Raw genomic sequence first — 56,392 nt, 5'->3', positions numbered from 1 at the left:
GCGTATGCCAAGGGCGCGGTGTCCAACATGGACGTGGACAAGGCCAAGGACGCGCTGGACAAGGCGAAAATCGCCACCACGCATGCCAAGGCCAACCTCGGCCTCGACAACGACAGTCTCAGCTTCGACATCCAGTCGAAGAAGCTCGCGCACGAGCGCCAGCTGTTGCTGGTGAAGGACCTGCAGCGCCAAGTCGACGACCTCAACGTGAAGTCGCCGGTGGACGGCCAGGTCGGCCAGCTGTTCATCGCCGAGCGCGCCACCGTGGCCAAGGACGCGCAGCTGCTCAGCGTGATCGACCTGTCCGCGCTGCAGGTGGAGATGCAGGTGCCGGAAAGTTTCGCCCGCGACCTCGGCATCGGCATGGCCGGCGAGATCAGCGGCAACGGTCACACCTGGAAGGGCTTGGTCAGTGCGATCTCGCCGGAAGTGGTCAACGGCCAGGTCGCCGCGCGGCTGCGCTTCGAGGGCGAGACGCCGAAGCAGCTGCGGCAGAACCAGCGCCTGTCGGTGCGCGTGCTGCTGGACAAGCGCGACAACGTGCTGACCGTGCAGCGCGGCTCGTTCGTCGACGAATCCGGCGGCAGCTATGCCTATCTGGTGCGCGACGGCATCGCCAAGAAAACCCCGATCCGCGTCGGCGCCTCCAGCATCGACAAGGTGGAGATCCTCGACGGCCTGAAGGAAGGCGACCGCATCGTGATCTCCGGCACCGACAGCTTCAAGGGCGCGGCGACTGTCGCGATCAGCAACTGACGATTTTCTCCCTCCCCTGCGAGCAGGGGGAGGCGCAGACACCATCACCACCACCGAGGAACAACCATGCTGAAGATGACCCACCTGTCCAAGGTCTACCGCACCGAAGTGGTGGAGACCTATGCGCTGCGCGATTTCAACATCGACGTGAAAGAGGGCGAGTTCGTTGCCGTCACCGGCCCGTCCGGTTCCGGCAAGACCACCTTCCTGACCATCGCCGGCCTGCTGGAAACCTTCAGTGGTGGCGAGTACCACCTGGACGGCATCGAGGTGAGCAACCTCAACGACAACGCACGCTCGAAGATCCGCAACGAGAAGATCGGCTTCATCTTCCAGGCGTTCAACCTGATTCCCGACCTCAACGTGTTCGACAACATCGAAGTGCCGTTGCGCTACCGCGGCATGAAGGCGGCCGAGCGCAAGCAGCGCATCATGGATTCGCTGGAGCGCGTGGGCCTGGCCTCGCGCGCCAAGCACTACCCGGCCGAACTCTCCGGCGGCCAGCAGCAGCGCGTGGCGATCGCCCGCGCGCTGGCCGGCTCGCCGCGCCTGCTGCTGGCGGACGAACCGACCGGCAACCTGGACACGCAGATGGCGCGCAGCGTGCTCGAACTGCTGGAAGACATCCATCGCGAAGGCGCCACCATCGTGATGGTCACGCATGACCCGGAGCTGGCCGCGCGTGCCCAGCGCAACGTGCACATCATCGACGGCCAGGTGGTGGATCTGTCGGAAGACCCGCGCTTCCACACCGTGCATGCCGTTGACGAAGCCCACGGCTGAACGGCCGGGATAACCACCAGACATTCGTCTGTTGAAAGCCGGGATTCGGGATTGGGGATTGGTTGAGAGCACCAGCTCGCGAGACCGCCGCTTTTCCGAATCCCGAATCCCCCAACCCCGAATCCCGGAACTCCAAGCATGTTCGCCTACTATGTCCAACTCGGTCTTCGCAGCCTGCGTCGCAATCCGGCGCTGACCGCGTTGATGGTGATGGCGATCGGTTTTGGCGTGGCCGCGTCGATGATCACCTGGTCGGTGTTCCGCGCGGTGTCGGGCGATCCGATCCCGGATAAATCGACGCAGTTGTTCATCCCGCAGATCGACGGCTGGGGGCCGCAGCAAAATCTCAAGGGCGAGCCACCGGATGCGCTGAATTACGCGGATGCCATGGCGCTGATGCATGCGCACCGGGCCGTGCGGCAGACCCTGCTCTACCCGGTGCGGCTGTCGGTGTTGCCGGAAGGTAACCGCAGCCTGCCGGTGGCGGCCAGGGGCTATGCGGTATACGGCGATTTCTTTCCGATGTTCGAGGTGCCGTTCCTGTACGGCGGCGGCTGGAATGCAGCGGACGACGAGAGTCGTGGTGCCGTGGTGGTACTTGGCGCGGAATTCAACCGGAAACTTTTCGGTGATGTCGACAGTGTAGGCCGCGAAATCACCTTGGGTGGACACCTCTATCGCATCGTCGGCGTGACGCGCCAATGGAACCCGACACCTCGCTTCTTCGACTTGTTCAGCAGCAGCGGTTTCGCCGATGCCATGGACTTCTACCTGCCGTTCACCCGCGCACTGGATCTGCAGATCGCAAGCGCAGGCAGCAACAGTTGCCGGGGAAAACTGGATTTAACCGGCTGGGACAGCTGGTTGCAAGGCAACTGCGTGTGGGTCACGCCGTGGGTGGAGCTGGGCAGCTCGGCGGATGTCGCGCGTTATCGACGGTTCCTCGAAGACTATGCCGCGGATCAGCAGCGGGCGGGACGCTTCGGCTGGGCGCCCAATGTGCGTTTGCGCAACGTGGCGCAATGGCTCGACTACCAGCGTGTGGTACCGCAGGAGAGTCGTATTTCGCTGATGGTCTCGCTGGGTTTCTTCGTGATCTGCCTGATCAACACCACCGGCCTGTTGCTGGCCAAGTTCATGCGTCGTGCCGGCGAGATTGGCGTGCGGCGTTCGCTGGGCGCCTCGCGTCGGGAAATCTACGCGCAGTACCTGATTGAGGCGGCGATGGTCGGGTTGGCCGGTGGCGTGCTGGGGCTGGTATTCACTGTTCTTGGCGTGTCCGGCGTGGGCGTCCTTTTCCGGCCGCAGATAGCACGGCTGGCACACGTGGATATGTCACTGGTGGGACTGACGATGGCGGTCGCCATCCTTGCCACCCTGGCAGCGGCATTCTATCCGGCCTGGCGCGCGGCGCAGGTGCAGCCGGCCTGGCAATTGAAATCCAACTGAGGCGACGGCGATGCAGATCAAGCCCATTCTCGCCGCGCTGCGTCACCACAAGGCCGGCACCATACTGGTCGCGCTGCAAATTGCACTGACCCTGGCGATCGTGTGCAACGCGCTGTTCATCATCCGGCAGCGACTTGTGCACTTGTCCGAGCCAAGCGGTGTGGATGAAGCCAGCCTGTTCGTGATCTACAACGGATGGGCAGACCAGGCAGCCACGATGCAGTTCGATGCCCAGGTCCGAACTGATCTTGCCGCGCTGCGGCAATTGCCAAGTGTGCGCAATGCGGCTCCAGCCAGTTCGTGCCCGCTATGCGGCGACGGCGACGACGTACCGGTCATGCTCGCGCCGGATCAGACCCAGTGGATTGCCGATCCGGCGATGTATGCAGGTGATGAACAGCTGCTCGATACGCTGGGAGTGAAGCTGGTCGCTGGTCGCAACTTCCGCGCCGACGAAATCGGCAAGATGGGCTCGCGTGATTTCACTGTTCCCCCCGTGGTCATCGTGAGCAGGACCCTGGCCGACCGCCTGTTTCCGCGCGGGGAGGCCCTGGGCAAGCCGATCTACATGATGAGCAACACGCCGAGCACCATCATCGGCATCGTCGATCGCCTGCAAAGGCAGAACGTTGGTGGCTGGACGAGGCCATATGCCTACCAGTCCATGTTGTGGCCGATGCGCCCGGTTTCGTCACAGGGGCTGTACTACATAGTTCGCGCCAAACCGGGCCAGCTGGCTGCCGCCATGCGTGAGGCGCCGAAGGCGCTGTATGCGGAAGACCGCATGCGCATCATCGACCCGGAACACGGCACGCTGAGCTTCGCCGAGGTGCGTCGGCGCATCTATGACAGCGACCTCGGCATGGCGATCCTGATGGGCCTCATCAGCGTGGTGCTGCTGGCGATCACCGCCGCCGGCATCGTCGGCTTGACCAGCTTCTGGGTCGGCCAGCGGCGCAAGCAGATCGGCGTGCGCCGCGCGCTGGGCGCCACGCGGCGCGACATCCTCGGTTATTTCCTCACCGAGAACCTGCTGATCGGCCTCGGCGGGGTACTGGTGGGAACGGTGCTGGCGATTGGCATCAACCTGTGGATGGTCACCCAGTTCGAAATGGCGCGATTGTCGCTGGCCTATGTGATGACCGGCGTGGTCGCCCTGCTGCTGCTTGGCCAGGGTGCGGTACTGGGGCCTGCGCTGCGCGCTTCACGCGTGTCGCCGGTGGAGGCGACACGTTCGGTGTGATTTTTCTCCTCCCCCTGCCTGCGGGGGGAGGAGCTCAACTCCTGGAGCATTCGGCATGTTCAGCTATTACCTCGAATTGGCGTTGCGCAGCCTCAGGCGCAGTCCCGGCCTGACCGCGCTGATGGTGCTGGCGATCGGCTTCGGCGTGGCCGCGTCGATGACGACCTGGTCGGTGTTCCGCGCGGTGTCGGGCGACCCGATCCCGTGGAAATCGTCGCAGCTGTTCGTGCCGCAGATCGACAACTGGGGCCCGAACGGCCGCAGCAGCGACGGCGAGCCGCCGAACGCGATGGGCTACACCGACGCGATGGCGCTGATGCGCGACCATCGCGCGAAGCGGCAATCGGCGATGTACCAGATCTCGCCGTCGGTGGTGCCGGCGGAAGTCGGCAAGCACCCGCTCAACGTCAGCGGCCACGCGGTATACGGCGAGTTCTTCCCGATGCTGGATGTGCCGTTCAAGTACGGCAGCGGCTGGAGCGCAAGCGACGACACCAATCGCGCGACGGTGGTAGTGATCAGCGGCAAGCTCAACCAGAAGCTGTTCGGCGGCGCCAGCAGCGTGGGCAAGACCGTCAACATCGAGGGCAAGGATTATCGCGTGGTCGGCGTGCTCGATGACTGGAACCCGCAGCCGCGCTTCTACGACGTGGTCAACACCGGCGGCTTCTCCACCACCGGCGACGACGTGTTCCTGCCGTTCCTCACCGCCATCCAGACGTCCATGCCGAATGACGGCAACACGAATTGCAACGCGGTGCCGGAGGAATCGGGTTTCGTCGGCCTGCAGCATTCCGAGTGCGTCTGGATTGCCTACATGGCCGAGCTGGACGGTGCGGCGGCGGCAACTGCCTACCGCAATTACCTCAACGACTATGCGCGCGAGCAGCAGCAGGCCGGGCGTTTCCGCTGGGCGCCGAACAGCCGCCTGCGCAACCTGCCGCAGTGGCTGGACAACCAGCACGTGGTGCCCAGCGATACCAAGGTCTCGCTGCTGGTGGCGCTGGGGCTGCTGCTGGTGTGCCTGGTGAACACGGTGGGCCTGCTGCTGGCGAAGTTCCTGCGCCGCAGCGGCGAGATCGGCGTACGCCGCGCACTGGGCGCGCAGCGTGCCGCGATCTACGCGCAGTTCCTTACCGAGGCCGGCATCGTCGGCCTGGCGGGCGGCGTGCTGGGCCTGTTGCTCACTGGTGCGGGGGTGGCCAGCGTGGGCTGGGTGCTGCCCAGGGACATCGCCGCGCTGGCGCGGGTGGACGTGTCGCTGCTGCTGCTCACCCTGCTGGTGGCCGTGGTCGCCACGATGCTGGCCGGCTTGTATCCCACTTTCCGTGCCTCGCGCGTGCAGCCGGCGTGGCAGTTGAAGAGCAATTGAGGAACATGAGCATGAAACTGCATCCCATCCTCGCGGCATTGCGCAAGCACAAGGCCGGCACCGTACTGATCGCGCTGCAGATCGCGCTGACGCTGGCGATCGTGTGCAATGCGGTCTTCATCATCGGCCAGCGCATCGACCGGGTGAACCGGATCACCGGGCTGGACGAGAGCAACCTGTTCCTGGTCAGCCAGCAATGGGTGGGCGCTCCCAACGCCGACAGCGCCGACGGCGTGGAAAAACTGGACACCATGCAGCGTGAGGATCTGGCTGCACTGCGCCAGCTGCCGGACGTGGCTTCGGTGGCGCCGATCAACTCGCTGCCGCTGCTCAACTCCTCCTGGACCGGTTCGGTTTCGCACAAGCCGGGCGCCCAGCTGAGCGGCAAGGACAATACCCGTACGGCGTACTACTTCACCGACGAGCAGATGCTGTCCACGTTGGGAGTACGCCTGGTGGCCGGCCGCGCCTTCAATGCCGGCGACGTGCAGCACCAGGGTTTCCGCGACCAGCGCGACCGTCCGATCGCGATCATCACCCGGCAACTGGCGGACAAGCTGTTCCCGAAGGGCGATGCGGTCGGCAAGGTGATGTACACCGACGGCAGCAATGCGCCCACCACCATCATCGGCGTGGTGGCACGCCTGCAGATTCCCTCCACCAGCAGCCAGGGCAACGACTTTGCTTGGTACTCGACGCTGATCCCGACCCGGCTGGACGCGAACTTCGCACGCTATGCCGTGCGCACGAAGCCTGGCCGGCTGGACGCCGCGATGCGCGCGGTGGCGCCCACGCTGTACAAGGTGAACCCGATGCGCGTACTCGACGACGACAGCGTGAAACCGTTCTCCGACATCCGCGCCCGGGCCTATCGGGCCGACGTGGGCATGGCGATCCTGATGGGCGTGATCTGCTTGATCCTGCTCTGCGTCACCGCCGCCGGCATCGTCGGCCTGACCAGCTTCTGGGTCGGCCAGCGGCATCGGCAGATCGGCGTGCGGCGCGCGCTGGGTGCACGCAAGGTCGACATCCTGCACTACTTCCAGATCGAGAACCTGCTGATCGTCGGCGTCGGCGTGGCGATCGGCGTGCTGCTGGCGCTGGGCCTGAACCTGTGGCTGATGAGCCACTACGAGATGACCCGCATCCCGCTGCCATACGTGCTGACCGGCGTGCTGGCGATGCTGGCGATCGGCCAGGCCGCGGTATTCGTGCCGGCACGGCGCGCCTCCAACGTGCCGCCGGTGGTGGCGACGCGGGCAGCGTGATGCAGGAAGCCCTCTCCCCAACATTCGTTGAGGGAGAGGGAGCTTGAAACCTCATGGAGTCGTGCAATGTTCGGCTACTACCTCGACCTTGCCCTACGCAGCCTGAAACGCAACAAGGCGCTCACCGTGTTGATGGTGCTGGCGATCGCGCTGGGCATCGGCGCCAGCATGACCACGCTCACGGTGCTGCACGTGCTGTCCGGCGACCCGCTGCCTGGCAAGAGTGGGCAGCTGTACTACCCGCAAATCGATCCGCAGGACATCAGGGGCATGGACCCGAGCAAGGAGCCGCCGGAGCAGGTCACCTTGATCGACGGCCTGAATCTGCTGCGCGCCGGACGCGCCGACCACCAGGCGCTGATGAGCGGTGGCTCGGTGCCGGTCCAACCCGAACAGTCCTCGCTCGACCCCTTTTATGTGGAGGCGCGTTACACCACGGCGGACTTCTTCGCGATGTTCGACGCACCATTTCTGTACGGCCACGGCTGGACCGCGGCGGACGGCGAGGCCAAGGCGCGCGAGGTGGTGATCGCGAGGTCGCTCAACGACAAGTTGTTCGGCGGAGCCAACAGCGTGGGCCGCACGCTGCGCATGGCAGGGACCTCCTTCCGCGTCGTGGGCGTGCTGGACAGCTGGCAGCCGAACCCGCACTTCTATGATCTGAACACGGGCTCCTACGCCTATGGCGAGCAAGTGTTCCTGCCGCTGCAGACCATGCTGGAGCTGCGGCTGGATCGCAACGGCTCCAGCGACTGCTGGGGCAATGGCGGTGGCGGCGTCGGCAACATCTTGCCTTCGAACGACTGCGTGTGGCTGCAGTTCTGGGTGCAACTGGACAGCCCTGCGAAAGCAGCCGCGTACAAGGAGTTCCTGGTGCACTACTCGCAGGACCAGAAGGCGTTGGGCCGCTTCCAGCGCGCGCCGAACGTACGCCTGCGCAACGTGATGCAGTGGCTCGACTACCAGATGGTGGTGCCCGATGACGTGCGCCTGCAGACCGCTCTGGCGTTCGGTTTCCTGCTGGTGTGTCTGGTCAACACAGTGGGGCTGATGCTGGCCAAGTTCATGCGCCGCGCCGCTGAGCTCGGCGTACGCCGTGCGCTGGGTGCGTCGCGGCGCGCACTGTTCGCGCAGCTGTTGATCGAATCCGGGGTGATCGGTCTGGTTGGCGGCATCGGTGGCCTGCTGCTGGCGATGTTCGGACTGTGGTTGGTGCGCCAGCGGCCTTCCGCTTACGCCGCGCTGGCACATCTGGACCTGAGCATGCTGTTCACCACGTTCGTACTGGCGCTGTGCGCCACCTTGCTGGCCGGCCTGCTGCCAGCTTGGCGCGCCTGCCAGGTCACGCCTGCCCTGCAACTGAAGAGCAACTGAGGTGAGCATGGACATTCTTCCGATCCTTTCCACGCTGCGCAGGCACAAGCTCACGTCCTGGCTGCTGATCCTGGAAATCGCGCTGACCTGCGCGATCGTCTGCAACGCCGTATTCCTGATCGGCCAGCGCTTGCAGCGCATGGACATGCCCAGCGGCGTGGCCGAGCACGAGCTGCTGCAGATCCAGGTGGCCGACGTGATGCCGCCGTCCAATCCGTACACCCGCCTCGCGGAGGATCTCGCGGTGCTCAGGCAGGTGCCTGGCGTGCTCTCGGTGGCTTCCTCCAACCAGGTGCCGTTTGGCAGCTCGTCGTCGAACGGCAACATCATGCTCGACCCGACGCAGCGCGAACGCACGCTCAACGCCGGCACCTACTTCGGCGAAAACCTGGCGCAGACGCTGGGCACGCGGCTGGTGTCCGGGCGCGACCTGCAGCCGGATGATTTTGTCGACGTGGATACGGCGATGAAGGCGCTCGGTACCGGCGATAGCAAGGGCCTGCCGCACGTGACGCTGATCACCCGGACCCTGGCCGAACGGCTGTGGCCGGGACAGAACCCGCTGGGGCGCATCATCTACCTTGCGCCCGAAGTGGGCCTGCGCGTGGTCGGCGTGCTGGACAGCCTGGCGCGGGCGAATGCCTACGACGCGGCCAAGGCGCAGTACACCATGGTCGTGCCGCTGCGCATGGGGGCGAACAAGGACCAGAGTTATCTGATCCGCACCCGACCGGAAGATCGCGCGAGCGTAATGGCCGCTGCGCTGGCTGCACTGAAGAAGGCCGACCCGCAGCGTGTGGTGACCACCCAGCGCAGCTTCGACGAAGTGCGCCGGAAGTTCTTCCAGGACGACCGCGCGATGGCCGGCATGCTGGTCGGCGTGATCGCCGCGCTGTTGATTGTCACCGCGCTGGGCATCGTCGGCCTGGCCAGCTTCTGGGTCGCGCAACGCCGCCGCACCATAGGCGTGCGACGCGCGCTGGGCGCGACCCGCCGCAACATCCTCAACTACTTCCAGACCGAGAACTTCCTGCTCGCCACGATCGGCATCGCGCTCGGTATGGTGCTGGCCTACGGCATCAACCTGTTCCTGATGCTGCACTACGAGTTGCCACGACTGCCAGCCGTCTATTTCCCGGTCGGCGCCATCGTGCTGTGGCTGATCGGGCAGGTGGCGGTACTCGGTCCGGCGCTGCGCGCCGCGGCGGTGCCGCCGGTCGTGGCGACGAGGTCGGTGTGATTGCTTGAAGCCCTCTCCCACGGCAGCGCCTGGGAGAGGGCGTTTTCCAATTCACGGAGTGATGCAATGTTCGGCTATTACATTGATCTCGCATGGCGCAGCCTCAGGCGTAACAAGGTGCTGACCGCGTTGATGGTGATCGCCATCGCAGTGGGTATCGGCGCCAGCATGACCACCTTGACGGTGATGCACCTGCTGTCCGGCGACCCGGTACCGACCCGCAGCGGCACGCTGTTCTATCCGCAAGTTGATCCGGATCCGAGCCCGACTGCCAGCCATCAGCCCTACGATGTGATGGATTACCGTTCGGCGCTGGACCTGTGGAACGCGCACCGCGCGGATCGTCAGGCGATGGTCACCAGTAGCCAGCTGCGGTTGACCGCACCACAGGTGAATCTGCCGCCGCTAATGGCGCAGATGCTGTCGACCACCAGCGATTTCTTTCCGATGTTCGACGTGCCGTTCCGCTATGGCGGCGGGTGGACGGCGCAGGACGACGAGAACCGTGCAAGGGTCGCGGTGATCTCGTCGGATCTCAACAACAAGCTGTTCAATGGTGCCGACAGCGTGGGTCGCACGCTGCGACTGAAGGATGCGGATGTGCGCATCATTGGCGTGCTGGCGCCGTGGTGGCCATCGCCACAGTTCTACGACGTGGCGGGTGGACGCTTCTCCAACGGTGATACGGCGGGCTTTTACAGCCGGCCGGAGGATGTCTTCGTGCCGTTTCAGAGTTCGCTGGAAATCAATGCCGGCGGCTTCCAGCCGTTCACCTGTTGGAGCATGCCGGGCGACCCGGTGCACTTGCAGAACTCGCCCTGCGTATGGGTGGCGTTGTGGGTGCAGCTGGACAGCGCGGCAAAGGTCGGCAGCTATCGGCGCTTCGTGGCCGACTATGCTACCCAGCAAAAAGCCTTGGGTCGCTTCGTGCATGCCGACAACACGCAGTTGCGCAGTCTGATGGGGTGGCTTGACTTCAATCAGGTGGTGCCCAGCGATGTGCGCCTGCAGACGTGGCTGGCGTTTGCCTTCCTGCTGATCTGCCTGTTCAACACGGTGGGCCTGTTGCTGGCGAAGTTCCTGCGCCGTGCTGGCGAGATCGGCGTGCGCCGTGCACTCGGTGCGAGTCGGGCGGCGGTGTTTGCGCAATGCCTGGTCGAAGCCGGCCTGATCGGTCTGCTTGGCGGCGCCGGCGGTCTGCTGCTGACCCTGTTCGGCCTGTGGTTGGTACGCAGCCAGCCGATCGAATATGCCGATCTGGTGCATTTGGATACGACGATGTTCCTTGCCACGTTCGCACTGGCCATTGCCGCCAGCTTGCTGGCCGGCGTGCTGCCGGCGCTACGCGCCAGCCGCATGACGCCCAGCCTGCAGCTGAAGACACTCTGAGGGGAACGCCATGCAGATCCAGCCCATCCTCGCCGCACTGCGCAAGCATCGCCTCGCCACCATATTGATCACGTTGGAGATCGCACTGGCTTGCGCGGTGCTGTGCAATGCCTGTTTCCTGATCGTCAACCGCGTGCAGCAGACCCAGGTCGTCAGCGGCGTCGACGAGAACGCACTGGCTGCCCTGAAACTGACCGGCTATGACCCAACGAGGGGCGTCGACCTCAACGCGCGCGTACTCGACGGCCTCGCCAAGCTTCCTGGCGTGCAGTCGATCAGCGCGATCAATCAGGTGCCTTTCGGCGACCACGCCGGTACGGCCGGTATCACCACCGATCCCGACGGCAAGCACTTCGGCGGCGTGGTGGATTTCTTTGTCGGCGGCCCGGGCAGCTTCAAGGCGCTTGGCGTGCAGGTGGTCGCTGGCCGCGTGCCGCAGCCTGGCGATTACCAACCCGTCGATTTTTTCGTGCCAGATGACTCCGCGGTGTGGGTGACCCGTGCGCTAGCCGAGCATCTGTGGCCGGGCGCCGATCCGCTCGGCAAGGAATTCTGGACTGGCAAATTCCACTTTCGGGTGGCCGGCGTGCTGGCGCACCTGGCGCGTCCCTACGGTGGCGAGGGCGGCCCGAGCACGATCGAATGGTCGGTGTACGTGCCGGCGCAGCCGGGCGCCCAGCTTGCAGCCGTATACCTGCTACGCGCCGATCCCGCGCAATTGCCGCGGGTGCTGCGCGACGCGCGGGGCGCGATGGCCACCATTGCGCCCGACGCGGTGCTCGACAGCAAGGCAAGTCAGACCATCGGCACCCTGCGCGAAAATTATTTTCGACAGGATCGTGTCATGGCCGGCATCCTTGTCGGCGTAATCACCGCCCTGCTGCTGGTCACCGCACTCGGCATCGTCGGCCTCGCCAGTTTCTGGGTGCAGCAGCGACGCCGCCAGATCGGTATCCGCCGCGCGCTCGGCGCTACCCGCGGCGACATCCTGCGCTACTTCCAGACCGAGAATTTCCTGATCGTCACGTTCGGCATCGTGCTCGGCATGCTGCTGGCGTTTGCGCTGAATCTCGCGTTGATGACGCACTACGAATTGCCGCGATTGCCGTTGTACTACTTGCCGATCGGCGCGCTGCTGCTGTGGGCATTGGGCCAGCTCGCCGTACTCGGCCCTGCGCTGCGCGCCGCAGCAGTACCGCCGGTGGTGGCGACAAGATCGGTGTGATGAGCGGAGATATCGGCAGGAACGGATGATTTCCATGGTTGAAGGGGATACACGGAATGTTCGGCTATTACTTTGATCTTGCATGGCGCAGCCTCAGGTGCAACCCGGTGCTCACCGCGCTGATGGTGCTGGCGATCGGGCTGGGCATCGGTGCGAGCATGACGATGATCACCGTGCTGCATGTGATGTCGGGCGATCCGCTGCCGGGACGCAGCGCGCAGTTGTTCTATCCGCAACTCGATCCGCGGGGTATGGAGGACTATGGCCAAGGTGAAGACCCTCCGGGGCAGATGGCCTGGATCGACGCAATGAATCTGCTGCACGCACGCAAAGGCGTGCACCAGGCTGCGATGTCGGGCGGTCAGGTGACGGTGCGGCCGGTGCAGGGAGGCAAGCGAGCCTTCTACTCCGATGCGCGTTTCACCACGGCAGATTTCTTTGCCATGTTCGATGTCCCGTTCGCACAAGGTGGTGGATGGTCGGCGGAGGACGACGACAAACAGGCGCGGGTGATCGTGATCGCCAAAACGCTGGCCGACAAGTTGTACGGCGAACGGCAGGCCGTCGGGAAAATACTGCGTCTGGGTCAAAACGACTTCCGTATTGTCGGGGTGATCAAACCATGGAGTCCGATACCGCATTTCTACGACCTGACCTCGGGTGGTTACCAGGACGGCGAGCAGGTGTTCATGCCGCTATCCACCGCATTGGCACTGCATCAAGGGATCGGCGGCAGCCTGGAATGCTGGGGATATATGTCGTTCGACCACCTGGACCGCAAGACGGCCCCGTGTTCCTGGTTGCAGTTCTGGGTCCAACTGGACACGCCGGCGCAGCAGCAGGCCTATCGCGAATTTCTGGTGAGTTACTCGCAGCAGCAAAAGATGCTGGGGCGTTTCGTGCGGCCGCCCAATACGCGCCTGCATAACCTCATGGGCTGGCTGGACTACAACAAGGTGGTGCCGGGGAGCGTGCAGCTGCAGACGCTGCTGGCGCTGGGGTTTCTGCTGGTGTGTCTGGTCAACACGGTGGCGCTGCTGCTGGTGAAATTCCTGCGGCGCGGCGGTGAGATGGGCGTGCGCCGCGCGATGGGCGCATCGATGCGTTCGATCTTTGCGCAGTTGCTGGCCGAGGCAACGCTGGTGGGCTTGTGCGGTGGCGTGGTCGGCGTGCTGCTTGCGCTGTTCGGCTTGTGGGTGGTTCGACAGCAGCCGGCGCAGTACGCGGGCCTGGCGCATCTGGACGCCCCGATGTTGTACGCGACTTTCGCACTGGCGCTGTGCACCACCGTACTTGCCGCCATGTTCCCGGCGTGGCGCGCCTGCCGGCTGCCGCCGGCGCGCGCGTTGAAGATCCAGTGAAGGCGACGATCATGCATCCCATCCTTTCCGCACTGAAGCATCACAAGACCACCGTGGCCCTGGTGGTGCTGGAGATCGCGCTGACCTGCGCCATCGTCAGCAACGCGTTGTTCCTGATCGGCGACCGTCTTTCGAATATGCAGCTGAGCACGGGGGTTGCCGACAACGGTCTGGTCTGGGTCAGCAGCAACAGCCTGCGCGAGGGCGGCACCCCGGGCAGTGCGATGAGCCTGGAGCAGGCCGATCTGGCTGCGTTGCGCGGCATGCCGGGCGTCACGGCGGCGCTCAAGGTCAATTCGTTGCCGCTGCTGAATGCCTCCATGTGGCGCAGCGGCATCTCGGTCCAGCCCGGCTTGCCCAAGGCCACGTTCAACAACATCGCGATGTACCTCGGTACGCCGGGCATCGTCGGCGGGTTGGGCATCAGGCTGGAACAGGGGCGCGACTTCCTGCCGCAGGAATATGCCGATTACAGCCCTTCCGCGAATCAGGCGCCGCCTTCGGCGGTGATCGTCACGCGTACCCTGGCCGACCGCCTGTGGCCGGGTCAGAGTGCATTGGGCCAGCCGATCTTCATGGGCGAGAAGGGCAAGTACGTTACCCGCGTCGTTGGCGTGACGACACACCTGCTCAACCCGACGCTGGCCGGCCGCGCCAACAGCGAAGACAACCTGTTGTTGCCGGTACGCTCAATCCCAGGTGGCATGTATGTGTTGCGCACGGAGCCGTCCGTCCGCGACGCGATCCTGCGTGACATTCCAACGGTGCTCGATCGCGTGGACAACGATCGCATCATCACCGGCAGCAACAGCTACGCGCGAACCGTGTCGGATTACTTTCACGACGACCGTGCACTGATCTGGCTGCTACTGGTGGTGATCGGCTGCCTGCTGGCGCTGACTGCGCTGGGCGTGGTCGGGCTATCCAGTTTCTGGGTGCAGCAGCGCACGCACCAGATCGGCATCCGCCGTGCCATCGGCGCCACCCGGCGCGACATCCTGCGCTACTTCCAGGCCGAGAATTTCCTGATCGTCAGCGGCGGCATCGCGCTTGGCTTGCTGCTGGCCGTCGCACTGAATTTGTTGTTGATGAAGCAGTACGAATTGCCGCGCCTGCCGTTGGCCTATCTGCCAGTCGCCGCGCTGGTGTTGTGGTCGCTGGGCCAGCTCGCCGTACTCGGCCCCGCATTGCGCGCGGCGGCGGTACCGCCGGTGGTGGCGACGAGGTTGGTATGAAAAATGGACTTGCAGGTATACGCATGACCATAGTCATGGCAACCTTTCAGGTCGGAGCGGCATCCATGTCCGCATGTGCAGAAGAAAAATGCGTACGGTCCTGATCATCGACGACAACCCGGCCGTGGGCGAGGCGCTGTCGCTGGCGCTTTCGCTCAACGAGATCCGCCCGCTCACCGCGCTGACGCCCGACGAGGGGCTGGCGCTGCTGCAGCGCGAGGCGGTCGACGTGGTGATCCAGGACATGAACTTCACCGCCGACACCACCTCCGGCGAAGAGGGTGTGACGTTGTTCCGGGCGATCCGCGAACAGCATCCGGACCTGCCGGTGGTCCTGCTCACCGCGTGGACGCACCTGGAAACCGCGGTGGAGCTGGTCAAGGCCGGTGCCGCCGACTATCTGGCCAAGCCGTGGGACGACAACAAGCTGCTGGCCACGGTGGAGAACCTGCTGGAACTGTCCGAGTCCACGCGTGAAATCACCCGCAGCCGGCGCGAGCGTCGCCAGCGCCGCGAGCTGTTGCAGAGCAAATACGATCTGGACGGGCTGGTGTTCGCTTCCGAGGCGATGGGGCGCACGCTCAATCTGGCCTGCCAGATCGCCCGCTCCGACGTACCGGTGCTGATCACCGGCCCGAATGGCACCGGCAAGGAGCGCATTGCCGCGATCGTGCATGCGAACTCGGCGGTGAAGCGCGGCCCGTTCGTGGCGGTGAACTGCGGCGCCCTGCCGGGCGAACTGATCGAGGCCGAGTTGTTCGGCGCCGAGGCCGGCGCGTACACCGGCGCGAACAAGGCGCGCGAGGGCCGCTTCGAGCTGGCCGACGGCGGCACGCTGTTCCTGGACGAGATCGGCAACCTGCCGCTGCCCGGCCAGATGAAACTGCTGCGCGTGCTGGAGACCGGCCAGTTCGAACGCCTGGGCTCGGGGAAGACGCGCCAGGCCAAGGTGCGCGTGCTGTCGGCGACGAATGCCGATCTCAAGGCGATGATCCAGGCCGGCACGTTCCGCGAAGACCTGTACTACCGGCTCAACGTGATCGAGGTGAACCTGCCGCCGCTGAGCGAGCGTAACGACGACATCCTGCCGCTGGCCGAATTCTTCCTGGACGGCCGTGCCGAACTCGGCGACGCCGCGCGCGAAACGCTGCTGGGCTACCCGTGGCCGGGCAACGTGCGCGAGCTGAAGAACGCGATCGAGCGCGCTGCACTGCTGGCCGACGGCCATCCGATCACCCCGGAGCTGCTGAACTTGCCGCAGCATGCGGCGACGGCCGCCGCGCGCAACCTCGACGAACCCAGCCGCGAGGCGGTGGAGACCGCGCTGCACAAGGCCGATGGCGTGGTCAGCCGCGCGGCGCAAAGCCTGGGCCTGTCGCGCCAGGCGCTGTATCGGCGGATGGAGCGCTACGGCCTGGCGACCACGGCTTGATCGATATGTGACGGCGATGCTTGTCCTTGACCCCGAAGGCGTAGAAAGATGACTGCATGCATCCAGCAGGGGAGGCGTTATGCGATATCGCCGGATCATGCTTGTTTCCGCCTGGCTGACGGCCGGTGCGGCTTTGGCGCAGGTGCCATCAGGTTCCCGCGAAGACTGGGCGCTGCGGCCCGCTGCCGCCAGCCCGGTCGAGTACCGACTTGGTTCGCCGACAGTGCTGGCGGAATCGAAGAAAAGCCCGTTCAGGTTCAGCGATGGCCGCGAGGGCGGCGTGCTGAACAAGCCGCCGCCGCGTCCGATGGATCGCGCCGCGGTGTTGGGCACCGAGCGCGCCTGGCTGGGCGGGCGGCCGCCGCTCGACTGCGCGATGACCCCGGTGGATGCCAGGTGCCATTGAGCGGCTGTGACTTTTCCAGCCTCTCAGTCCGGCCATGCGCCGGACTCGCGGCCGAAAAATTGCGCAGGACGCGCAGTTTTTCACAGGCTCGGAGCCGGCGTTTCCCCGTCGAGGAGAACAGCCGATGTGGCGTCGCCTGAATTCGCTGCAGGGGCGCCTGACCTTCTTGCTGGCCGTGGCCGGCCTGGCCGGTGCGCTGATCTACGCCGGCGTCACCCAGTGGCCGCTGCCGCAGTTGCTGGTGTGGCTGCGCAAGGACCTGGCGTTGTCGATACGCGCGCCGATGCAGCTGGGCGTCTACGGCGGCTTGCTGGCCAGTGTGGTCGTGCTGCTGCCGCTGGCGTTCTGGCTGGCCGGCCGGGTGATGGCGCCGGTAAGCCGGCTGCTGCGCGCGCTGGAAGGCGCGGTGGCCAGCTATCGCGACGGCGATTTCAGTTTCTCGATCGCGGTCGACCGGCGCGACGAGCTGGGCGAGCTGATCCGCATGCACAACGCGCTGGGGCACACCTTGCGCGAGCAGCGCCAGCACCTAGTGCAGCGCGAGCTGCTGCTGGACACGGTGGTGCAGAACACCCCGGTGGCGCTGGTGCTGACCGATGCGATCGGCCGGGTGGCCTACGCGAACATCGCCTCGCGGCATTTGTTCAACGAAGGCCGCAGCCTGGTCGGGCTGGACTTCGCCGAGTTGCTGGCCGAGGCGCCCGAAGCGCTGCGCAAGGCGGTGGACAGCGGCGAGGATGCCTTGCTCAGCGTGGAGATGGACGGTGGCGAGGAAACCTTCCACCTGTCGCAGCGCGCGTTCCGGCTGCAGGGCCGGCCGCATCGGCTGCACCTGTTCCGGCGCATGACGCGCGAGCTGTCGCGGCAGGAAGTGGCGACCTGGAAGCGGGTGATCCGGGTGATCAGCCACGAGCTCAACAATTCGCTGGCGCCGATCACTTCGCTGGCGCACTCCGGCGCGGAACTGGCCCGTCGCGGCCAGATCGAGCGGCTGCCCGGCGTGTTCGCCACCATCGGCGAACGCGCGCTGCACCTGCACCGCTTCATCGCCGGCTACGCCAGCTTCGCCAAGCTGCCCACGCCGCAGCCGGCGGACATCGAGTGGAAGCCGTTCCTCGACGGACTGGCGCTGCATTGCCAGTACCGTCTGGCGGCGCCGGTGCCGGCGCGGCCGGGGCATTTCGATGCGGTGCAGATCGAGCAGGTGCTGATCAACCTGATCAAGAACGCGCACGAGTCGGGTGGGGCGGACGACGAGGTCACGCTGTCGATCCTGGATGTCGGCAACGAACTGCGCATCGAGGTGGCCGACCGCGGCCCCGGCATGAGCGAGACGGTGCTGGCGCAGGCGCTGTTGCCGTTCTATTCGACCAAGCGTTCCGGCACCGGGCTGGGGCTGGCGTTGGCGCGCGAGATCACCGAGGCGCACGGCGGCCGCGTGCTGCTGGCCAACCGCGAAGGCGGTGGCCTGCGGGTAAGCCTGCGCCTGCCGCAAACGGCGGCCCGATAGCGCTCGAAGCGGCACGGCCTCGCCTATACTCAAGCCTTCTTCAGGACATGGGGTGGGCAATGGGACAGCTACTCGCGTTGGTTATCGTGGCCGTGGTCATCATCGGCGTGGCCAAGCTGGTGCGCATCGTGCCGCAGGGCTTCGAATGGACGGTGGAAACGTTCGGCAAGTACACCCGCACGCTGAGTCCGGGGCTGCATTTCCTGATCCCGGTCTACCAGGCAGTGGGCCGCAAGATCAACATGATGGAGCAGGTGCTGGACGTGCCCAGCCAGGACGTGATCACCAAGGACAACGCGGTGGTGCGCGTCGACGGCGTGGTGTTCTACCAGGTGCTGGACGCGTCCAAGGCGGCGTATGAGGTGTCCAACCTGGAGCAGGCCTCGCTGGCGCTGGTGATGACCAATATCCGTACCGTGCTGGGCTCGATGGACCTGGACGAAAGCCTGAGCCAGCGCGATGCGATCAACGCCAAGCTGCTCAAGGTGGTGGACGAGGCGACTCACCCGTGGGGCGTCAAGGTCAACCGCATCGAGATCAAGGACATCGCGCCGCCGCGCGACTTGATCGACGCGATGGCGCGGCAGATGAAGGCCGAGCGCGAGAAGCGCGCGAACATCCTCGATGCCGAAGGTTTTCGCCAGGCGGCGATCCTCAAGGCCGAGGGCGAGAAACAGTCGGTGATCCTGGCCGCCGAAGGCGAGAAGGAGGCCGCGTTCCGCACCGCCGAGGCGCGCGAGCGTTCGGCCGAGGCCGAAGCGAAGGCGACCACGATGGTGTCCGACGCGATCGCCAACGGCAACGTCAACGCGCTGAACTACTTCGTCGCCAACAACTACGTCGAGGCGCTGAAGGAAATGGCCAAGTCGCCGAACCAGAAGATGCTGCTGCTGCCGATCGAGGCCACCGGCATCCTCGGCTCGCTGGCCGGCATCGCCGAGCTGGCCAAGGAATCGCTCGGCCAGCAGCAGAAGCCGGCCGCCATCCAGCCGCCGCTGCGTTGATCTTGTGCCCCTCTCCCGCTTGCAGGAGAGGGGTTGGGGAGAGGGCACGAAGCCGCGGAGAGGGCATGAAGCCGGAGAGAGGGCATGGACAACCTCGCAAACGCCAAGGTCATGCGCAGTGCCCAGACACCTGCGGAACAACGCATGTGGTATCACCTGCGCGCCCACCGCTTCCTGGGATTGAAATTCAAGCGGCAAAAACCGATTGGGCCCTATATCGTCGATTTCATTTGCCTTGAGCAGCACTTGGTTATCGAAGTCGATGGCGCACAACATGGCGATCAAGTCACCTATGATCGCCAGCGTGACCACTGGCTGGCAGCGCAGGGACTGACCGTGCTGCGTTTCTGGAACCACGATGTATTGAATCGTACGGAGGCGGTGCTGGAGCAGATTCGTCTGATCGTCGAAGCACCCTCTCCCCCGGCCCCTCTCCCATGAATGGGAGAGGGGAGTCTCGCCAACCCGGAAGCTCCTCATGCTTGAACAGATTGCGACGCATTACCTGTGGTGGATCCTGGCGCTGCTGCTGATTGCCGGCGAGTTGCTGCTGCCCGGCTATTTTCTGTTGTGGATCGGCCTGGGTGCCGCCGCGATGGGCGTGGTGCTGTGGGCCGATCCGACGCTGGGCCTGCTGGTGCAGGCGGTGCTGTTCGGCCTGCTCGCGTTCGCCTCCTGCGTGGGCTATGCGCGCTGGCTGCGGCCCAGGCTGGAGCGCCGCGTGCCCGGTGACGAGCGGCTGAACCGTCGCGCCGAACAGTTGATCGGCCAGCGCTACGAGCTGATCGAGCCGATCGTCAACGGTCGCGGCAAAGCCCGCGTGGGCGACGGCCAGTGGCTGGTCAGCGGGCCGGACCTGCCGCTGGGCACCACGGTGGAGGTGGTCGCGGTGGAAGGCACCACGCTGCAGGTGCGCGCGGCGGCATGAGCGCGGGCGACACCCTCAGCCGGCAGCAGTTCGCCACCACGGCGTCGGCCACGCGTATCGCGTTCCTGCTGGAACTGGCGCGGCGGCTGCATCAGTACGGCACTTCGGCGCCGCGGCTGGAAATGGCGGTGGCCGGTGCGGCGCTGCGGCTGGGGCTGTCCGCCGACGTCTGGTCCAGCCCTACCGCGATCATCATTTCCTTCGCCGACTCGACCCAGGGCGAGGAAGGCGTGGCGCAGACCACCCAGGTGATGCGGCTGACGCCGGGCGAGGTGAACCTGGAGCGGTTGTGCCAGGCCGACGACATCGCCGACCGCGCGATTGCCGGCGAACTGGATCTGCGCGAGGGCTTCCGCCGGCTGCGCGAACTGGGCCGACCGGACACGCGGCGCGAGAAGATCGGCTCGATCGCCAGTTACGGCTTGTCCGCCGCCAGCATCGCGGCGTTGTTCCTGCACAGTTCCTGGGTGGACCTGGTGGTGGCCGGGGTGATCGGCGTGATCATCGGCTGCATCACCCTGCTCGCGGGCAGTCGGCCGCGATTGGCGGTGGCCAGCGATGCGATCAGCGCGCTGGTGGCGACCACCGTGGCGATCGTGGTGAGCGCGTTCGTGGTGCCGCTGGCGATCAAGTCGGTGGTGCTGGCCAGCCTGATCATCCTGGTGCCGGGCATGTCGCTGACCACCGCCGTGCGCGAGATTTCCAGCCAGCATCTGGTTTCCGGCATGGCGCGCATGGGCGGCGCGATGTCGACCCTGCTCAAGCTCACCTTCGGCACCATCGCGGCAACCCAGCTGTGTGCCGCGGTGGGCATCACCGCGCGCGACTTCGCGTTGCCGGCACTGCCGACCTGGACCGACTACCCGGCCCTGCTGGTCGCGGCGGTGGCGTTCGCGATCCTGTTCCGCGCGGCCCGGCGCGACTGGCCGGTGGTGATCGTGGCGGTGGTGGTGGGCTACCAGGCCACGCGCTGGGGCGGGGCGATCTCCGGCTCGCTGCCGAGCGCACCGGTGGGCGTGTTCCTGGGCGGCCTGCTGCTGGGCGCGCTGGCGAACGTCTACGCGCGCTTCGCACACCGGCCGGGTGCGGTCATCCGCGAGCCGGGCATCCTGCTGCTGGTGCCGGGCAGCGTGGGCTTTCGCAGCGTGTCGTTCCTGCTCGAACGCGATACCACGCTGAGCGTGGATACCGGCCTGTTGCTGATAACCCTGCTGGTGTCGCTGGTGGCGGGGTTGATGTTCGGCGACCTGCTGGTTTCACCCCGAAGATCTTTATAAATCAGGAATGGCCGAAGGCGCGGCTCATGTCGTCTGCCTTGTCCATCAAGACGACGAACCCGCTCGGCACCTTCGCCCCCTCCCCTGCAAGGCAGGGGAGGGTTGGGCGACCAAAGGGAGTCCTTCAGGTGAGGGGTTGCTCTTGGCCAAGGCAAGATCAAAAACCACCCCCCGCTTTGCAGGGGGGAGGAATCAAGCATGTGCTTGCCCACTCAAGCGAATGCAGCATTACCCTGGAACCAACAAAAAGCGCCGGCATCAAGCCGGCGCTTTTTGTTGAAGCGGCTAACGGAACAGCGATCAGATCGCCAGATCCTTTTCCTTCTTGCCGGCCTTCAGCGCATCGTTGAACCAATGCGGACGCTTGCCGCGGCCGGACCAGGTCTGTGCGGGATTGGCCGGGTTGCGGTACTTCGGCGCGACGGTACCGGTGGTGCGCTTGGCCTTGCCGCGCGTGCTGCCGAAAATGTCCTCGAAGGCATAACCCTCGGCCTTGATCAAGGCATGCACTTTCTCGCGCAGCTTGGCTACCTTTTCCTTGCGCAGTTCATTCTGGCGAACCTGTGCCTTGCTGATCAGGTCGTTGAGCTGGTTGTGATTGAGGTTCTTGATGTCGACGGCCATGACGGACTCCCGGGTGAGTATCGGCGAATAAATGATTTGGCTAGGGTCCGGCCATTATGGGAAACAAGGCCTGACGCACTGGAAGTTGTTGCAGTCCGGATTCTCGCTTATTTGCAGAATCCTTGTAAAGCGCGGGGCACTGTGTGAAATGTGTTTTCACATTAAAAGTAATTAATGGTGCGACCGGTTTTGAATCAGGCGCGTTCGGCGATTCCATTGCGGCAAATGCAAAACGGCCGCACCGGGCGGCCGTTTTGGTTAATGCGGTAACTGGCCGGTTCAGCCAAGCAGGGCAAACAGTTCGTCTTCGTCGAGTGACCGGCTTTCGCTGTCTTCGCGGGCGCGATATTCCAGCGTGCCCGCGGCCAACCCGCGCTCGCTGACCACGACGCGGTGCGGGATGCCGATCAGCTCCATGTCGGCGAACATGCTGCCGGCGCGTACGCCGCGATCGTCCAGCAAGGCCTCGATGCCGCGCTGGCCCAGCGCCTGATACAGCGCTTCGGCCGCCGCACTGACGGCGGGCGAATGTTTCGGGTTGATCACGCACACCACCACCCGCCATGGCGCCATCGCTTCCGGCCAGAGGATGCCGGCTTCGTCATGGCGCTGCTCGATCGCGGCGGCGACGATGCGACTGACGCCGATGCCGTAGCAGCCCATGGCCATCACCTGCGGCTTGCCGGTTTCGTCCACCACAGTGGCGTCGAGCGCCTCGGCGTACTTCGTGCCGAGCTGGAACACGTGGCCGACCTCGATGCCGCGGGCGAGGTGCAGCAGGCCCTGGCCGTCGGGGGAAAGGTCGCCCTCGACCACGTTGCGCAGGTCGGCGACGCGGGTGATGCGCGCATCGCGATCCCAGTTCGCGCCGGTGCAATGCGTGCGGTCGACATTGCCGCCGCAGACGAAGTCGGCGAGCACGGCGGCGTCGCGGTCGACGATCACCGGGATCGACGCCGGCAGGCCGACCGGCCCGATGAAGCCGGGGCGCGTGCCGGTGGCGGCGAGGATTTCCTCCTCGCTGGCGAGCACCGATTCGTCCGGCAGCTCGGCCAGCTTGCCGGCCTTGACCGCGTTGATCTCGTGGTCGCCGCGCAGGCACAGCGCGACCAGGCCATCGCGACCGCGCACCAGCAGGGTCTTCACGCATTGCTGCGGGCTGACCTTGAGGAAGCCGACAATGTCGTCGATGGTTTTCTGGGTGGGCGTGTCTACCCGCTGCAGGGTGGCGCCAGGGGCAGGGCGGCCGGCGGCCGGCGCCAGCGCCTCGGCCTTCTCGATATTCGCGGCGTAATCCGAGCCGTCGGAAAACACGATGGCATCCTCGCCGGAATCGGCCAATACCTGGAATTCGTGGCTGGCATTGCCGCCGATGGCGCCGGTATCGGCCTGCACCGCGCGGAAGGTCAGGCCAAGGCGGGTGAAAATGCGCGAATAAGCCTGGTACATCACCGCGTAGGTCTCGGCCAGCGATGCCTGGGTCAGGTGAAACGAATAAGCGTCCTTCATCAGGAATTCGCGCGCGCGCATCACGCCGAAACGCGGGCGGATCTCGTCGCGGAACTTGGTCTGGATCTGGTAGAAATTGACCGGCAGCTGCTTGTAGCTTTTCAGCTCGTTGCGGGCAAAGTCGGTAACCACTTCTTCATGGGTCGGGCCATAGCAGAATTCCTGGCCCTTGCGATCCTTGATTTTCAGCAGCTGGCCGCCGAATTTTTCCCAGCGGCCGGTTTCTTCCCACAGTTCCTTCGGCTGCACCGACGGCATCAGCATTTCGATCGCGCCGGCGCGGTCCATTTCCTCGCGCACGATGTTTTCCACCTTGCGCAGCACGCGCAGGCCCAGCGGGCTCCAGGTGTACAGGCCGGAGGCGAGCTTGCGGATCATGCCGGCGCGCAGCATCAGCCGATGGCTGGCGATTTCGGCGTCGGCAGGGACTTCCTTGACGGTGGCCAGGTGGAATTGGCTGAGGCGCATGCGGGCGGTTCCGGCGTGAATGAAGACGCCCATTGTAGCGGGCTGCCGGGGCCATCGCAGGTCAGCGCCGGCACCGCCCGGCCCGATGCCGACGGTGTCGCAGCGCGGGCGATGGCTTAGCGGGCCTGCTGGCAGAACTGGTCGTATTGCGCCTGTGCCGAGGCGGTCTGCTGCTTGCGCTGGGCGTCGTCGAGCGCGACGGTCTTGCCGTCCTGCTGCATCGTCACCGGGCCGCTGCCCTGCAGTGCGGCGAGGTTGGCCTTCAGCGCATCGCACATCTTGCTGCGGTTTTCCGGTGTGTCGGCCACCGGCTTGGCGGGTTCGGCCGGGGCTTCGCGGCGGTCCGCCGTTTCACTGGAAGCCGGTGCGGCCAGCGGCTCCACCGTGCCGGTGGTGGTTACCTTGGAGAATTTCGTGCCCTGTGCCGGCGGCGCTTCCGAGTAGTGCACGGTGCCGCTGGCGTCCGTCCATTTATAGACCTGGGCAACAGCCAGCGGGGCCAGCAACAGCAGCGCCACGGCAATCAGCGAACGATGCATGGTGTTCTCCGTGTTTGCGTGAAATATCAGGTTCACCTTGTTATCACTCCGGCGTGCCGGACTCAAGCAGCCGATGGTTTACACTGCGCGCATCCTGTCACGGATTGATTCATGAGCGAGCCATTGCCTGTCCGTCCGCCCCGTCATCGGGGTATCTACCTGCTGCCGAACCTGTTCACCACGGGGGCGATGTTTGCGGGTTTCTACGCGATCATCGCCAGCATCGGCGGCCGTTATACCGAGGCGGCGATCGCGGTATTCATCGCCGCGCTGCTGGACGGCATGGACGGCCGCGTGGCGCGGATGACCGGCACGCAGACCGAGTTCGGCGTGCAGTACGACTCGCTGTCCGACCTGGTCAGCTTCGGGCTGGCGCCGGCGCTGGTGATGTATACGTGGTCGCTGTCGGCGCTGCGCGACTTCGGCCCGCTGTGGGGCAAGCTGGGCTGGGCCGCCGCATTCATCTACGCCGCCTGCGCCGCGTTGCGGCTGGCGCGCTTCAATACCCAGGTCGGCGTGGCCGACAAACGCTATTTCCAGGGGCTGGCCAGCCCGGCGGCGGCGGCGGTGTGCATGTCGTTCGTGTGGAGCGTGGACAAGTTCGGCCTGGCCGGCAGCGATTTCTGCTTCATCACGCCGGCGATCGCGATCGTGGTCGGCCTGCTGATGGTCAGCCGGTTCCGTTACTTCAGTTTCAAGTCGCTGCCGATGGGCGATCGCCAGCGCGTGCCGTTCGTGTGGATGGTGATCGCGGTGCTGCTGCTGGCCTTGCTGATCCTGGACACTCCGCGCGTACTGTTCATCGGCTTCACGGTCTACCTGTTGTCCGGCCCGGTGTGGACCATCTGGAGCCTGGCCACGCATCGGCGCCGGGCGCGGCGCAGCGCGGCATGAACGCCCTGCCGCGCCAGCACGTCAGCGCCGACCATCGCGCCCGCGTATTGCGTGCGCTGGGCGTGACGCCATGGCAGCGGCGGACTGCACCGACTGCGGCAGCCGGGTCGGAATACGCGGCTGCCGCGGTGTCGGAGATGGCAGCCAGCGTCGCCTGCGTGGTGGTGTTGCCGCAGGATTGCAGCACGCGCGAACTCGACTTGCTCGGCCGCGCCCTGAATGCGTGCGGCGCCGCCCTGGCGCGCGCCGCGCGAGTCACGGTGAGCGGCGGCCAACTGGCTGCGGATGTGCCCGAGGCGCGGGCCTACCTGGTGTTCGGCGAAGCGCAGGCGCACGCGCTGGGACGCACGCTGCCGGCGGCGGCGATGCATCAGGCGCAGATCGTGCTGGCCGACGAACCGGCGCTGGTGCTGAGCAGCGCCGGGGCCAAGCGACGGCTGTGGAACGCGCTGCGCAGTGTGCGCCGCGCGCTGGCCGCTGCGGACAGCTAAACGCCATGGTCGCGGTGATCAAACCGGTGATCCAGGTTCGCGGCATGCGCACCGAGGATCTGGCCACGGTCAGCGCGCTGGAAAACGTTTCCTACGAATTCCCCTGGTCGGCGGGTATCTTCAGCGATTGCGTGAAGGCCGGGCACCCGTGCTGGGTGCTGTGCGTGGACGAGGCGATCGCCGGCTACGGCATCCTGTCGATGGGCGCCGGAGAGGCGCACGTGTTGAACCTGTGCATCGGGCCGGACTGGCGCGGCCGCGGCCTGGGCCGGCACCTGCTGGGCCGGCTGCTGGATATCGCGCGCTGGAATGGTGCCGAGCGGATATTCCTCGAGGTGCGCCCGTCGAATCCGCTGGCGAAGACGCTGTACGAATCGGTGGGCTTCAACGAGATCGGTCGGCGGCCGCGTTATTACCCGGCGCGGCATGGGCGCGAGGACGCCATCGTGATGGCACTCGAGATGGCCACAGGCAATCTCGAGAAATAAGCGAACGCCGGCCCGGGGAAACGCGCGAGGTTATTTGTTCGCGTGGCCGCAGAGCGGGCGGTGCCCGCCCTGCGGGTTCATTTCTGCAGTTTGTCCGCCTGCTCGCGCAATGCGCCCAGCGTGGTGTTCCAGTCGGCGATGCGCTGGCGCTCCTGGGCGACCACCTCGGCCGGTGCGTTGGCGACGAAATTGGCGTTGCCAAGCTTGCCTTCGCACTTCCTGATCTCGACCTCGATGCGGCCGATTTCCTTGGCCAGGCGCGTCTTTTCGGCGCCGAGGTCGATCAGTCCGGCGAGCGGGATCAGCACGCGCAGCGTACCGACCACGGCCGCGGCCGCGGCGGACTCCTCGCTGCCGGCTGCGATCCACTGCGGCGCTTCGGTGCGGGCGAGGAAGGCGATCTGCGCAGCGAACTTCGCCGCGCGCGCGCGATCGTTGGCGTCGCCGTCGGCAAGCAGCAGCGGGATCGTCTTGGCTGGCGAGATATTCATCTCCGAGCGAATCTTGCGGATGCCGGAGAGAACGTTCTTGAACCACTCGATCTCGGCCGTGGCCGCGTCATCGGCAACGATGTCTTCGGCGCGCGGCCATGGACGCTGCATAAGGCTGCCTTCGCTGAGGCCGAGCATCGGCGCCACCGACGCCCACACTTCTTCGGTGATGAACGGAATCACCGGATGCAGCGCGCGCAGCACGCTTTCCAACACCACCAGCAAGGTGTGCCGGGTCGAAGCGGCGGCTGCGGCGTCGTCACCGTTCAAGGCCGGCTTCGATAGCTCCAGGAACCAGTCGCAATACTCGTTCCAGACGAATTCGTACAGCGCCTGCGCCAGCAGGTCGAAGCGGTAGCTGACGAAGTGCTGCTCGACTTCGCCGAGCGTCTGCTTGAGGCGGGTGAGGATCCACCGCTCGGCTTCGGTCGCTGGCGCACTGACCGGTGCAGCGATCTCGCCTTCCGGCAGGTTCATCAACACAAACCGCGCCGCGTTCCACAGCTTGTTGCAGAACGCCTTGTAGCCTTCCGCGCGCTTGATGTCGAAGTTGATCGTGCGGCTGTAGCTGGCCAACGCGGCGAAGGTGAAGCGCAGCGCGTCGGTGCCGATCGCGGGGATGCCGTCGGGGTAATCCTTGCGGATGCGTTTTTCGACCTTGGCGCGCACCTGCGGGATCAGCAGCGACTTGGTGGATTTCATCACCAGCGGTTCCAGCGCGATGCCGTCGATCAGGTCCAGCGGATCCAGCGTGTTGCCCTTGGACTTGGACATCTTCTGGCCTTCCGCATCGCGCACGATCGCGTTGATGTAGACCTCGCGGAACGGAATGCGGCCGGTGAAGTACTTGGTCGCCATCACCATCCGCGCGACCCAGAAGAAGATGATGTCGAAGCCGGTGACCAGCACGGCGCTGGGCAGGAAGATCTGGTCCTGCTCCCAGTTCGCCACGACTTCGCCGCGCTCGTTCTTTACCGGGCCGTCGGCCGGCCAGCCGAGTGTGGAGAACGGCCACAGCGCGGAGGAGAACCAGGTGTCGAGCACGTCGTCGTCCTGTCGCAGCGCGCCGACCGGTGCGGTAGTGGCGCTGGCGCGTGCATCGGCTTCGTCCTCGCCCACGAAAATGTTGCCGGCCTCGTCGTACCACGCCGGGATGCGGTGGCCCCACCACAACTGGCGGCTGATGCACCAGTCCTGGATGTTGTCCAGCCACTGCGTATAGGTGGTCGACCAGTTCTCCGGCACGAACTTGATCTCGCCGTTGCGCACGGCGTCCAGCGCCGGCTGGGTGATCGCCTTGCGCCCGCCCGGACGGCCATCGGCCTGCACGTCGGAGGTGAGGTCGACGAACCACTGGTCGGTCAGCATCGGCTCGATCACCGCGTCGGAGCGCTGGCTTACCGGCACCTGCAGCTTGTGCGGCTTCGTTTCCACCAGCAGGCCGAGCGCTTCGAGGTCGGCCAGCACGGCCTTGCGCGCGTCGTAGCGGTCGAGGCCACGGTATTTCTGCGGCGCGTTGTCGTTGACCTTGGCGTCCAGCGTGAAGATGGTGATCGGCGGCAACTGGTGGCGCTGGCCGATTGCGTAGTCGTTGAAGTCGTGCGCTGGGGTGATCTTCACGCAACCGGTGCCGAATTCGCGGTCCACATAATCGTCCGCGATCACCGGAATCTCGCGGTCGGTCAACGGCAGCTTCAGCATCTTGCCGACCAGGTGCGCGTAGCGTTCGTCCTCCGGATGCACCGCCACGGCGACGTCGCCGAGCATGGTCTCGGGACGGGTCGTGGCGACCACCACGCTCTCGGCGCCATTGCTGGTCATGTAGCGGATCGACCACATGTGGCCGTCGCGTTCGACGTTGTTCACTTCCAGATCGGACACCGCGGTGCCCAGCAGCGGGTCCCAGTTCACCAGCCGGTTGCCGCGGTAGATCAGGCCCGCGCGATACCAGTCGATGAACACCTTGCGCACCGCGGCCGACAGGCCCTCGTCCATGGTGAAGCGCTCGCGCGACCAGTCCGCGGCGGCGCCGATGCGGCGCATCTGGTGGGTGATGGTGGAACCGGATTCCTCCTTCCACTTCCACACCCGCTCGATGAACGCGTCGCGGCCCAGGTCGTGCCGGGTCTTGTTCTCGACCGCCAGCTGGTTCTCCACGATCTTCTGCGTGGCGATGCCGGCATGGTCGGTACCGACCTGCCATAGCGTGTTCATGCCGCGCATGCGCTGGTAGCGCACCAGCATGTCCATCACCGTCTGCTGGAACGCATGCCCCATGTGCAGCGTGCCGGTGACGTTCGGCGGCGGCAGCAGGATGCAATACGGCGCGCCCTTGCCCGACGGCTGGAATGCGCCGCTGGCTTCCCAGCGCGCATACCACGTCGACTCGATCTGGGCGGGTTCGAAACTCTTTTCCATGGGGGCTCGCGATGGCGCGCCTCAAAGGGTACGCACAGGTGGTGTAAAGCGGCCATTGTACGGGCGCAGGCAGAGGCTGCCAAAGCAGCGCTCCGGCGTTGGCGGCTCGGCCGTCGTCCACCGCAGATCGTGGGGTGGTGGATCCCGATGTCTCGCGGGCCAGTTTGTCGGGTCCGGCAGGGCCGGCTGACCTTGCGGGAAAAGGCGGCAGGGGTTTGTAAACAGAAAACGTTGGGCTTGCCGGGATTCGGGTGGTTTCAGTCGACGATGAACAGCTTGGCGCCAGTGGCGGTGGAGGAACGGTGCGGCTCGGCGTTGTCGGCAACCTGGTAGCTCATGCCGGGGGTGAGCGTGAACGTGCGGCCGTCTTCCAATTCGGTGTGCAGCTCGCCTTCGAGGCAGAGCAGGATGTGACCCTTGACGCACCAGTGATCCGCCAGGTATCCCGGCGTGTACTCCACCATCCGGACCCGCAGACCGCCAAAATGCTGCGTGCGCCAGTAGGCGCTGCCGCTGGCGCCGGCGTGCCCGGTTCGCTCGATGCCCGACCAGTCGGTGGTGCCGAAGGGGATGTCGGAGAGCTGCATGAGGAATCCTTGTGGAGGGGCGTGACGGCGGCCGCCCCGATGCTGGGAAAGCGTCAGGAACGCAGCGCCCGTCCGTACGCGTGCACTTCATCCACCAGTACCTTCACATGTTCCGGATCCACTTCCGGCGTAATGCCGTGGCCCAGATTGAACATGTGGCCGGGGTGGTTGCCGTAGCTGTCCAGTACGGCGCGGGCCTCGCGGCGGATCACCTCGGGGCTGGCACGCATCACGGCCGGATCGAGGTTGCCTTGTAGCGCAACCTTGCCGGCGACGGCGCGGCGGGCGTCGGCGAGGTTCATGGTCCAGTCGACGCCGAGCGCGGCGCAGCCGGTGTCGGCCATTTCCGCCAGATGCTGGCCGGCGCCCTTGGAGAACAGGATCACCGGCAACTCGCGCGCGTGGGTGTCGGCTTTCAGCGCGGCGACGATCTGCGCCATGTAGCGCAGCGAGAATTCGCGGAACGGGGCGGGGCCGAGCAGGCCGCCCCAGGTGTCGAAGATCATCAGTGCCTGGGCGCCGGCGGCGGCTTGGGCGATCAGGTAGGCGGCGACGGACTGCGCCAGCGTGTCGAGCAGCTGGTGGGCGAGTTTCGGCTCGTTCCAGCACATCGTCTTCAAGGTGGCGAAGTCGCGTGAACCGGCGCCCTCGACCATGTAGCAGGCCAGCGTCCACGGGCTGCCGGAGAAGCCGATCAGCGGCACGCGGCCGTGCAGTTCCTGGCGGATCAGCCGCACCGCGTCCATCACGTAGCGCAATTCGCCGTCCATGTCGGGCACGGCGAGTTTGGTGATGTCGGCGGCATTGCGTACCGGGCGCGCGAACTGCGGGCCTTCGCCGTGGGCGAACGACAGGCCCAGGCCCATCGCGTCGGGAATGGTGAGGATGTCGGAGAACAGGATCGCCGCGTCCAGCTCGAAGCGTTCGAGCGGCTGCAAGGTCACTTCGCAGGCGTACTCGGGGTTCTGCGCCAGCCCCATGAAGCTGCCGGCGCGCTCGCGGGTGGCGCGGTATTCGGGCAGGTAGCGGCCGGCCTGGCGCATCACCCAGATCGGCGTGGTGTCGGTGGGTTCGCGGCGCAGTGCGCGCAGGAAGCGGTCGTTCTTCAACACGTCAGTCATTTCAATCAGCGTCCGTACGGGCCTTCCAGGCCCTGGGCAAACATCAGGCGAAAGCCGCGCTTGAGCTGGGCATCGCGGGCTTTCTCGAAGGCGGCAACCGCCTCGTCGCGCTCCAGGAACTGCTCGCGCTTCATCGTGGCGCGGCCGCCCTGGGTACCGGATTCGCGGTACAGCGTCCAGCCACCGAGCAGGTCCTGCTCCAGCGTGATCTGGACGTAGCGGGGTGCGTCGGTACTGCCGGGCACGGTTTGCAGATAGAGGCGCATGGGTTCCAGGGATGGAGCACGAACGGGCGCGTAGCCGGACGACACAGTTTATAGGATTTGCGCAGGCACACCCGCGATCCGGCCGGGCCATGTCGTCACACCCGGCGGTTTATCCCGCGGCTTGCAGCACGGCCAGCACGTCGGCCTCGTTCACGCCGCCGACGATCTCGGCCCGCCCGAGGCCGCGCCACAGGATCAGCCGCAGCGTGCCGGCAGTGTTCTTCTTGTCCAGCCGCATCAGCGCCAGCAGTGGCTGCGGATCCGTGCCGGGCGGGATCGCGACGGGCAGGCCGAGGGTTTCCAACAGGTGTTGTAGGCGGGCGGTGGCGGCCGGTTTGCTCATGCCCAGGCGCTCGGACAGCCGGGCGGCCAGCAGCATGCCGACCGCCACGCCTTCGCCGTGCAACAGGGTGGTGTAGTGGCCGGCGGTTTCCAGCGCGTGGCCGAAGGTGTGGCCGAAGTTGAGCAGGGCGCGTTCGCCCTGTTCGGTTTCATCGCGGGCGACCACGTCGGCCTTGTACTGGACCTTGCGCGCAATCGCCTCCAGCACGGTGGCGGGGTCGCGCGCGGCCAGTGCGGCGGCGTGCTGTTCCAGCCAGGCGAAGAACGGCTCGTCGCCGATCGCCGCGCCCTTGATCACCTCGGCCAGGCCGGCGCGGTATTCGCGTTCGGGCAGGGTGGCCAGGGTGTCGATGTCGGCGATCACCGCGCGCGGCTGGTGGAACGCGCCGGCGAGGTTCTTGCCGACCGGCAGGTTGACCCCGGTCTTGCCGCCGACCGAGGAGTCGACCATCGCCAGCAAGGTGGTCGGCATCTGGATGAAGTCGATGCCGCGCATCCAGCACGCTGCGCTGAAACCGGCCAGGTCGCCGACCACGCCGCCGCCCAGCGCGATCACGCAGGCGTCGCGGGTGGCGCCGAGCTGGCCCAGCGCTTCCAGCGCGCGGCCGACGTTGGCGAACGTCTTGTGCGCCTCGCCGTCGTCGAGCAGGAACGACGACCAGTGCAGTCCGCCCAGCCCTGCCTCAATGCGCGGCAGGTATAGCGGCGCCACCGTGGTGTTGCTGACTACCAGCGCATGCCGGCCGCGCAGCATGGCGCGCCAGCGCGCGTGATCGCCGAGCAGGCCGGCGCCGATCCAGACCGGATAGCTGCGCTGGCCGAGGGCAACGGTGATCGTCTGGAATGCGGGGTGGTTCATGCGGTCTGCCTGGGCGATGCGCCGGGGCGCTGCCAATAGTGGTCGATCAGCGCGATGCAGCGTTCGCTGGCGGCAGCGACGCTGCCGTGTTCGCCGGGCACCGCAAGATCGGCGAGTTCGCGGTAGATCGGCTCGCGCACCTGCGCCATCGCCTGCAGCCGTTCGTGGCGGTCGGGCACCGCCAGCAGCGGGCGGCGGTGGTCGCGTTCCAGCCGCTCCAGTTGCTGCTCGATCGTGGTCTGCAGCCACACCACGTAGCCGCGCTCGCGCAAATGCTGGCGGTTGTGCGGCGCGAGCACCACGCCCGCGCCGGTGGCCAGCAGCACGCCGGGGCGGCGGCTGCACTCGTCCAGCAGCGTGCTTTCGCGCTGGCGGAAACCGGCCTCGCCCTCGATCTCGAATACCGTGTTCACGTCCACGCCGCAGTGCCGCTCGATCTCCTGGTCGAGATCGACGAAGCTCAGGCCATAATGCGCAGCAAGCCGTCGCCCGATCGAGGTCTTGCCGGCACCGGTGGGGCCGATGAGAAACAGGTTGTGCGACGGGTTCATGGGCAAATGCTAACAGGGCGGATCAGCCTGGGCAGATCGACAGGAGGGTGATGGTGAGCGAACGTATCCTGCTGGCCGGATGCGGCGATCTGGGCGAACGCGTGGCGCAACGCCTGCGCGCGCGCGGCGACGAGGTATGGGCGCTGCGGCGCCAGCCGCCGGCGCGCGGCGGGCACGGCATCCATTGGCTGCGCGGCGACCTGACCGATCCGGCCAGCCTGCGCGAACTGCCGGTCGGGATCACCCGGCTGGTCTACCTGCCGGCGCCCGCGACGCGCGACAAGGCAGCGTACCGCGCGATCTTCGTGGACGGCTTGCGCCACCTGCTCGACGCGCTCGATTGCCACAAGCTGGCGCGGGTACTGTTCGTCTCGTCCAGCGCCGTGTACGGCGAGCACGACGGCGACTGGGTCGACGAGACTACCCCGACCGATCCGCCGGGATTCAACGGCGCGGTGCTGCTGGAGGCCGAGCAGTGGCTGGCGGAGCAATCGCTGCCGGCGACCGTGCTGCGGCTGGCCGGGCTGTACGGGCCGGGTCGGCTGCAACTGATCGAGCGGCTGCGCGCGGGGCAGCTGCGGGTGCCGCGCGAGACGCCGCACTGGGCCAACCGGATTCACGTCGACGATGCCGCCGCGGCGGTCGCGCATCTGCTGCAGCTGAAGTCGCCGCAACCGCTGTATCTCGGCGTCGACGACACGCCGATGCCGCTCGACGAGCTGTACGACTTCCTGGCCGCCCTGATCGATGCGCCGTTGCCCGTCGAGGGCGCGGCGCCGGCCGGCGTGGGCAGCAAGCGGCTGCGCAATGCGCAACTGCGCGCCAGCGGCTGGGCGCCGCAATGGCCGGACGCACGCGAAGGCTACGCCGCGCTACTCGACAGCTGAACCATCCACCGAAGGAGAACCGCCATGGCAAACCGCGTTCCGCATCATCAGGTCAGCACCGCCAGCGAGATTCCCGGCTGCCGCATCGTGCGTTCGTTCGGCATCGTGCGCGGCATCACCGTGCGTTCGCGCAGCGTGGTCGGCAACCTCGGCGCGGCGCTGCAGACCATCGTCGGCGGCAACATTTCGATCTACACCGAACTGTGCGAGAAGGCGCGCGAGGAGGCGTTCGAGCTGATGCTGCGGCACGCCGCGGCGATGGGCGCGAACGGCGTGGTGGCGATGCGCTACGACGCGAACGAGGTGGCCCAGGGCGTCACCGAAGTGCTCGCCTACGGCACGGCGGTGCAGGTCGAAGCGTCAACGTGAGGTGATTTTGCAGTGCGGCTTGTCCTTGCGCACGGCGGCGGGTCAGACTCGGGTTTCAGGCGGGGGAAGCGCAGCGTGCCGCTCGCACGATTCCACGGGAGATTGACGCCATGTCGGTAGCCAAGGTCATCGAAATCAACGCTTCGTCCAGCAAGGGCATCGAGCACGCGGTGCAGCACGGCCTGAGCAAGGCCGCGGAGTCGGTGAAGAACATCAAGGGCGCCTGGGTCAACGAGATCAAGGTGGTCACCAAGGACGACGGCACGGTGACCGAGTGGCGCGTCAACATGAAGGTGAACTTCGTCGTCGACTGACCGGACGGTGCCGGGGATCAGGGTCGGGGCAGTTCCATGTTTCCCCGATTCCCGATTCCCGATTCAGCCGTGGCTGAGCCCGGTCATGTGGCGGTCGTCGTCGTATTCCACGCAGGTGTCGGCCAGCGCCGGCAAGGTGGCCAGCGCGTGCCGGCTGAGCCGCTCGAAATGCGCCAGGAACCGTTCCATCGCGGTGGCGTCCATCGCCAGCGGCGCATGCCGCGCCAGCAACTCCTGTTCCTGCTCGCCGCGCCAGCGGCGCACGATCTCCCAGCTTGGCGCCTGCAGCACGATCAGCGCATCGAACTTGCGCCATAGCGGCTGATAGCCGCGCAACTGCTTGTTGACCCAGTGCCGCCAGCTGCCGTCGGGGTCTTCGGCGCGCTCCAGTTCGTTGACCGGCCTGGCCAGCGCGGCCTGCAGCTGCGGCCGGATGCCCAGCGCCCAGCCTTCCACGATCACCAGCCGGGGCGGGCGCGTGGTGCGCGGCCAGCGCGACGGCGGGAAGCGGGTATCGCGGCCCTTGTCGAAGCGCGGGTGCGACACCGGCAGCTTGTCCGAGGCATGCGGCAGGGCAGCCAGCACCGACAGCATCAGCTCGATCTCGTGCGTGCCCGGCACGCCACGGGTGCGCAGCAGCGGGTGCACGTCGCGCGCCAGCCCCTCGCGGTCGCTGCGGGCGTAGTAGAAGTCGTCCAGCGCGAGCACTTCGGTGGGCCAGCCGCGCGCTTCGGCCTGCGCCTTCATCACCCGCGCCAGGGTGCTCTTGCCGCTGCCCTGCAGGCCGGACAGGCCGAGGATGTACGGACGGCGCGAGCGGGCGATGCGCCCGGCGTACTGGTCGAGCAGGTGGCCGGCGAGGGCCTCGTTCTGCAGGTCGGCGTGGGACGTCATCCGCGGGACACCATGGTTCCAGGAGGGATTTCCGCCACCGGCAGGCAGCGGCGGCGGAGCATTCCGCAAACGGTCATGTCGCTGCCGCCTTCACATTCCATGAGGGAAAATGGCGTCGTCATCCGGGGCGCCGTGGTACTGGATGAATGGGGCATTGCACTATTATCGGTCAGGTTCATCCGCGCCATGATGGCGCGTGTCGGCCACGATGCAAAAGGAAAGTTTCAGACATCATGCTCAAATCCGAGATTCTCGACACCTTTCTGCACCTGCTGGACGAGGCCAAGGCCAGCGGCGACTGCGAGCCGACGGCGATGAATCTGGCCACCGTGGACGGTTCCGGCCGGGTCGCCTCGCGCATCGTGCTGCTCAAGGGCGCCGACGAGCGCGGCTTCCGCTTCTACACCAATTACCAGAGCGACAAGGGCAGCCAGCTCGAAGCGCATCCGCAGGTGGCGCTGTGCTTCCACTGGAAGCAGCTGCGCGAAGGCGTGCAGGTGCGCGTGGAAGGCGTGTCGCGCAAGCTGCAGGCGGAGGAGTCGGACGCCTACTTCGCCAGCCGCCCGCGCGGCAGCCAGATCGGCGCATGGGCCTCGCTGCAATCGCAGACGCTGCCCGATCACGACAGCTTCGAGCAGCGGGTGACGCGCTACGAGCAGCAGTTCGAAGGCCACGAAGTGACCCGGCCGCCGCACTGGGGCGGCTTCGTGGTCGAGCCGGACATGCTGGAGTTCTGGTACGGCGCCGAGTTCCGCCTGCACGAACGGGTGCGCTGGGATCGCCACGGGCAGACCTGGACCAGCCGGATGCTGTACCCATGACCCGGGCGCTGCCCGCGGAGCACGTGGCGCAAGGTGGCTTTGCCGTGCATACGCGCGGCCGCGGTTTCAGCGAGATCACCGCGCAGGTCGGCGACGCCGTGGCGGCCAGCCACGTGCAGACGGGCATCGCGCAGGTGTTCACCGCGCATACCAGCTGTTCGCTGCTGATCAGCGAGAACGCGGACCCCGCCGTGCGCAACGACCTGGAACGCTGGTTCGCGCGTGCCGTGCCGGATGGCGATGCGATCTTCCAGCACGACGCGGAAGGCCCGGACGACATGCCGGCGCACGTCCGTTCGATCCTCACCGGGGTCAGCCTCACCGTGCCGGTGCATGGCGGCAAGCTGATGCTGGGCCCTTGGCAGGGCATCTATCTGTGGGAACACCGCATCGACCCGCACCAGCGCAAGGTCGTGGTGACCGTGCTGGGGAATTGAACGAATGGATCATGTCGCAGCGGATTCCGGCTTGCCGGACCCCTTCCCGCAACGCATCGTCTGCCTCACCGAGGAGCCGACCGAAGTGCTGTACGCGCTCGGCGAAGAGCGCCGCATCGTCGGCATTTCCGGCTTCACCGTGCGACCGCCGCGGGCGCGCAAGGAGAAGCCGAAGGTCTCCGCGTTCACCAGCGCGAAGATCGGCGAGATCCTGAAACTGGAACCGGATCTGGCGATCGGCTTTTCCGACATCCAGGCCGACATCGCGCGTGAGCTGATCAAGGCCGGCGTCGAGGTGTGGATCAGCAACCACCGCAGCGTCGACGGCATCCTCGCCTACATCCGCCGGCTTGGCGCGATGGTCGGCGCGCACGAAAAAGCCGAGGCCTACGCGCAGCGTGCCGAGCGGCACATCGCCGATGTCCGCGCCGCCGTCGCGAAATTGCCGCGGCGGCCGAAGGTGTATTTCGAGGAATGGGACGAGCCGATCATCACCGGCATTCGCTGGGTCGCCGAGATCATCGGCATCGCCGGCGGCAACGACTGCTTCCCCGAACTCGCCCGCGAACCGCTGGCGAAGCAGCGCATCCTGCCGAACGGCGACGAAGTGGTGCGGCGCGCCCCGGACATCATCCTCGGCTCGTGGTGCGGCAAGCGCTTCCGGCCGGAACGTGTGGCGGTGCGGCCGGGTTGGGACACGATCCCTGCGGTACGCGATGGCGAACTGCACGAGATCAAGTCGCCGATCATTTTGCAGCCGGGGCCGGCGGCGCTGTTCGACGGGTTGGACGAGATCCATCGAATCATCGCGGAATGGGCGCTGCGCTGAGCTTTTTTGCTCTTGTGGAAGCGGGGGCGGTCGCGGTGGTTTCGCCTGGCTTTGATGATTTGAAGTGCAGAGCTTTCGTCTGCCTGCGGCAGCCGAGTTACTTCTCTTTTGCTTGTCCAAAAGAGAAGTAACCAAGAGAAAACGACCCCCCGCTTCCGCGCTTTCCGGGCATCGGGCAACCGCTCCTGCGTTGCCTCAACTCGGGCATCCATGCCCTCGCCATGCCCGGAAAGTTCGCGTGCGGGTTACGGGGTTTGTCGACAGTCCATCCTTGGACTGACGCCAAACTGGTTCGCATCCCTGCGAACCACCCTGCGGGCTTTCCTTCACCCGCCCGCCGCTTCAGAGGGGACCCCGGGTAGAGCAGCGGGCCATCGTGGCCCGCACTCGGTGATGGAGCACAGAGGCAAAAGCCAGAGCGAAGCATCGCTCTGTTGCTGTTGATCCGGCTCTTCTGAAAAGTGCGGGCCACGATGGCCCGCTGCTTTGCCGGGGTCCCTTGCGCGGCGGTGAGTCGGGGTCGACAGGCCGCGCAGCGGGCATCGACAGGGATGTCGATGCCTTTTCGCCCGGACAGGAGTCCGGTCGAAAAGCCCGGCCTCGGCTCACGAACTTGCCGGGAAGGAGCCCGGCAAGCGCCAAGCGGGGCGCCCCTCTCTTTGGTTACTTTCTCTCGGGCAAGCGAGAGAAAGTGACTCGCCCTCCGCAAGGAGGACGAAAGCTCTTGCTTCAAAAGGCTCTTGCTTCACGTAACGAATAGCCGTCTGCTGCAGAAAACTCAGGCGCCCATGGCCAGTCGGGCACCGAGGTCGAGCAGCGGGGCGGCGATCAGCAGCCGCGCCAGCAGCAGTACGATCATCACCGCCATCGGGGCGAAGTCGATCTGGCCGGCGATCAGCTTGCCGTGCAGCGGGCGCAGCAATGGGGCGACGATGCTGCTGGCGAGTTGCAGGAGGGGATGGCGGCGGTCCACCGAGAACATGCTCAACAGCGACCAGCCGAAGATCAGCACCAGGTAGAACAGCAGCACGAAGTCGAGCAGTTCGGCCAGCGCCAGCACGATCAGGCCGAACGGGTGCGGCATCACGCCGAGCAGGGCGAACAGCAGCAGGCGCTTGACCAGCATCGCCAGCCACGCCAGCAGCAGGGCGGCCAGGTTGATCCGGCGCCAGTTCGGCAGCACGCGGCGGATCGGTGCCAGCACCGGGTTGGTGTAGCGGTAGACGAACTGGCTCAGCGGATTGTGGAAGTCCGCGCGGCAGGCCTCGGCGGCCACGCGCAGCAGCAGCAGGACGACGACGGCGTCGAACGCCAGGTCGAGCAGCAGGGCCAGTGCATTCAGCAGATAGCTCACGGCAGTTTGTCCAGTTCGGCGGCGAGTTCCACGCCACGCCGGGTGGCGGCGGCGACGGCGCGGGCGACGATGTGCGGCAGGCTGTCGGCGCTGAAGCTTTCCAGCGCGGCCTGGGTGGTGCCGTGCGGCGAGGTGACGCGCTGGCGCAACACGGCGGGATCCTCGCCGCTGTCGACCAGCATGCGACCGGCGCCCAGGCAGGTCTGCGCGGCGAGCGCGCGCGCGGTATCGCGGGGCAGGCCTTGCGCCACGGCGGCGGCTTCCAGCGCCTCGACCAGGGCGAAGAAATACGCCGGGCCGGAACCGGACAGCGCGGTGACCGTATCCATCAGCGCCTCGTCATCGATCCAGCGGGTGATTCCGGCGGCATCGAGGATGTGCTGCGCCTGCGCCTTCTGCGCCGCGCTGACCCGGTTGTTCGCGCACAGGCCGGTGGCGCCGGCGCCGATCAGCGCCGGCGTGTTCGGCATGCAGCGCACGATCGGCAGGCCGCTGCCGAACCAGCGTTCCAGCTGATCCAGCCGCACACCGGCGGCGATCGAGATCAGCAACGGCCGATTGCGCTGCAGGGTGTCGCGCAGTTCGGTGTGGATCGCCGGCATCACTTGCGGCTTGACCGCCAGCAGGATGACCTCGGCTTCCGCCACGGCCAGCCGGTTTTCGGCATAGCAGGCGATGCCGAACTCGCGGCCCAGCGCCTGGCGCGCCTCCGCCAGCGGCTCGGCTACGCTGAGGGTGGCCGGCGCCACGCCGGTTTTCAGCAGGCCGCCGATCAGGCTGCGCGCCATGTTGCCGCCGCCGATGAAGGCAAGTCGTGTCATGCAGGGTTCCTCGTTCGTCCAGACCGCGTACCTTACCGGAGCCGGCGCGATCGCGACGGATTTTGCCGGTCAGGGTGCCAGCGTCCGTCCGCCATGGAGGCCGTGATCATGGCCGGACGACGATTTTTCGACCGGGTGCGCAAACCGGGTCGGCAGTTTGCACATTGACGGCAGAAAGACTGGCCGCACAGCCGGTTGCGCGAGTAGTATCGACGCGGCTACAGGGGGGATTCGGGTAGTTCGTCCGGGTGGTGTCGTGGCGCCGGATGCCGTGCGCTGCGGCGCACCACGCCTGCGAATGTCATCCGGCCCCGGATGTGGCATACGAATTCATGCCATCCAGACGATCGGTTGAGGGGAAACGACAGATGGACATTGCCGAACTGCTTGCCTTCTCGGTGAAGAACAAGGCCTCGGACTTGCACTTGTCCGCCGGGCTACCGCCGATGATCCGCGTCGATGGCGACGTCCGCCGGATCAACATCCCCGCGCTCGAACACAAGCAGGTGCACTCGCTGATCTACGACATCATGTCGGACAAGCAGCGGCGCGACTACGAAGAGTTCTACGAAACCGACTTCTCGTTCGAGATTCCCGGGCTGGCGCGTTTCCGCGTCAACGCGTTCAACCAGAACCGCGGCGCCGGCGCGGTGTTCCGTACCATTCCGTCCGAGGTGCTGACGCTGGAAGACCTCGGCGCGCCGCGCATCTTCAAGGAGCTGATCGAGCAGCCGCAGGGCCTGATCCTGGTGACCGGCCCGACCGGCTCGGGCAAGTCGACCACGCTGGCGGCGATGGTCGACCACATCAACAAGAACGAATACGGGCACATGCTCTCGGTCGAGGACCCGATCGAGTTCGTGCACACCTCGCAAAAGTGCCTTATCAACCAGCGCGAGGTGCATCGCGACACGCTGGGCTTCAACGAAGCCTTGCGTTCGGCGCTGCGCGAGGATCCCGACTACATCCTGGTCGGCGAGTTGCGCGACCTGGAAACCATCCGCCTCGCGCTGACCGCCGCGGAAACCGGCCACCTGGTGTTCGCCACCGTGCATACCAGCTCGGCGGCGAAGACGATCGACCGCATCATCGACGTGTTCCCCGCCGGCGAAAAGCCGATGGTGCGTTCGATGCTGTCCGAATCGCTGCGCGCGGTGGTATCGCAGTCGCTGCTGAAGAAGGTCGGCGGCGGCCGCATCGCGGCGCACGAGATCATGGTCGGCATTCCGGCGATCCGCAACCTGATCCGCGAGGACAAGGTGGCGCAGATGTATTCGTCGATCCAGACCGGTACGCAGTTCGGCATGCAGACGCTGGACCAGTGCCTGCAGGACCTGGTCAAGCGCGGCCTGGTGACGCGCCAGCAGGCGTCCGCCTATGCCAAGAACAAGGACAGTTTCAAGTGAAGCGGGGATTCGGGATTGGAGATTCGGGATTGGCGAGAGCCAAGGCCTGGCCCCGGCTCCCGACGGCGGTCTTTTTGACGAATCCCGAATCCCTAATCCCGAATCCCTGAGGTACCGCCATGAGCGACTTTGATTTCACCTCATTCCTGAAACTGATGGTGCACAAGAAGGCCTCCGACCTGTTCATCACGGCGGGCGTCGCCCCTTCGATGAAGGTGCAGGGCCGGATCGTGCCGATCACGCAGAGTCCGCTCAGCGTGCAGCAATCGCGCGACATGGTGCTCAACGTGATGACGCCGGGCCAGCGCGAGGAATTCGAGAAGACCCACGAGTGCCAGTTCGCGATCTCCGCGCAGGGCGTCGGCCGTTTCCGCGTGTCGTGCTTCTACCAGCGCAACTGCGTCGGCATGGTGCTGCGCCGGATCGAGTCGAAGATCCCCACGATCGAGGAGCTGACGCTGCCGCCGGTACTCAAGCAGCTGGCGATGACCAAGCGCGGCATCATCGTTTTTGTCGGTGCCACCGGCTCGGGCAAATCGACTTCGCTGGCGGCGATGATCGGCTACCGCAACGCGAACTCGACCGGCCACATCATCACCATCGAGGACCCGATCGAGTACGTGCACAAGCACGAAGGTTGCATCATCACCCAGCGTGAAGTGGGCATCGACACCGACAGCTGGGACAACGCGCTGAAGAACACGCTGCGTCAGGCGCCGGACGTGATCATGATCGGCGAAGTGCGTACGCGCGAAGGCATGGATCACGCGATCGCGTTTGCCGAGACCGGTCACCTGGTGCTGTGTACCCTGCACGCGAACAACGCGAACCAGGCGATGGATCGCATCCTGCATTTCTTCCCGGAAGACCGTCGCCAGCAGTTGTTGATGGATCTGTCGTTGAACCTGAAGGGCATCGTGGCGCAGATGCTGATCCCCACCCCCGATGGCAAGGCTCGTCGGGTGGCGGTGGAAGTGCTGCTGGGCACGCCGCTGGTGCAGGATTACATCCGCCAGGGCGAGATCCACAAGCTGAAGGAGGTCATGAAGGAATCCACCCTGCTCGGCATGAAGACGTTCGACCAGAGTCTGGTCGAGCTTTATCACGCCGGCGAGATCAGCTACGAAGACGCCTTGCGCTACGCCGACAGCTCCAACGAGGTGCGCCTGCGCATCAAGCTGGCGCAGGGCGGCGATGCGCATACGCTGTCGCAAGGCCTGGACGGCGTCGAGCTGGAAGAGACCCCCGACGCGCAGAACTTCGGCGGCGCCAACTTCCTCAATCGCTGAACAGCTGCTGCAGTAAACGAAGAAGGCGCCCGCGGGCGCCTTCTTCGTTTACTGCGTGCCTCGCTCGCGGCTGCCTTGTCTCGGCGTGGAGCTGGGCAGCGCGTCGGGCGTTGACGCTTACTTCAGCAGAGTCTGGCTGGTGATCACCATGCCGCCGTTGTCGACGTGCATCTCCGCATCGATGCTGTCCACGCGTTCGGCCTGGGATTTCATCGCGGCGAACTGGGCCTTGGAACGTGCCAGATCGGCGGCGGCTTCGGTGGCATCGTCGCTGTCGTCGATCGACGGCTCGTCGCTCTTGCCGATCGTCGCGGTGGCGGCAGCCACACTGTCGATCTTCTGCTCCATCAGCTGCAGCCAGCTCAGGTACATCGCGCCGCTGATGTGCATGCGACCCATTTGGCCGGCGTCGCCGACCGCGTCCTTCAAGGTGTCGCCGAGGCGGGCATCCGCGCCGGCACCGACGCCGAGCGCGAGCGCCTTTTCGCCCATGGCAATCCATGCCGGCTGCCCCAGCATGCCGGCCATGTCCTTCGGCAACGGCAACGGCTTGCCGTCATGGGCGGGCTTCAGCTGGGCCAGCGCCGGCACCATCATCTGGCCCATCGCGAGCAGGCCTTCGGGATTGCTGGTGCCCAGCACGAGGCGCCCGGTGAACGTGGGCAGGCCGCCATCCTTGCCCGGCGCCAGCGAGTCCAGCGCGATGCGCACGCCGAGCATGTCGCCGAACGGCGGGATCGCCGCCTTCTGCATGGCCGGGCCGAGCTTGGCGAAGCTGTCGTTGAGATCGGTCAGCGACGGGCAGCTGAACGGCTTGGCGGCCACGGCGTCGGCCTGGGCCAGCCAGAACGTGCGCAGGTTGGAAACCGGCAATGCGATGCTGAGGTCGAACGGCGCGGTGCCGGCGCTACCCAGCCCGGGCAGTTCCACCTTGAGGCCGGCAAACGCCTTGCTGATGTCGTCGGCCAGCGCCACGTCGAAACGCACGTTCTGGTGCTTCGCGTCCAGCTTGGTGTAGCCGAAGCTCACTGCCGGGACGCGCGCGGCGATGCGTGCGGCATCGGTGCCGCAACTCGGCGAAGTCTGCAGCTGGGTGGCGACCGGCTCGCCGGTCTTGGCCGAGATGGCCTCGGCATGGGCTTTCTGGATCGCGCCGACCAGCGGGTCCTTGCCGCTGACCGCCAGCGGCAGCGCGCGGGTCAGGTCCAGCTCGCCGACCAGCCATTTCTGGTAGCCCTTGGCCTTGGCCAGCGTGGCGAGGCGGCCGTCGTCCTGCAGACTCTTCTGCGGCCGGTCCAGGCCCAGCGCCTGGCGCAGCATGGCCGGCGAGGCGTTCGCCGGCAGCAGCGCGGCCACCGCCTGCTTGTTGACCGTAGCCAGCACCACCTCGGTGCCGGAAGCGGGGAACGCGTACTTGCGGTAACTTTGCTTGTCCACGTTGGCGGCATCGAGCTTCTTGCCGTAGGCGGTTTCCAGCCGGCCGACGAAGCCCTCGAACGCGCCCGGATCGCTCAGTTGGAAGCGCAGCACCGGCGCCAGGCCCAGGCCGTAGAACGCGGAGTAACCCTTGAGGTTCAGGCCGGCGCCCTGGGCGAAAGTCTCGATCGTCTTGCCGTTGAATTCGGCGCGCAACGCACGCAGCAGGCGCGCGCCGTCGGGATCTTTCCTGGCCAGCCGCTCGGCGGTAGCGTCGAGCTGGGCCAGCTGGGACGGCAATTGCGCATCGGCCTGGGCGAGCAGGGCGCCGCGGGTGGTGGCGTCCATGATGTCGAGGTTGGCCACCACGTACGGCGTGTCCGCCGGCACGAAAGCCAGCGGTGCATCCTTGTCCTTGTGCCCGCAGGCCGCCAGCATGACGCCGGCGAAGCCCAGCGCGATGTACCGCGTCGTCGATCGCATGTTGATCCCCAGTGTGGTGAATGGTGCGCCGGTCATTATGCCCGCTCGCACATGGCGGCGCAGTGGCACGACGCGGGCATGCCGCTGTGCATCGCGGCAGTCGGGCAAAGAGGTTGATGCCTCAGCGGGCCAGCACTTCGCTCAGCACGGCCATGCGCACGAACACGCCGTTGCCGACCTGTTCGAGGATGCGCGACTGCGCGCCGTCGGCCACGTCCGAGGCGATCTCGATGCCGCGGTTGATCGGGCCCGGGTGCATGACCAGGCAGCCCGGGGCGGCCAGGGCCAGTCGCCGCCGGTCCAGCCCGTAGTGGGCGAAATACGCTGCCTCGTCCGGCAGCTCGATGCTGGCCATGCGCTCTTTCTGCAGGCGTAGCATGATCACCGCGTCGACGCCGTCGATGGCCTGGTCGAAATGGTCGTAGCGGCGAGCTTGCGGCGCTTCGTCCGCCGAGGGCATCAGTTCGGCCGGTCCGCACAGGCGGATTTCCTTCACCCCCAGTGCGGTGAACGCATTGATGTCCGAACGGGCCACCCGCGAGTGCTTGATGTCGCCGCAGATGAGTACGCTGATGTTCTCGAAATCCGGTCGGTGCTGGCGGACCGTCAGCGCGTCCAGCAGGCCCTGGGTGGGGTGCGCGTGGTTGCCGTCGCCGGCGTTGATCACCGAGACGCCGCTCATCGCGTGGCGCACCAGCTTGTCCGGCGTGCCCGATTGCTTGTGGCGCACGATGATGGCGTCCAGGTGCATCGCTTCGAGCGTGTGCAGGGTGTCGAACAGCTCCTCGCCCTTGCTGGTGGAGGACAGCGCGATGTCGAAGTTGATCACGTCGGCGCCCAGTCGCCGCGCGGCCAACTCGAACGATGTGCGGGTGCGCGTGGACGGCTCGAAGAACAGGTTCAGCACGGTGCGCCCGGTCAGCACGTCGAGCTTGCGGGTGCCGTGCGCACAGGCGTCGCGCAGCGACTCGGCGCGATCGAGCAGGCGCTCGATCGTCTCGCGCGGCAGGTTTTCCAGGGTGGTCAGGTGGCGCAGGCGAGGGCTCATGGCGGCGGGTCTGGGAGTGGTAAGGGAGAAAGTCTGTTCAGTGGCCGGGGTTTTCGGCCGCCGGCGCGTCGGCGCCGGTGAGCCAGCGCTCGAGGATGACCGCGGCCGCTTCGGCGTCGATGCCGGCGGCATCGCGGCGGCGCTTGAGCCCCACTGCACGGGCGGCGGCGAACCGCTGCGCGGCCTCCTGCGAGCTGTGCCGTTCGTCGACCAGCATGACCGGCAGGCTGTAGCGCTGTTGCAACTGGGCGGCGAACTGGCGAGCGCGGCGGCTGGCGGGCTGCTCGGCGCCGTCCAGGGTCAGCGGCAGGCCGACCACCAGGGTGTCGGGCTGCCATTCCTGGCGCAGCGTGTCGAGCCGTTGCCAGTCCGGGTTGCCGTCGTCGCGTACGGTGAGGGTGGTCAGCGCACGCGCGCTGGCGGTGAAGGTATTGCCGATCGCCACGCCGGTGAGTCGGCTGCCGACGTCGAAGCCGAACACACAGCTCATGCGTGACCCGCATAGCCGGACAACTGACGCGGGTCGACCCCGACCAGGCCGGCGGCGGCGCTCCAGCGTTCCTCCAGCGGAGTGTCGAACACCACCCGACCGCAGGCCTCGGCGGTGAGCCACGCGTTCGCCATCAGTTCCTGCTCCAGCTGGCCGGCGTCCCAGCCGGCGTAGCCGAGCACCATGATCGCCTGGCGCGGGCCTTCGCCGGCGGCCATCGCGATCAGGATGTCGCGCGAGGTGGTGACCGACCAGTGGTCGTTGATGCGGTAGCTGGAATCCCAGCTGCCGGGCTCGCGATGCAGCACGAAGCCGCGTTCCTGCTGCACCGGGCCGCCGATCAGCACCGGCGCGTCGGCCAGTTCGCTGTCCATGCATTCCAGTTTCATCTGCGACAGCACGTCGCCCAGGCGGTATTCGGACAACTGGTTCACCAGCAGGCCGACCGCGCCGTCCTCGTCGTGCTGGCACAGCAGCGCCACGCCGCGCGAAAACGGCGGATCGGCCAGGTTCGGCATGGCGATCAGGAAATGCCCGGTGAGGGTGGAGGGCTGCACGGCGGTCATGCGCGCATTGTAAGCGCAGCGCGCGCCGTGCGCGGAAGGTCGGTGCCCCCGTTCAGCGAGTCTGCAGCACGTTGTTTGGCTGGAAGCGCCAGGTGCGGGTGATGTTGAGCTCGTCGATGCGCTCCGCGCTTCTGGGCGCCGGCGGGAACGGCGCGGCCAGGCGCACGATGCGCTCGGCGGCGGCGTCCAGCACCTTCTGGCCGGAACTCTGGATCACCTCGATGCTCTTGATGCTGCCGTCGAGGTTGAGCACCACCGTGAGCAGCACGTCGCCATGCAGGCTGCGGCGGCGCGCTTCTTCCGGGTAGTTGAGGTTGCCGACCCGCTCCACGCGGTCGGACCAGCCGCGCATGTAGGCGGCGTAGGCGTATTCCCGGGTGCTGGCGGTGAGGTACTTGACCTTCGGCCGCTTGGCGTACGCCACCTTCTTCTGGCGCAATTCGGCGGCGAGCTGGGCGATCGCCTGCTGGCGCTTCAGTTCCTCGGCGGTCGGGGCCTGCTCCTGCGGGTCGACCTGGGTGCGTGCGGTGTCGCTGGTCACGCGGAAATCGGTGGCGCCGCGGGTGGTGACCATGCGCGTCGGGGTGGCCTCGCGCGGCCGCGGCGTGGTGGCTTCGACCGGTTGCGCCGCGATGCCGGGGTCGGGCTTCGGGATCGCGCCGGAAAACAAGTCCGACGGCCGCGCGGCGCGATCGCTCTGGCCGCCGCCGGTGTTGTTGGCCTGGGCCAGGAAATCCGCCTTGTCCGGCGCCTGCTGGTTGGCCACGTTGACCAGGGTCACGTCCAGCGTGGGCAGGCTCGGCGTGGGCTTCACGAAATGGAACGTGATGCCCAGCAGCAGCACGCCGTGCAGCAACAGCGAGAACAGCAAGGTGGCACCGATCGGGTCGGGTGGAGAATTGACGGTTGCGGTGGCGCTCACGCTTTGCGGTTTCCGGTGGCGTGCTGCTCGATGACGTCGAACAGCTGGCCGGCAATGTTAAGCCCGAACTGCGCGTCGAGTTCACGCACGCAGGTCGGGGATGTGACGTTGATCTCGGTCAGGTAGTCGCCGATCACGTCCAGCCCCACGAACAGCAGGCCGCGTCGGCGCAGTTCGGGCGCCACCTGGCTCACGATCCAGCGATCGCGCTCGGACAAGGGCACGCCGACGCCGCGGCCGCCGGCGGCCAGGTTGCCGCGGAATTCGTCGCCCTGAGGGATGCGCGCGAGCGCATACGGCACCGGTTCGCCGTCGACCACCAGGATGCGCTTGTCGCCGGCAGTGATCTCGGGGATGTATTTCTGCGCGATCGTGAATTGTCGCCCGGCGCCGTGGGCGTCGCCGCCGAGCAGGGTTTCCAGCATGGAGTTGAGGTTGCTGTCGCCGGCCTTGACCCGGAAGATGCCGCGCCCACCCATGCCGTCCAGTGGTTTCAGCACCACTTCGCCATGTTCGGCGGTGAACCGGCGCAGTTCGCCGGCGTCGCGGGATACCAGGGTCGGCGCGATGCATGACGGAAACGCCAGTGCGAACAATTTCTCGTTGCAGTCGCGCAGCGAGCGCGGGTCGTTGATCACCGCCACGCCGCCGCGCTGGGCCGCTTCCAGCACCATCGTGTCGTAGATGAACTGGGCGTCGACCGGCGGGTCCTTGCGCATCAGCACCACGTCGAGTTCGCGCAGGTCGCGCCACTGCGTCGGGCCCAGCGTGTACCAGTGCTGCGGATCCTCGCGCACCTCAAGCGAGGCGATCCTGGCCCATGGCGCGCCGTCGCGCAGGGCCAAGTCGCCCTGTTCGAAGTAATGCAGCGAATGGCCGCGGCGCTGCGCCTCCAGCAGCATCGCGAAGCTGGTGTCCTTGACCATCTTGATCGCGCCGATGGGGTCCATCAGCACGCCGACCGAAAGGGTCATGGTGGTTCTCCGTGGGTGGTGGCCCGTGGGGCGGGCAGGCATCGTCAGGCCGTTATACTAAAGGCGGATGGTCGTCGAGCCATCGAATTGCGGCAAGCCTGACGTCCGGCCGCTGTCACCGGTAGCCAGATGGTGCCAATATGGGTCATCTTGTGCGACCGGCCGGCAGCACGGGTGATTATCGCTTGACAGTCTCGGCGGGCAGGCAGTAAACAGCAAAGCCATCGGGTTTGCCGCCACAGAGCGGTTGCCGGTGGCTCGTTTTTCGACATTTTTTACATGCGCACCATCCGGCATGGCTGTTGCATGTCTTGGTGCCTATCCTGAGCTCGGGGCGGGCCGCAGGGGGAGTAAGTGGATTTGAACGTGAGTGCTAATGACTTGGCTGGTCTCAAGGTCATGGTGATCGATGACTCGAAGACCATCCGCCGCACGGCGGAAACCCTGCTGAAAAAAGAGGGTTGCGAGGTGTTGACCGCCGTCGACGGCTTCGAGGCATTGGCCAAGATCTCCGACCAGAAGCCTGCCATCATCTTCGTCGACATCATGATGCCGCGGCTGGATGGCTATCAGACCTGCGCGCTGATCAAGAACAATCCGCAGTTCCGCGCCACGCCGGTGATCATGCTGTCTTCCAAGGACGGCCTGTTCGACAAGGCGCGCGGCCGCATCGTCGGTGCCGAGCAGTATCTGACCAAGCCGTTCACGCGGGACGAACTGCTTGGTGCCATCCATCGCCACGTCAGCACGGTATCGAGCCACTGACTGCAGATTCTGAGGGGGACCTGTGGCCACTATTCTTATCATCGACGATTCGCCGACCGACGTGCGCGTGTTCACCACGCTGCTTGAACGGGCCGGGCACCAGGTCGCCGCCGTCAGCACGGCCGAGGAAGGCATCGAGCGCGTGCGCGCCGACCTGCCCGACCTGGTCATCATGGACGTGATCATGCCCGGCATGAACGGTTTCCAGGCCACGCGCACGCTCACGCGCGACCCGAAAACCCAGAACGTGCCGATCGTGATGATCACCACCAAGTCGATGGAAACCGACCGCGTGTGGGGTTTGCGCCAGGGCGCCCGTGCGTTCATCACCAAGCCGGTGAACGAGAAAGAGCTGCTGGCCTGCATCAACGAATTGCTGCCGAGCGAGAAATGAACCAGCCCGTCAACCGCACTCCCTTCGAGATCCTGGCCCGCTACGAGCGGCTGTCGTTGGGGCATGCGTCGGATACGCAGGACAAGTTCGAGGCGCCCGGGTTGTGGCGCGGGATCGGTTTCCGGGTCGGTTCGCGCCTGCTGGTCAGCGGTATCGACGAGATCAACGAGTTGCTGGCGGTGCCAATGCTGACCCCGGTGCCGGGCACCCAGCCGTGGTTGCTCGGCGTGGCCAACGTGCGCGGCAACCTGGTGCCGGTGATCGATTTCGGCCGCTTCCTGTTCGGCGAACGCACGCAGCACACCGATCGTGCCCGCCTGCTGGTGGTACGCCAGGGCGGCGGCAACGTGGCGCTGCTGGTGGACGAGGTGTTCGGCCAGCGCACGGTGGACGAGGAACAGCGGCGCGAGGCGGGGCAGGAGGACGATCCGCGACTCGCCCGCTTCGTCGACAGCCGGGTGGGTGAGCAGCAATTGGCGATTTTCAGCATGAACCGGCTGGTGCGCGCACCGGATTTCCGGCAAGCCGCGGCCTGACGCCGGGGCAGGCTGCAGTGACATGAAGGGCCGGTGCCCGCGTGGGCCGGAAATTTGGGACAAACATTCCCTGGCCAGTACTCGCTTCGCGGGGCTGGCGGCGTAATCAGTTAGACGGATGAGGTGAACATGAGCACTACAGGGGGCGTCAGCAGGGAACGCGGTTACACCGCACTCATTGTCCTGCTGCTGATTGCGATCGGCTTCGCGGCGCTGGATTTCTTCCTGCTCAACCAGAAGAACGGTGAAGATCGCCAGGCGATCGCGTTGACCACGCAGATCCAGGTGCTGTCACAGCAGACGGCGAAATTCGCGCTGGAATCGGCGGACGGCAACACCGACTCCTTCAAGGAGCTCGAATCCACCCGCAACGCCATCGACTCCGCCGTGCAGCGGCTGATCAAGGGCGATCCCAAGAGCGGCATGCAGCCGTACTCGGACAACAACGCCACGCCCGCCGGCCGCGCCGTGAGCGCGCTGGACACCTCCTGGAAACAGCTCGACGCCGACATCGGCAAGATCCTCTCCAACAAGGCGGTGGTGCTCGATTCGGGGCAACGCGCCGGCACCCTTTCGCAGCAGATGCCCCTGCTCAACTCGAGCATGGAGCAGGTGGTCAACATCCTGCAGCAGCGCAACGGCAGCTCCGAACAGATGCTGGGCACCTCGCGCCAGATGCTGTCCGCCGACCGCATCATCCGCCGCGTGCAGGAAGTGTTGCAGGGTGGCGACAGCGCCCAGTCGGCGGCCGATGGCCTGTCCCGCGACGCGCAGTTGTACGGCAACGTGTTGAAGGGCCTGATCGAGGGCAACCCCGACAGCGGCGTGCGGCCGATCAACGACGCCAATGCGCGCAAGATCCTCACCGACATGGACACCAGCTGGGCCCAGCTGGCCGATCCGGTGGCCAAGCTGGTCGCCGCCGCCGGCAACATCGCCGACGTGAAGCGCGCGGGCAACCAGGCCTCGCTGGATTCGCAGACCGTGCTGTTGCGCGCGAACGACCTGTCCGAGCAGATCGGCAAGCTGCCGCTGCGCCGGCTGTTCCCGAACGTGTGGTGGGGCCTGCTCGGTGCGATCGCCGCGGTGGCGTTCGCCCTGTTGCTGGTCATTACCCTGGTGCGCGACCAGCGTCGCCGGTTCGCCCAGAGTACCGAGCTGAACCAGCGCAACCAGGAGGCGATCATGCGCCTGCTGGACGAGATGGGCTCGCTGGCGGAAGGCGACCTGACCGTGAAGACCACGGTGTCGGAGGACATCACCGGCGCGATCGCCGACTCGGTGAACTACGCCATCGACGAGCTGCGTTCACTGGTGACCACCATCAACGAGACCTCCGAGCAGGTGTCGTCCTCGGCGCAGGAAAGCCAGACCACCGCCCGCCACCTGGCGAATGCGGCCGAGCAGCAGGCGCAGCAGATCAGCACCGCGACCTCGGCGATCAACCAGATCGCCAGCTCGATGGATGACGTGTCGAAGAATTCCGCCGAGTCGGCCGACGTGGCCGAGCGCTCGGTGAAGATCGCCTCGCACGGCGCCGAGGTGGTGCGCGAGACGATCTCCGGCATGGACTCGATCCGCGACCAGATCCAGGAGACTTCCAAGCGCATCAAGCGGCTGGGCGAATCCTCGCAGGAGATCGGCTCGATCGTGGAGCTGATCAACGACATCGCCGAGCAGACCAACATCCTGGCGTTGAACGCGGCGATCCAGGCGGCTTCGGCCGGCGAAGCGGGCCGCGGTTTCGCGGTGGTGGCGGACGAAGTGCAGCGACTGGCGGAACGCTCGACCAGCGCGACCAAGCGCATCGAGACGCTGGTGCAGACGATTCAGTCCGATACCAACGAAGCGGTGAACTCGATGGAACAGACCACCGCCGAGGTGGTCGCCGGTGCGCGCCTGGCGGAGGACGCCGGCAGCGCGCTGGGCGATATCGAGCGCGTCTCGCACGATCTGTCCGCGCTGATTCAGAACATCTCCACCGCGGCGCGCGAGCAGTCCGCGGCGGCGACCGATATTTCGGTGTCAATGAACGCGATTCAGGAGATCACCTCGCAGACCTCGCAAGGCGCGAGCCAGACCGCCGACTCGATCGGTACGCTGGCGCAGCTGGCGAGCGACCTGCGGCGCTCGGTGGCGCATTTCAAGTTACCGGGTTGACATCGGCCGGGCTGATTCCTGGCCCGATTGAGAAAAGCACAAGACAGGGGGCAGTCTCGCTGGTTGCAGGATGCTTGCGTTGTGCAACCGTTGAGAGAGGCGCATGAGACTTCAAGACCACATCGATTTCACCACGCTGCAGTGGGTCAAGCCGGAGCTCGACGACACCTTGTCGATCGCCCGCGAGGCCCTGGAGTCGTACGTCGACAATCCGGGCAAGCGCGATTACATGCGCACCTGCGCGGATCACCTGCATCAGGTGCAAGGCACCTTGCAGATGGTCGAGCTGTACGGCGCGGCGATGGTGACGGCGGAGATGGAGGCGCTCGCCATCGCCCTGCTTGAGGACCACGTTGCCTATCGCGAGGAAGCCTATGCCGCGCTGATGCGCGGCCTGATGCAGCTGCCCGACTATCTGGAACGGCTGTCCAGCGGCCACCGCGACGTGCCGGTGGTGCTGCTGCCGCTGCTCAACGACCTGCGTGCCAGCCGCGAACAGGAACCGTTGCCCGAATCGGCGATGTTCCATCCCAACCTCGACGCGTTCCTGCCGGAGCAGGCACCCGCGGCGATGAGCGAGGCCTATGCCGAGGTGCACCGCGGCGAGCTGGTGGACCTGCGCCTGCGCTTCCAGCAGCAATTGCTTGGCTGGTTCCGCGGGCAGAATGCCGCGCAGCAGCTGGTCAACATGCGCAAGACCCTGCTGGCGATTACCGCGCGCTGCCATCACGTGCATGGCCGGCGCCTGTGGTGGATCGCCGCCGGCGTACTGGAAGGCCTGGAACAGGGTTCCCTCAAGGGCTCCGCCGGCGAAGTGCGTCAGCTGATCGGCAGGGTCGACCGCAACATTCGCCTGCTGATCGAGCAGGGCGAAGACAGCCTGCGCGGCGGCGATGCGGACGACGTGGCCTGCAAGCTGCTCTACATCGTGGCCCAGGCGAAGCAACGCAGCCCGCAGATGGAGCTGTTGCGCACTACCTACGCGCTGGACGGCCTGCTGCCCGATGCCGGCGAACTGGAACATGCCCGCGGCTCGATGGCCGGGCACAACCGCGCGCTGCTCGACTCGGTATCGCGCGCGCTGAAGGACGACCTGTTGCGCGTCAAGGAGGCGCTGGACCTGTTCCTGCGCCAGCAGAACGGTGATCCCGCACAGCTGGCCGCGCAGGGCGAAGTGCTCGAGCGCGTCGGCGACACGTTGGGCATGCTGGCGCTGGCGGTGCCGCGCCGGGTGGTCAACGAACAGCGGCGCGTGCTCGATGAGATCGCCAACCGCATGCGCGCGGCCGACGAGGAAACCCTGCTCGACGTCGCCGGCGCCCTGCTCTACGTCGAGGCGTCGCTGGACGACCACATCGAGAGCCTGGGCTCCGAAGACGAGCCGGCTACCGGCGAGACGATGCACGCCCTCCCGCGCAGCGAGGCGCTGGGCGTCGTCACCACGTTGATGCAGGAAGCGATCGCCAATACCGGCAGGGTCAAGGACGCGATCGTCGCGTTCGTCGAATCCGGCTGGGAGCACGACCGGCTGGCCGGTGCGCCGGTCCTGATGGACGAGGTCGCCGGCGCCATGCGCATGCTGTCGTCGCCGCGGCCGGCCGAACTGGCCCAGGGCGTGGGCCGCTTCATCGGTTACGAACTGCTGGAAGACCGGCGCGTGCCCAGCGGTGCGCAGATGGACCACCTGGCCGATGCGCTGGCGGCGCTGGAGTATTACCTGGAGGCCGCGCGCGAGCATCGCGGCGGCCTGGAACACATCCTCGACGTGGCCGAACACAGCCTCGGCCTGCTCGGCTACTGGCCGGTGCCGTCGGCGCGCGCGGCATCCGCGGCGGCCTTCGTGCCCGAAGCGGCAGCGCCTGCCGGGCACGCGGTCGGAGACGAGGAGCATCCGGAGCTGTCCGAATCCGTCAGCCTGATGCCGGGCGACGACCTGGCCCATCTTTTCGTCGGCGACAGCGGGACGCCGGTCGCATCCGCCCATGATCTGGATGGACTGCGCCTGACGCCGACCGAGGCGACCGCGCCGCCGGCCGAGCTGGAGCACTTCGGGTTCGACGAGCAGGACGACGGCGACTGGATCGAAGTCGAGGAAGAGGTGGTCGAGCAGGTGCCGGTGCGCGATGCGCTGGCGGCGAACACCAGTTTCAATGTCAACGCCGAGGGCATCGACGACGATATCCGCGAGATCTTCCTGGAGGAGATGCAGGAGGAGATCGACAACCTGCGCAGCGCCGAGAAGGTCTGGTTGGCCGATCCCGCGCAGACTTCGTCGCTGGTCGGCATCCGCCGTTCGTTCCACACGCTGAAGGGCTCGGGCCGCCTGGTCGGTGCCGGCGCGCTGGGCGAGTTCGCGTGGAAAGTGGAGGACATGCTCAACCGCGTGCTGGACAACACCATCGAGCCGAACGCGAACGTGCAGGCGCTGGTGCGGCACGCGATCGATGCGTTGCCGCAGCTGCTGGCCGCGCTCAAGGGCGAGGGTGCGCCGAACGTACCGCTCAGCGCGATCATGCGCACCGCCGAGCAGCTCGCTGCCGGCAATCAGGCGCGCCTGGAAGACCATGCGCCGCAGGCCATGGAAACGGTGCGCCGCATCGTGCGCCGGCGCGTGCCGCGCCTCGACGCGGCGGTGGAAGCCGTGCCGGTGGCAGGCGTGACCGATGCGGGCAGCGCCGCTGCCGCGCATGAGCCGACCGAATCCATGCACGCCATGGCGATGCCGGTGATGCCGCCGGTGGACCCGGTGCTGCTGGAGATCCTGCGCAGCGAAGTGGCGCAGTACCTGCAGACCATCCGTGCCGCGATCCAGCGCAGCGACGACGAATTGCCGATCGGCGAAGAATTGCTGCGTGCCGTGCACACGCTGCACGGTGCGATCGCGATGGTCGACATCCCGCTGCTGACGCAGCTGCTGTCGCCGCTGGAAGGCCTGTTCAAGCGTCTGCGCGCCGCCAACCTGCCGCTGTCGTCCGATGGCGTGCGACTGCTGGGCCAGTCGGTCGACGTGGTCGATCACGTGATGGGCCAGTTCGACGTGGCCGAGCCGCAACTGCCGAACGTCGACGCGCTCACCGCGCAGATCATCGGCATGCGCGACCACTACCCCGAGTCGAAGGTGGCGCACGTCGTGTTCGAGCCGCAGGCCGACGAGGCCGAGCCGGCGGAGGCCGTCACCGCGGCAGATCACGTCGGCGTCGACCAGGCGATCATGGCCGCCTCGCTGGAGGCCGGCATGGTCGAGGTCACGGCGGCGCAGGCCGAGGCGACCTCCGCCGAGATTCCGGCCGATGCCGGCGATGCAGCGGGCGTCCACCCGGACGAAGCGCATCACGCCAAGGTGACCGCCGAGTTGGTGGCGGCACTGGGTGCCTTTGAACCCGAACAAGCGGCTGCCGAGCTGGCAGCCGCCGAAAAGCTGGCGGCCGAGCAGGCCGCTGCAGCACAGGCGGCAGCGGAGAAACTGGCAGCCGAGCAGGCGGCGGCAGCGCAGGCCGCGGCCGAACAATTGGCCGCCGAGCAGGCTGCAGCAGAACAGGCGGCCATCGAAAAGCTGGCGGCCGAGCGAGCTGCGGCCGAGCAGGTCGCAGCCAAAAAGCTGGCAGCCGAGCAGCAGGCAGCGGCCGAGCGGGCCGCGGCAAGCCATGCGACGGAAGAAGCATCCGGTGCCCCGGCGCAGGAACCTGCCTACGCCTTGGCCGGGTCCGGCCAGATCGACGCCGACCTGCTGGAAGTCTTCATCGACGAGGCACGCGAGATCCTCGACCACGCCGATGACGTACTGGCGCAGTGGCACGCCGAGCCGACCGAACTGGCGCATGTGTCGGAGCTGCAGCGCGACCTGCACACGCTCAAGGGCGGTGCGCGTATCGCCGGCCTGGTGCCGGTGGGCGATCTCAGTCACGCGACCGAGACCCTGCTCGAGAAACCGATCCGCGATGCGTCGAAGACCGGCCCGCTGATCGCCGCGCTGGAGGCCAGCTTCGACCAGCTGCACGCCCTGGTGCAGCAGGTGGCGCAAGGCCACGCGACCGATTACCCGCAAGCCATGATCGACCACCTGCTGGCGCTGGCCGGCGAAACGGCGCTGGCCGACGACGTGGTGCCGGCGGCGTCCCCGATGCCGGCGCCCATGCCGGTTCCGGCCGCACCGTCGTCGACGGTTTCCGCGGCGGGCGATCTCGAGCTGCCCGAGCTGATGCCGGAGATGGAGGAGGAAGTACGCTCCTCGCAGGAACAGATCCGCGTCCGCGCCGACCTGCTCGACAGCCTGGTCAACCACGCCGGCGAAGTGGCGATCTACCGTTCGCGGCTGGA

The 56,392-nt window shown here is 66.4% G+C and carries 53 protein-coding genes (2 of these 53 cut by a window edge); 35 read left to right on the top strand and 18 right to left on the bottom strand.

What is annotated here, in order from left to right; genetic code table 11:
- The 19 genes from ASG75_RS07520 to ASG75_RS07430 all read left to right on the top strand — a co-directional run.
- Positions 1 to 756, top strand: partial view of an efflux RND transporter periplasmic adaptor subunit gene (locus tag ASG75_RS07520; protein ID WP_056387388.1) — the 3' portion only. The gene continues 516 nt to the left of window position 1, outside the view; only the last 756 of its 1,272 coding nucleotides appear in the window; its start codon lies off the left edge, out of view; it ends in the stop codon at positions 754 to 756.
- 66 nt (positions 757 to 822) lie between these two features.
- The gene (locus tag ASG75_RS07515) at positions 823 to 1,539 is read left to right on the top strand and encodes an ABC transporter ATP-binding protein (protein ID WP_056387383.1); all 717 of its coding nucleotides are present in this window, start codon (positions 823 to 825) and stop codon (positions 1,537 to 1,539) included.
- Between the two features lie 138 nt (positions 1,540 to 1,677).
- Positions 1,678 to 2,988 (top strand): ABC transporter permease, encoded by a 1,311-nt coding sequence (locus tag ASG75_RS07510; protein ID WP_056387378.1) that lies wholly within the window; start codon positions 1,678 to 1,680, stop codon positions 2,986 to 2,988.
- Between the two features lie 10 nt (positions 2,989 to 2,998).
- Complete coding sequence (locus ASG75_RS07505) at positions 2,999 to 4,231, top strand: FtsX-like permease family protein (protein WP_056387375.1); 1,233 nt, start codon at positions 2,999 to 3,001, stop codon at positions 4,229 to 4,231.
- A gap of 55 nt (positions 4,232 to 4,286) precedes the next feature.
- Complete coding sequence (locus ASG75_RS07500; protein ID WP_056387372.1) at positions 4,287 to 5,603, top strand: ABC transporter permease; 1,317 nt, start codon at positions 4,287 to 4,289, stop codon at positions 5,601 to 5,603.
- Positions 5,604 to 5,614: 11 nt separating this feature from the next.
- Positions 5,615 to 6,871, top strand: a complete 1,257-nt coding sequence (locus ASG75_RS07495; RefSeq protein WP_056389131.1) for an ABC transporter permease — start codon at positions 5,615 to 5,617, stop codon at positions 6,869 to 6,871.
- 66 nt (positions 6,872 to 6,937) lie between these two features.
- Positions 6,938 to 8,245 carry an ABC transporter permease gene (locus tag ASG75_RS07490; RefSeq protein WP_056387369.1) on the top strand — a complete coding sequence of 436 codons (1,308 nt, stop codon included), beginning with the start codon at positions 6,938 to 6,940 and terminating at the stop codon, positions 8,243 to 8,245.
- 7 nt (positions 8,246 to 8,252) lie between these two features.
- On the top strand, positions 8,253 to 9,485 hold the full coding sequence (locus ASG75_RS07485; protein ID WP_056387368.1) for an FtsX-like permease family protein: 1,233 nt from the start codon (positions 8,253 to 8,255) through the stop codon (positions 9,483 to 9,485).
- A 66-nt stretch (positions 9,486 to 9,551) separates the two neighbouring features.
- Complete coding sequence (locus ASG75_RS07480) at positions 9,552 to 10,874, top strand: ABC transporter permease (protein ID WP_056387365.1); 1,323 nt, start codon at positions 9,552 to 9,554, stop codon at positions 10,872 to 10,874.
- Between the two features lie 10 nt (positions 10,875 to 10,884).
- Positions 10,885 to 12,099, top strand: a complete 1,215-nt coding sequence (locus ASG75_RS07475) for an FtsX-like permease family protein (protein ID WP_056387361.1) — start codon at positions 10,885 to 10,887, stop codon at positions 12,097 to 12,099.
- Between the two features lie 56 nt (positions 12,100 to 12,155).
- Positions 12,156 to 13,460 (top strand): ABC transporter permease, encoded by a 1,305-nt coding sequence (locus ASG75_RS07470; RefSeq protein WP_056387357.1) that lies wholly within the window; start codon positions 12,156 to 12,158, stop codon positions 13,458 to 13,460.
- Between the two features lie 11 nt (positions 13,461 to 13,471).
- Positions 13,472 to 14,695 carry an FtsX-like permease family protein gene (locus ASG75_RS07465; protein ID WP_056389128.1) on the top strand — a complete coding sequence of 408 codons (1,224 nt, stop codon included), beginning with the start codon at positions 13,472 to 13,474 and terminating at the stop codon, positions 14,693 to 14,695.
- 88 nt (positions 14,696 to 14,783) lie between these two features.
- Complete coding sequence (locus ASG75_RS07460; RefSeq protein ID WP_056387354.1) at positions 14,784 to 16,127, top strand: sigma-54 dependent transcriptional regulator; 1,344 nt, start codon at positions 14,784 to 14,786, stop codon at positions 16,125 to 16,127.
- Between the two features lie 97 nt (positions 16,128 to 16,224).
- Positions 16,225 to 16,533 carry a hypothetical protein gene (locus ASG75_RS07455; RefSeq protein WP_235580169.1) on the top strand — a complete coding sequence of 103 codons (309 nt, stop codon included), beginning with the start codon at positions 16,225 to 16,227 and terminating at the stop codon, positions 16,531 to 16,533.
- A gap of 124 nt (positions 16,534 to 16,657) precedes the next feature.
- The gene (locus tag ASG75_RS07450) at positions 16,658 to 18,043 is read left to right on the top strand and encodes an ATP-binding protein (RefSeq protein ID WP_056387348.1); all 1,386 of its coding nucleotides are present in this window, start codon (positions 16,658 to 16,660) and stop codon (positions 18,041 to 18,043) included.
- 59 nt (positions 18,044 to 18,102) lie between these two features.
- Positions 18,103 to 19,047 (top strand): SPFH domain-containing protein, encoded by a 945-nt coding sequence (locus ASG75_RS07445; RefSeq protein WP_056387346.1) that lies wholly within the window; start codon positions 18,103 to 18,105, stop codon positions 19,045 to 19,047.
- Positions 19,048 to 19,131: 84 nt separating this feature from the next.
- Positions 19,132 to 19,488, top strand: a complete 357-nt coding sequence (locus tag ASG75_RS07440; protein ID WP_056387342.1) for an endonuclease domain-containing protein — start codon at positions 19,132 to 19,134, stop codon at positions 19,486 to 19,488.
- A 37-nt stretch (positions 19,489 to 19,525) separates the two neighbouring features.
- On the top strand, positions 19,526 to 19,975 hold the full coding sequence (locus ASG75_RS07435) for an NfeD family protein (protein WP_056387339.1): 450 nt from the start codon (positions 19,526 to 19,528) through the stop codon (positions 19,973 to 19,975).
- Positions 19,972 to 21,252 carry a threonine/serine exporter family protein gene (locus ASG75_RS07430; RefSeq protein WP_056387336.1) on the top strand — a complete coding sequence of 427 codons (1,281 nt, stop codon included), beginning with the start codon at positions 19,972 to 19,974 and terminating at the stop codon, positions 21,250 to 21,252. The genes ASG75_RS07435 and ASG75_RS07430 overlap by 4 nt, the downstream gene beginning before the upstream one ends.
- 300 nt (positions 21,253 to 21,552) lie before the next feature.
- On the opposite strand, the gene ASG75_RS07425 is transcribed toward ASG75_RS07430, so the two are convergent.
- The 3 genes from ASG75_RS07425 to ASG75_RS07415 form a co-directional block, all read right to left on the bottom strand.
- The gene (locus ASG75_RS07425) at positions 21,553 to 21,876 is read right to left on the bottom strand and encodes an H-NS histone family protein (protein ID WP_056387334.1); all 324 of its coding nucleotides are present in this window, start codon (positions 21,874 to 21,876) and stop codon (positions 21,553 to 21,555) included.
- Positions 21,877 to 22,155: 279 nt separating this feature from the next.
- On the bottom strand, positions 22,156 to 23,853 hold the full coding sequence (locus ASG75_RS07420; protein WP_056387332.1) for a proline--tRNA ligase: 1,698 nt from the start codon (positions 23,851 to 23,853) through the stop codon (positions 22,156 to 22,158).
- A gap of 116 nt (positions 23,854 to 23,969) precedes the next feature.
- A complete protein-coding gene (locus ASG75_RS07415) occupies positions 23,970 to 24,392 on the bottom strand; it encodes a DUF4124 domain-containing protein (RefSeq protein WP_056387330.1) in 423 nt (140 codons plus the stop codon).
- Between the two features lie 111 nt (positions 24,393 to 24,503).
- Between ASG75_RS07415 and ASG75_RS07410 the strand changes: the two genes are divergently transcribed.
- From ASG75_RS07410 to rimI, 3 genes are read left to right on the top strand one after another with little or no spacing between them, the layout of a single operon-like run.
- Positions 24,504 to 25,286, top strand: a complete 783-nt coding sequence (locus ASG75_RS07410) for a phosphatidylcholine/phosphatidylserine synthase (RefSeq protein ID WP_056387328.1) — start codon at positions 24,504 to 24,506, stop codon at positions 25,284 to 25,286.
- Positions 25,283 to 25,777 (top strand): hypothetical protein, encoded by a 495-nt coding sequence (locus tag ASG75_RS07405; protein WP_056389123.1) that lies wholly within the window; start codon positions 25,283 to 25,285, stop codon positions 25,775 to 25,777. Before ASG75_RS07410 ends, ASG75_RS07405 begins: the two co-directional genes overlap by 4 nt.
- Before the next feature lie 5 nt (positions 25,778 to 25,782).
- Entirely contained in the window at positions 25,783 to 26,265 is a 483-nt protein-coding gene (rimI, locus tag ASG75_RS07400; RefSeq protein WP_056387327.1) for a ribosomal protein S18-alanine N-acetyltransferase, read from the top strand.
- A 77-nt stretch (positions 26,266 to 26,342) separates the two neighbouring features.
- On the opposite strand, the gene ASG75_RS07395 is transcribed toward rimI, so the two are convergent.
- The 6 genes from ASG75_RS07395 to ASG75_RS07370 form a co-directional block, all read right to left on the bottom strand.
- Positions 26,343 to 29,174, bottom strand: coding sequence for a valine--tRNA ligase (locus tag ASG75_RS07395; RefSeq protein ID WP_056387325.1), 2,832 nt, complete (start codon positions 29,172 to 29,174; stop codon positions 26,343 to 26,345).
- Positions 29,175 to 29,431: 257 nt separating this feature from the next.
- On the bottom strand, positions 29,432 to 29,761 hold the full coding sequence (locus tag ASG75_RS07390) for a DHCW motif cupin fold protein (RefSeq protein ID WP_056387323.1): 330 nt from the start codon (positions 29,759 to 29,761) through the stop codon (positions 29,432 to 29,434).
- A gap of 53 nt (positions 29,762 to 29,814) precedes the next feature.
- Positions 29,815 to 30,882 carry a uroporphyrinogen decarboxylase gene (hemE, locus tag ASG75_RS07385; protein WP_056387321.1) on the bottom strand — a complete coding sequence of 356 codons (1,068 nt, stop codon included), beginning with the start codon at positions 30,880 to 30,882 and terminating at the stop codon, positions 29,815 to 29,817.
- A gap of 5 nt (positions 30,883 to 30,887) precedes the next feature.
- Positions 30,888 to 31,148, bottom strand: a complete 261-nt coding sequence (locus ASG75_RS07380) for a WGR domain-containing protein (RefSeq protein WP_056387319.1) — start codon at positions 31,146 to 31,148, stop codon at positions 30,888 to 30,890.
- A gap of 109 nt (positions 31,149 to 31,257) precedes the next feature.
- A complete protein-coding gene (gene aroB / locus ASG75_RS07375) occupies positions 31,258 to 32,349 on the bottom strand; it encodes a 3-dehydroquinate synthase (protein ID WP_056387317.1) in 1,092 nt (363 codons plus the stop codon).
- Complete coding sequence (locus tag ASG75_RS07370; protein WP_056387315.1) at positions 32,346 to 32,900, bottom strand: shikimate kinase; 555 nt, start codon at positions 32,898 to 32,900, stop codon at positions 32,346 to 32,348. The genes aroB and ASG75_RS07370 overlap by 4 nt, the downstream gene beginning before the upstream one ends.
- 53 nt (positions 32,901 to 32,953) lie before the next feature.
- On the opposite strand from ASG75_RS07370, the gene ASG75_RS07365 reads away from it, so the two are divergent.
- From ASG75_RS07365 to ASG75_RS07355, 3 genes are all read left to right on the top strand, one after another.
- Entirely contained in the window at positions 32,954 to 33,787 is an 834-nt protein-coding gene (locus ASG75_RS07365) for an NAD-dependent epimerase/dehydratase family protein (protein ID WP_056389120.1), read from the top strand.
- 24 nt (positions 33,788 to 33,811) lie between these two features.
- Entirely contained in the window at positions 33,812 to 34,156 is a 345-nt protein-coding gene (locus tag ASG75_RS07360) for a YbjQ family protein (protein WP_056387312.1), read from the top strand.
- Between the two features lie 110 nt (positions 34,157 to 34,266).
- Entirely contained in the window at positions 34,267 to 34,470 is a 204-nt protein-coding gene (locus ASG75_RS07355) for a dodecin family protein (protein WP_056387310.1), read from the top strand.
- A gap of 63 nt (positions 34,471 to 34,533) precedes the next feature.
- Here the strand turns inward: ASG75_RS07355 and ASG75_RS07350 are convergent, their stop codons facing one another.
- On the bottom strand, positions 34,534 to 35,364 hold the full coding sequence (locus ASG75_RS07350) for a hypothetical protein (RefSeq protein WP_056387308.1): 831 nt from the start codon (positions 35,362 to 35,364) through the stop codon (positions 34,534 to 34,536).
- Positions 35,365 to 35,597: 233 nt separating this feature from the next.
- Here ASG75_RS07350 and pdxH point away from each other — a divergent pair, with 233 nt between their 5' ends.
- The 3 genes from pdxH to ASG75_RS07335 are packed head-to-tail and all read left to right on the top strand — an operon-like array spanning position 35,598 to position 37,451.
- Positions 35,598 to 36,185 (top strand): pyridoxamine 5'-phosphate oxidase, encoded by a 588-nt coding sequence (pdxH, locus tag ASG75_RS07345; protein WP_056387306.1) that lies wholly within the window; start codon positions 35,598 to 35,600, stop codon positions 36,183 to 36,185.
- Positions 36,182 to 36,622 (top strand): secondary thiamine-phosphate synthase enzyme YjbQ, encoded by a 441-nt coding sequence (locus tag ASG75_RS07340; RefSeq protein WP_056387305.1) that lies wholly within the window; start codon positions 36,182 to 36,184, stop codon positions 36,620 to 36,622. Before pdxH ends, ASG75_RS07340 begins: the two co-directional genes overlap by 4 nt.
- Before the next feature lie 4 nt (positions 36,623 to 36,626).
- Positions 36,627 to 37,451 (top strand): cobalamin-binding protein, encoded by an 825-nt coding sequence (locus ASG75_RS07335; protein ID WP_056387303.1) that lies wholly within the window; start codon positions 36,627 to 36,629, stop codon positions 37,449 to 37,451.
- A 778-nt stretch (positions 37,452 to 38,229) separates the two neighbouring features.
- Here the strand turns inward: ASG75_RS07335 and ASG75_RS07330 are convergent.
- Both ASG75_RS07330 and proC read right to left on the bottom strand, forming a co-directional pair.
- Complete coding sequence (locus ASG75_RS07330; protein ID WP_056387301.1) at positions 38,230 to 38,805, bottom strand: YggT family protein; 576 nt, start codon at positions 38,803 to 38,805, stop codon at positions 38,230 to 38,232.
- The gene (gene proC / locus ASG75_RS07325) at positions 38,802 to 39,626 is read right to left on the bottom strand and encodes a pyrroline-5-carboxylate reductase (RefSeq protein WP_056387299.1); all 825 of its coding nucleotides are present in this window, start codon (positions 39,624 to 39,626) and stop codon (positions 38,802 to 38,804) included. The genes ASG75_RS07330 and proC overlap by 4 nt, the downstream gene beginning before the upstream one ends.
- Before the next feature lie 368 nt (positions 39,627 to 39,994).
- Between proC and ASG75_RS07320 the strand changes: the two genes are divergently transcribed.
- Positions 39,995 to 41,032 (top strand): type IV pilus twitching motility protein PilT, encoded by a 1,038-nt coding sequence (locus ASG75_RS07320; RefSeq protein WP_056387297.1) that lies wholly within the window; start codon positions 39,995 to 39,997, stop codon positions 41,030 to 41,032.
- Between the two features lie 119 nt (positions 41,033 to 41,151).
- Entirely contained in the window at positions 41,152 to 42,321 is a 1,170-nt protein-coding gene (locus ASG75_RS07315; protein WP_056387294.1) for a PilT/PilU family type 4a pilus ATPase, read from the top strand.
- 117 nt (positions 42,322 to 42,438) lie between these two features.
- On the opposite strand, the gene ASG75_RS07310 is transcribed toward ASG75_RS07315, so the two are convergent.
- The 6 genes from ASG75_RS07310 to gshB form a co-directional block, all read right to left on the bottom strand.
- On the bottom strand, positions 42,439 to 44,220 hold the full coding sequence (locus tag ASG75_RS07310; RefSeq protein ID WP_056389117.1) for a hypothetical protein: 1,782 nt from the start codon (positions 44,218 to 44,220) through the stop codon (positions 42,439 to 42,441).
- 121 nt (positions 44,221 to 44,341) lie between these two features.
- Complete coding sequence (locus ASG75_RS07305) at positions 44,342 to 45,268, bottom strand: aspartate carbamoyltransferase catalytic subunit (RefSeq protein ID WP_056387292.1); 927 nt, start codon at positions 45,266 to 45,268, stop codon at positions 44,342 to 44,344.
- Between the two features lie 37 nt (positions 45,269 to 45,305).
- The gene (gene ruvX / locus ASG75_RS07300; protein WP_056387290.1) at positions 45,306 to 45,758 is read right to left on the bottom strand and encodes a Holliday junction resolvase RuvX; all 453 of its coding nucleotides are present in this window, start codon (positions 45,756 to 45,758) and stop codon (positions 45,306 to 45,308) included.
- Positions 45,755 to 46,324, bottom strand: coding sequence for a YqgE/AlgH family protein (locus ASG75_RS07295; RefSeq protein ID WP_056387288.1), 570 nt, complete (start codon positions 46,322 to 46,324; stop codon positions 45,755 to 45,757). Before ASG75_RS07295 ends, ruvX begins: the two co-directional genes overlap by 4 nt.
- A gap of 52 nt (positions 46,325 to 46,376) precedes the next feature.
- Positions 46,377 to 47,246, bottom strand: coding sequence for an energy transducer TonB (locus tag ASG75_RS07290; RefSeq protein ID WP_056387285.1), 870 nt, complete (start codon positions 47,244 to 47,246; stop codon positions 46,377 to 46,379).
- Positions 47,243 to 48,220, bottom strand: coding sequence for a glutathione synthase (gene gshB, locus ASG75_RS07285; protein WP_056387283.1), 978 nt, complete (start codon positions 48,218 to 48,220; stop codon positions 47,243 to 47,245). The genes ASG75_RS07290 and gshB overlap by 4 nt, the downstream gene beginning before the upstream one ends.
- A 354-nt stretch (positions 48,221 to 48,574) precedes the next feature.
- Here gshB and ASG75_RS07280 point away from each other — a divergent pair, with 354 nt between their 5' ends.
- The 5 genes from ASG75_RS07280 to ASG75_RS07260 all read left to right on the top strand — a co-directional run.
- Positions 48,575 to 48,985: a response regulator gene (locus tag ASG75_RS07280; protein WP_327213306.1), complete on the top strand. Its 411-nt coding sequence runs from the start codon at positions 48,575 to 48,577 to the stop codon at positions 48,983 to 48,985.
- A 22-nt stretch (positions 48,986 to 49,007) separates the two neighbouring features.
- Positions 49,008 to 49,379 carry a response regulator gene (locus tag ASG75_RS07275; protein WP_056387281.1) on the top strand — a complete coding sequence of 124 codons (372 nt, stop codon included), beginning with the start codon at positions 49,008 to 49,010 and terminating at the stop codon, positions 49,377 to 49,379.
- Complete coding sequence (locus tag ASG75_RS07270; RefSeq protein WP_056387279.1) at positions 49,376 to 49,915, top strand: chemotaxis protein CheW; 540 nt, start codon at positions 49,376 to 49,378, stop codon at positions 49,913 to 49,915. Before ASG75_RS07275 ends, ASG75_RS07270 begins: the two co-directional genes overlap by 4 nt.
- 129 nt (positions 49,916 to 50,044) lie before the next feature.
- Complete coding sequence (locus ASG75_RS07265; RefSeq protein ID WP_056387277.1) at positions 50,045 to 52,075, top strand: methyl-accepting chemotaxis protein; 2,031 nt, start codon at positions 50,045 to 50,047, stop codon at positions 52,073 to 52,075.
- Between the two features lie 103 nt (positions 52,076 to 52,178).
- Positions 52,179 to 56,392: the 5' portion of an Hpt domain-containing protein gene (locus ASG75_RS07260; protein ID WP_056387275.1), read on the top strand. 1,768 nt of this gene lie beyond the right edge of the window; the window shows 4,214 of its 5,982 coding nt (coding positions 1-4,214); it begins with the start codon at positions 52,179 to 52,181; its stop codon lies beyond the right edge, outside the window.

Source organism: Rhodanobacter sp. Soil772 (genome assembly GCF_001428385.1).
In the GTDB taxonomy this organism is placed as follows: domain Bacteria; phylum Pseudomonadota; class Gammaproteobacteria; order Xanthomonadales; family Rhodanobacteraceae; genus Rhodanobacter.
This window is presented reverse-complemented; position numbering and strand designations above follow the sequence as displayed.

Bases quoted from the DNA above. Each gene is read 5' to 3' on its own strand.
- ruvX (WP_056387290.1), bottom strand. From the start codon at position 45,758: ATGAGCTGTGTGTTCGGCTTCGACGTCGGCAGCCGACTCACCGGCGTG.
- ASG75_RS07430 (WP_056387336.1), top strand. From the start codon at position 19,972: ATGAGCGCGGGCGACACCCTCAGCCGGCAGCAGTTCGCCACCACGGCG.
- ASG75_RS07470 (WP_056387357.1), top strand. From the start codon at position 12,156: ATGTTCGGCTATTACTTTGATCTTGCATGGCGCAGCCTCAGGTGCAAC.
- ASG75_RS07380 (WP_056387319.1), bottom strand. From the start codon at position 31,148: ATGCGCCTCTATCTGCAAACCGTGCCCGGCAGTACCGACGCACCCCGC.
- ASG75_RS07335 (WP_056387303.1), top strand. From the start codon at position 36,627: ATGGATCATGTCGCAGCGGATTCCGGCTTGCCGGACCCCTTCCCGCAA.
- ASG75_RS07405 (WP_056389123.1), top strand. From the start codon at position 25,283: ATGAACGCCCTGCCGCGCCAGCACGTCAGCGCCGACCATCGCGCCCGC.
- proC (WP_056387299.1), bottom strand. From the start codon at position 39,626: ATGACACGACTTGCCTTCATCGGCGGCGGCAACATGGCGCGCAGCCTG.
- ASG75_RS07505 (WP_056387375.1), top strand. From the start codon at position 2,999: ATGCAGATCAAGCCCATTCTCGCCGCGCTGCGTCACCACAAGGCCGGC.
- ASG75_RS07460 (WP_056387354.1), top strand. From the start codon at position 14,784: ATGCGTACGGTCCTGATCATCGACGACAACCCGGCCGTGGGCGAGGCG.
- ASG75_RS07305 (WP_056387292.1), bottom strand. From the start codon at position 45,268: ATGAGCCCTCGCCTGCGCCACCTGACCACCCTGGAAAACCTGCCGCGC.
- ASG75_RS07455 (WP_235580169.1), top strand. From the start codon at position 16,225: ATGCTTGTTTCCGCCTGGCTGACGGCCGGTGCGGCTTTGGCGCAGGTG.
- ASG75_RS07515 (WP_056387383.1), top strand. From the start codon at position 823: ATGCTGAAGATGACCCACCTGTCCAAGGTCTACCGCACCGAAGTGGTG.
- ASG75_RS07410 (WP_056387328.1), top strand. From the start codon at position 24,504: ATGAGCGAGCCATTGCCTGTCCGTCCGCCCCGTCATCGGGGTATCTAC.
- ASG75_RS07390 (WP_056387323.1), bottom strand. From the start codon at position 29,761: ATGCAGCTCTCCGACATCCCCTTCGGCACCACCGACTGGTCGGGCATC.
- ASG75_RS07310 (WP_056389117.1), bottom strand. From the start codon at position 44,220: ATGCGATCGACGACGCGGTACATCGCGCTGGGCTTCGCCGGCGTCATG.
- ASG75_RS07295 (WP_056387288.1), bottom strand. From the start codon at position 46,324: ATGACCGCCGTGCAGCCCTCCACCCTCACCGGGCATTTCCTGATCGCC.
- ASG75_RS07425 (WP_056387334.1), bottom strand. From the start codon at position 21,876: ATGGCCGTCGACATCAAGAACCTCAATCACAACCAGCTCAACGACCTG.
- ASG75_RS07450 (WP_056387348.1), top strand. From the start codon at position 16,658: ATGTGGCGTCGCCTGAATTCGCTGCAGGGGCGCCTGACCTTCTTGCTG.
- ASG75_RS07490 (WP_056387369.1), top strand. From the start codon at position 6,938: ATGTTCGGCTACTACCTCGACCTTGCCCTACGCAGCCTGAAACGCAAC.
- ASG75_RS07320 (WP_056387297.1), top strand. From the start codon at position 39,995: ATGGACATTGCCGAACTGCTTGCCTTCTCGGTGAAGAACAAGGCCTCG.
- aroB (WP_056387317.1), bottom strand. From the start codon at position 32,349: ATGAACCACCCCGCATTCCAGACGATCACCGTTGCCCTCGGCCAGCGC.
- ASG75_RS07480 (WP_056387365.1), top strand. From the start codon at position 9,552: ATGTTCGGCTATTACATTGATCTCGCATGGCGCAGCCTCAGGCGTAAC.
- ASG75_RS07270 (WP_056387279.1), top strand. From the start codon at position 49,376: ATGAACCAGCCCGTCAACCGCACTCCCTTCGAGATCCTGGCCCGCTAC.
- ASG75_RS07420 (WP_056387332.1), bottom strand. From the start codon at position 23,853: ATGCGCCTCAGCCAATTCCACCTGGCCACCGTCAAGGAAGTCCCTGCC.
- ASG75_RS07370 (WP_056387315.1), bottom strand. From the start codon at position 32,900: ATGAACCCGTCGCACAACCTGTTTCTCATCGGCCCCACCGGTGCCGGC.
- hemE (WP_056387321.1), bottom strand. From the start codon at position 30,882: ATGACTGACGTGTTGAAGAACGACCGCTTCCTGCGCGCACTGCGCCGC.
- gshB (WP_056387283.1), bottom strand. From the start codon at position 48,220: ATGACCCTTTCGGTCGGCGTGCTGATGGACCCCATCGGCGCGATCAAG.
- ASG75_RS07475 (WP_056387361.1), top strand. From the start codon at position 10,885: ATGCAGATCCAGCCCATCCTCGCCGCACTGCGCAAGCATCGCCTCGCC.
- ASG75_RS07355 (WP_056387310.1), top strand. From the start codon at position 34,267: ATGTCGGTAGCCAAGGTCATCGAAATCAACGCTTCGTCCAGCAAGGGC.
- ASG75_RS07340 (WP_056387305.1), top strand. From the start codon at position 36,182: ATGACCCGGGCGCTGCCCGCGGAGCACGTGGCGCAAGGTGGCTTTGCC.
- ASG75_RS07360 (WP_056387312.1), top strand. From the start codon at position 33,812: ATGGCAAACCGCGTTCCGCATCATCAGGTCAGCACCGCCAGCGAGATT.
- ASG75_RS07445 (WP_056387346.1), top strand. From the start codon at position 18,103: ATGGGACAGCTACTCGCGTTGGTTATCGTGGCCGTGGTCATCATCGGC.
- rimI (WP_056387327.1), top strand. From the start codon at position 25,783: ATGGTCGCGGTGATCAAACCGGTGATCCAGGTTCGCGGCATGCGCACC.
- ASG75_RS07395 (WP_056387325.1), bottom strand. From the start codon at position 29,174: ATGGAAAAGAGTTTCGAACCCGCCCAGATCGAGTCGACGTGGTATGCG.
- ASG75_RS07415 (WP_056387330.1), bottom strand. From the start codon at position 24,392: ATGCATCGTTCGCTGATTGCCGTGGCGCTGCTGTTGCTGGCCCCGCTG.
- ASG75_RS07350 (WP_056387308.1), bottom strand. From the start codon at position 35,364: ATGACGTCCCACGCCGACCTGCAGAACGAGGCCCTCGCCGGCCACCTG.
- ASG75_RS07495 (WP_056389131.1), top strand. From the start codon at position 5,615: ATGAAACTGCATCCCATCCTCGCGGCATTGCGCAAGCACAAGGCCGGC.
- pdxH (WP_056387306.1), top strand. From the start codon at position 35,598: ATGCTCAAATCCGAGATTCTCGACACCTTTCTGCACCTGCTGGACGAG.
- ASG75_RS07465 (WP_056389128.1), top strand. From the start codon at position 13,472: ATGCATCCCATCCTTTCCGCACTGAAGCATCACAAGACCACCGTGGCC.
- ASG75_RS07485 (WP_056387368.1), top strand. From the start codon at position 8,253: ATGGACATTCTTCCGATCCTTTCCACGCTGCGCAGGCACAAGCTCACG.
- ASG75_RS07265 (WP_056387277.1), top strand. From the start codon at position 50,045: ATGAGCACTACAGGGGGCGTCAGCAGGGAACGCGGTTACACCGCACTC.
- ASG75_RS07500 (WP_056387372.1), top strand. From the start codon at position 4,287: ATGTTCAGCTATTACCTCGAATTGGCGTTGCGCAGCCTCAGGCGCAGT.
- ASG75_RS07315 (WP_056387294.1), top strand. From the start codon at position 41,152: ATGAGCGACTTTGATTTCACCTCATTCCTGAAACTGATGGTGCACAAG.
- ASG75_RS07440 (WP_056387342.1), top strand. From the start codon at position 19,132: ATGGACAACCTCGCAAACGCCAAGGTCATGCGCAGTGCCCAGACACCT.
- ASG75_RS07510 (WP_056387378.1), top strand. From the start codon at position 1,678: ATGTTCGCCTACTATGTCCAACTCGGTCTTCGCAGCCTGCGTCGCAAT.
- ASG75_RS07435 (WP_056387339.1), top strand. From the start codon at position 19,526: ATGCTTGAACAGATTGCGACGCATTACCTGTGGTGGATCCTGGCGCTG.